Below are 57,671 nucleotides of genomic sequence, written 5' to 3'. Positions count from 1 at the left end.
ACGCTGGCGCTGACCGCCGCGCTGGGCGGGGCGCTGGTCGGCGACGCGTACACCACGGCGCAGATCCTGCCCGGGATGGTCTACGAGTTCCTGCTCGGCGGCATCCTCACCAGCGTCCTGATCCCGGTGCTGGTGCGCCGCCGCAAGGCCGACGCGGACCAGGGGCAGGCCTACTCCCAGCGGCTGCTGACGCTCGCGGTGCTCACCCTGGCCGTCGCGGCGCTGCTGGCCGTCGCGGGAGCCTCGCTGCTGACCTCGCTGTACGCGAGCGACAAGTCCAGCGGCGACTACCAGTCGCTGGTCACCAAGCTGTCGTACCTGATGCTGCCGATGATCTTCTTCACCGGCCTCAGCGCGCTGATCAGCGCGGTGCTCAACACCCGGGGTCACTTCGCCGCCCCGATGTGGGCGCCGATCCTGAACAACATCGTGGTGATCGGCACCGCCGGCCTCTACATCGCCATCTTCGGCGCGGAGATCGTCGAGCCGGAGCAGATGACCACCGGACGGATCCTGCTGATCGGCGGCGGCACCCTGCTCGGGGTGGCGATCCAGGCGGCCGGGCTGCTGCCTGCCCTGCGCAAGGTGGGGTTCCGCTGGCGGCTGCGGTTCGACTTCCGGGCCCTGGGCCTGGGAGAGCTGGGCCGGCTCGGCGCGTGGATGTTCTGCTACGTGGCGGTCAGCCAGATCGGCCTGATCGTCCTGTTCAACCTGCTCAACCGCGCCGGCCGGGAGAACGCCGCCGGCCCGCTGATCTACAACAACGTCTTCCTGCTGCTGATGATGGCGCACGGCATCATCGCGGTGTCGATCATCACGGCGCTGATGCCCCGGATGAGCGCCGCCGCCGCCGACGGCCGGTACGCCGACCTCGCCGCCGACCTGTCCCGGGGCACCCGCACGGTCACGGCGGTGCTGGCCCCCATCGCGGTCTGCTACGCGGTGCTCGCCGGCCCGCTGTCGGTGACGCTGTTCCGCTACGGGGCGTTCAGCGACGAGAACGCCACCGCCACCTCGCTGGTGCTGCTGGTGGCGGCGCTGGCGCTGGTCCCGTTCGCGGTCAGCCAGTTGTTCACCTTCGCCTTCTACGCGCTCCCGGACACCCGCACCCCGGCCCTGATCAACATCCCGGTGGTGGCGCTGCGGATCGGCGTGCAGATCGGGCTGTTCGCCGCCTTCTCCGCCACCTTCGCGGCGGCGGGGATGATGATCGGCAACGCGGTCTCCTACCTGGCCGCCGCCGTGTTCTCCGCGCTGCTGCTGCGGCCCCGGGTCGGCCGGATCGGGCTGGGCGCGATCATGCGTACGCTCGGCAAGGTCGTGGTGGCCGCGCTCGGCGCCGCGCTGGTCGGTCTGCTGGTGGTGAACCTGTTGCCCGGCGGCGACACGCTGAGCTGGCCGCAGGCCGTGTTCCGGCTGGTCCTCGGCGGGGCGGTGATCGTCGGGACGTACCTCGGGCTGGCCATGGTGCTGCGGATCGGCGAGATCACCGAGGTGGTCGGGATGGTCCGCCGCCGCCTCGGCCGCTGACCGCCGCCCCGCCGGCCGATCCCGCCGACCGGGCCGACGCCCCGGTCGCATCGGGCGCTCCGACCGGCAGACACGGAGCGTGATCGAGGATCACCAGGCTGGGGACAGCCCTGTGGATAACTCAGCGATTCGCCGGTCAGCAGCCATAAGTCCCTGTGGACAACCAACCGTAAGGCTGAGCATGGCGGGCCGTTCGGCGGGGAATCCCCCGTCGCCACCCGGACGCCACACCGGCGTGGCCCCTGCAACGACTACTTGCCGTCAACCTCTAGATTGGCTAGTACATGTGCCAGCAACGCGGCCGACAACGGTCGTAACCGGACAGGCGCGGCCACTCCCGGCACCTCAGCCGGGTACGCCGGGAAGATGACATGTCGGGGAGGCCGGCAACCCGGGTAAGGTCGCTCTCGACGGGTACGGCTGACCCCGGCGCTCCGCGTCGAGACCGTCGGCCGGTTCCTCAACAGGCAGAGCGGGAAGCCAGATGCCCAGCAGCGCGGGTCCATCGATCGACACGATCACCGAGGGAGGACGGGTGACCCAGGTCGGCGAGGGTCAGCAGGCGGAGGAGAGCGCTCCGCCGATCATGACCTTCGGTGCTCCCACGGCCGGTGAGATCCTCGCCGAGCGGTACGAGCTGGTCGAGCACATCAACAACGACAGCGCGGGCCGGCTGGTCTGGCGCGGGGTCGACGTGGTGCTGCGCCGCCCGGTCGCGGTCGTGCTGCGTTACCCGGGCGGCGACTCGGCCACCGAGATGCTCCAGGCGGCCGTCGCGGCCAGCCGGGTGATCCACCCCAACCTGGTCGGCGTGTACGACGCGATCGACGAGGCCGAGCGGGCGTACGTGGTCCGCGAGTGGGTCGACGGGCGGTCCCTGCGGGAGATGGTGGCCGACGGCCCCCTCGACCCGGGCCGGACGACCGCGGTCGGCAACGCCGTGGCCAGCGCCCTGGCGGCCGTGCACGCCACCGGCATGGTGCACGGCAACGTGCACCCCGGCACCGTCATGATCAGCGACGAGGGCCGCGTGGTCCTGGCCGACGCCCGCACCGACGGCGCGGACAGCCAGGAGAACGACGTCCGCGCGATCGGCGGCATCCTCTACTTCGCCCTCACCGGGCACTGGCCGCACGCCGAGGCCCCGCTGCACGGCGCCACCGCCGGCCACGGCCGGGCCGCGATCCCCGACGCCGTCCGCGACGCCAGCGGCGCGATCGCCGCGCCCCGCCAGGTCCGGGCCGGCGTGCCGGCCTATCTCGACGACCTCACCATGGACCTGCTCGACGCCGGCATCGCCCCGCCGCCGTCGGACGTGCTCTCGGCCGAGCTGGCCCGCCTGGACATCCCGGTCGAGGACGACACCTACCTGGAGCCCACCGGCCCGCTGCGGTTCGCCGCCGACAACGGCGAGGAGCCGTCGCCGCTGGCCTCGGTCGCCGGGCGGAAGGTCGCCGTCGGCATCGCCGGCCTCCTGGCGGTCGCCCTCGTCGGCCTGCTCATCGGGATCAGCGTCCTCGGCAACGACGAGGACACGCCGCAGACCGAGCCGGTGGCCCGGCCGTCCAGCAGCGCCCCGGCCACCGAGGCCACCCCCGCCGCCGCCGTCCGCAAGCTGTCGGTGACCGAGGTCCGCATCGTCGACCCGGACAGCAAGCTCCGCGACGAGCTGGGCGGCGCCGAGAAGGTGATCGACGGCGATGCGGACAAGGGCTGGGACACCGACACCTACACGCGGTCGAACTTCGGCAACACCAAGAGCGGCATGGGCGTCTGGATCGACCTCGGCGAGGAGCGCACCGTCAAGTCGGTGCAGGTGAGCCTCTCCGCGACCGGCGCCTCCGCCCAGCTCTTCGCGGGCACCGTCGACCCGCCGCCCACCTCGTCGGGCGACAAGGAGCTCTTCAACAACTACAAGAAGAACCCGATCGGGCAGCCCTTCGAGCAGCACGACGGCACCACGATGACCTTCAACGGCTTCGACGCCGACTCGAAATACCGCTACCTGCTGTTCTGGATCACCGAGCTGCCCCCGAACGACCGGGGCTACCAGATCGGCGTCCAGGAGATCACGGTCCAGGGGTCGTGAACCGGGGCCCGGTGACGGGGCACCGCAGCGATCGGGCGCGGTGATGGACGGTCACGACGAGCGCGCCAGCGACGCCGACCTGCTGCGCGCCCACGTCACCGGTGACCGGGACGCCTTCACCGAGCTGTTCCACCGGCACCGGGACCGGCTCTGGGCCGTGGCTCTGCGGACCCTCGGCGACCGCGAGGAGGCCGCCGACGCCCTCCAGGACGCGCTGCTGTCCGCCCACCGGGCGGCGGCCCGGTTCCGGGGCGACTCGGCGGTGACCACCTGGCTGCACCGGATCGTGGTGAACGCCTGCCTCGACCGGATCCGCCGCCGGCAGGCGCACCCGACCGTCCCGCTGCCCGACGGCACGCACGGCGTCGACGGCGGCCCGTCGACCGGCGGCGCGGAGCCCGCCGCCCCCGTCCAGGACCACGACACCGCCCTGGTGGTCCGGCAGGCGCTCGCCGAGCTGCCCGTCGAGCAGCGGGCAGCGCTGATCCTCGTGGACGTGCAGGGCTACCCGGTGGCCGAGGTGGCCCGCATCCTCGACGTCGCCGAGGGCACGGTCAAGAGCCGCTGCGCCCGGGGCCGGGCCCGGCTCGCCGTGGCGCTCGGGCACCTGCGTATGGGCGCACTGCCCGACTCCCCGGCGGGTGACGCCGCCGGGCCGGGCCGACAGCCCGGCCCGGCCGTGCGGCTGGCCTCGCCGCGCGCCGGTGCCGACGGCCCGGACGTGCCGGCCGTCACCCACGGGAACCCCCGGTCGACCGACGGCGTCCGATCGGGGTCGGGACGCTCCCGGCGCGTCGCCAACCAGGAGGAACCGTGACTGCCGGGGGGTTCAGCGAGGTCGACCTCGACCTGCTCGCCGACTACCTCGGCGGCGCGTTGGACGGCACCCCGGACGAGGCGGTGGTGGCGCGGCTCGTCGCGGAGGACCCGGCCTGGGCCGGGGCCCACGACGCGCTGGCGGCGGCCCTGGCTCCCGTCGGCGACGCCCTCGCGGCCTGGGCAGGGCCGACGCCGCACATGCCGCCGGTCGTCGCCGACCGGATCACCGCCGCGCTGGCCGGGGCCGGCCCCGGCACGCAGGCCACCGACCAGCCGACCCGGGCGGGCCTCACCGACCAGGCCCGGCTCGGCCGGGTGCCCGCCCAGCCCACCGGGGGCACGCGGCGGCCCGCCGGTGGTCCCGGCCCGACGACCGGCCGCCCCGGCGGCCGCGGGCGACGCTGGGCGCGGCTCGCCGGGCCGGTGGCCCTGGCCGCGGCCTCGGTCGTCGCCGTCGGATTCGGGCTCAACCAGGTGGTCGGCGGCAGCGACCAGAGCGGCGGCGCGGCCGACCGGCCGATCAGCGCGCAGGCGGAGTCGGGCGGCGGCGGGTTCACCCTCGCCGGCACGCCACGACGCTCGGGCACCGACTGGACGCCGGAGTCCCTGGCCGCCGGTAGCCGGTTGTCTCCCGCCAGCGAGCCGCCGAGGTCGTTCGGGGCGGGGCCGGACGCGCCGGCCGGAGGCGACGACGGCGAACGGCTGCCGGCCGTCGGCGGCCTGGGCCGGCTCACCGGCACCGGCGCCCTGGCCGACTGCCTCACCGCGGTCAGCGCCGAGCACGGTGCCGGTCCGCTCACCGTCGACCTCGTCGACTATGCGCGCTTCCAGGGCGCGCCGGCGCTGGTCGTGCGCTTCGTCGACCCGTCCGGGGAGCGCTGGGCGTGGGTGAGCGGCCCCGAGTGCGGGGTGCCCGGGTCCGGTGCCGACACCCGCTACCGGACGCGGGTAGGGTGAGGCCGCCGCCGGCCTGGCGGGCCTCCACCGGCTGCGCCTGATTCACCTCTGCCGTTCTTCCACGTGACGTGACCCACCGGATGACCGGCTCGGGAATCCCCACTTCGTACGATGACGTTCTGCAAGTCAGTAGTCGGCGTCCGCGCGGCGTCGACGCTCCGACCGGCATCGGTGCGCGTGCCGATGGCGACCACACACATCGGGAGACGGCAGTGGACGAGGTCCGCAACCTGATCATCATCGGCTCCGGGCCGGCCGGTTACACGGCGGCGGTCTATGCCGCGCGCGCCAACCTCAAGCCCCTGGTCATCGAGGGCGTGCAGTCCGGCGGCGCGCTGATGACGACCACCGAGGTGGAAAACTTCCCCGGTTTCGCCGACGGCATCCTCGGCCCCGAGCTGATGGACAACATGCGCAAGCAGGCCGAGCGGTTCGGCGCCGAGTTCCTCACCGACGACGTGACCCGGGTCGAGCTGACCGACACCGGCAAGATCGGCTCCGACGCGGTGAGCACCGTGTGGGTCGGCGAGACGGCCTACCGGGCGAAGGCGGTCATCCTCTCCACCGGCTCCGCCTGGCGTCCGCTGGGCGTGCCGGGCGAGCAGGAATACCTCGGCCACGGCGTGTCGTCCTGCGCCACGTGTGACGGCTTCTTCTTCCGCAACCAGCACATCGTGGTCGTCGGCGGCGGCGACTCGGCGATGGAGGAGGCCAGCTTCCTCACCCGGTTCGCCGAGTCGGTCACCATCATCCACCGGCGCGACTCGTTCCGCGCCAGCAAGATCATGGCCGAGCGGGCGCTCGGCAACGAGAAGATCAAGGTCGAGTGGAACAGCGTGGTCGAGGAGGTCCTCGGCGACGACGGCAAGGTCACCGGCGTCCGCGTCCGCAACGTGCACACCGGGGAGAGCAAGGTCCTCGACGTCACCGGCGTCTTCGTGGCGATCGGCCACGACCCGCGCAGCGAGCTCTTCCGGGGCCAGGTGGAGCTGGACGACGAGGGCTACGTGAAGGTGCAGGCCCCCAGCACCCGCACCAGCGTCCCGGGCGTGTTCGCCGCCGGTGACGTGGTGGACCACACCTACCGGCAGGCCATCACCGCGGCCGGCACCGGCTGCGCCGCCGCCCTCGACGCCGAGCGCTTCATCGCCACGCTCGAAGGCTGAGCGCCGTGCCCCGGGCTTCCCGGGCGGCGCACCGAAACGACTGAAGGAACACATCGCAAGACCGTAGGAGGGTCATAGTGGGAGCGACAAAGGCGGTCACCGACGCGAGTTTCGCCGTCGACGTGCTCAAGTCCGACAAGCCGGTGCTCGTCGACTTCTGGGCGGAGTGGTGCGGCCCGTGCCGCAAGGTCTCGCCGCTGCTCGAGGAGATCGCCGGCGAGATGGGCGACCAGGTCAGCATCGTCAAGCTCAACATCGACGAGAACCCGGAGACCGCGCGCGCGTACCGGGTGATGTCGGTGCCGACCCTGACCGTGTTCAAGAACGGCGAGCCGGTCCAGTCGATCGCCGGCGCCAAGCCGAAGGGCGAGCTGGTCAAGCTGATCCAGTCCGCGCTCTGACAGCCGCCGTGCGAAACCCCGCGTCCGTTGGGCGCGGGGTTTCGCGTTTCCCGGCCCTGACCTGCGCGGACACCGCCACCCCGGGCGGCCGGACCGCATAGCCTCAACCCGGGAGCCGCCGGCCGGCGACCCTGCGAAGGGGGCGAGCGTGCGTCCGATCCGACCCGGTGACCGCGGACCGGCGGTGCGCGAGATCCGCGCGGTCCTGACCGGTCTCGACCTGCTCGCGGCCGGGCCCCCGGCCGGCGACGAGTTCGACGCCGACACCGAACGCGCCGTGCGGGCGTTCCAGCAGTCCCGGGGGCTCAGCGTCGACGGGCGGGTCGGCGCGGAGACCTGGCGCGCCCTGGACGCCGCCCGCTGGCGGCTCGGCGCGCGCACCCTCTACCACGCGGTCCCGGAGCCGCTCGCCGGCGAGGACGTCCGGTCGCTCCAGGAACGCCTGCTGGAGATGGGGTACGACGTGGGACGCGCCGACGCCGTCTACGGCGTACGCACCTCGCGGGCGGTGGCCCAGTTCCAGCGCGAGATGGGGCTCAAGCCGGACGGCTCCTGCGGCCCGCAGACCATGGGGGCGCTGCGCAGGCTGGGGCGGAAGGTGGTGGGCGGGCGGCCGCAGTGGCTGCGCGAGTCCGACGCGATCCGGCAGGCCGGCCCGACCCTCGTCGGCCGGACCGTGGTCGTCGACCCGGGGCACGGCGGCACCGATCCCGGGGTGGTGGTGCCGGACGGCCCGCTGCGCTGGACCGAGGCCGACCTGGTGCACGACCTGGCCAGCCGGCTGGAGGGGCGGCTCGCGGCGGCCGGCGTGCGGGTGCAGCTCACCCGGGGCCCGACGCCGCAGAGCTGCCTGCCGGACGCCGAGCGGGCGCACCTGGCCAACTCCCTCGGCGCCGACGTGTTCATCTCGCTGCACACCGACGGGCACGCCAACCCGGAGGCGGAGGGGGTCGCCACCTACCACTACGGCACCGGCAACGGGGTCACCTCCGCGACCGGCGAGCGGCTGGCCGGGCTGGTGCAGCGGGAGATCGTGGCGCGCACCGGCCTGCGGGACTGCCGTACGCACGCCAAGACGTGGGAGCTGCTGCGGCTGACCCGGATGCCGGCCGTGCGGGTGGAGGTGGGCTACCTGACGTCGCCCACCGACCGGGGACGGCTGGTCGACCCCCGGTTCCGGGACCGGCTGGTCGAGGCGATCGTCGCCGCCGTCCAGCGCATGTACTTCCCGATCGAACGGGACGTGCCCACCGGCTCGATCGACGTCAGCGCGCTGCGCGCGGCGGTCGCCGCCGGCCGCCGGGTGGGCGCGAACTGAGCCGTCAGCCGCCGGTGGAGCGGGTCGCCGGGGCGGGCCGGACCGGCCGGAGCAGGGTCTCCGGGCTCATCGACCCGAGCAGCTTCTCCAGGGCGTACTCGACGTCGGACTTCCAGCTCAGCGCGGTGCGCAGCTCCAGCCGCAGCCGGGGGAAGCGGGGATGCTGACGGACCGTCTTGAAGCCCACCGACAGGAAGAAGTCGGCGGGGGCCACGCAGCCGCCCGCCGGGTCGCCCTCGTCGCCGAACTTCGCGTCGCCGAACGCCTCGATCGCCTTGATGCCGCGCTTCGTGAGGTCCCGGGCGACGCCCTGCACCAGCATCCGGCCGAGCCCGCCGCCCGCGAAGGGCGCGACCACGTGCGCGGTCATCAGCAGCGCCGCGTCGGCGGAGACCGGGGAGGTGGGGAACGCCATCGACCGGGGCACGTAGGCCGGCGGGGCGTACATCACGAACCCGGCGGGCATGCCGTCGACGTACGCGAGCTTGCCGCAGGAGCCCCACTCCAGCAGTGTCTGCGAGACCCAGGCCTCCTTCTCCAGCCCCGGGTCGCCGGCGGCGCACGCCCGGTCGGCCGAAACCGGATCAAGCTCCCAGTGGACGCACTGCCGGCACGGCCGGGGCAGGTCCTCCAGGGTGTCGAGGGTCAAACTGACCAGACGTCGCGACATCGGCGCATCCCCACAATAGGCTCGGAGGCGAGATCGACGCCGCCGCCTTCGGTACCTCCGACGAGCGATCGTACGCCGCCGGACGACGGTATGGGAGGGGATGCGCGAAACACCCCGCACCGCCCATCCGGGCCTGCCGTTCCGCCGCGCGGCCGGTCCGGGATGTGGACGGCCGGTAAATGGATCGGCCCGGCCGGGCGGGGAGGGACTACCATCGGTGGTCTGCGTCCCGTGCCGCCATGGTCTGCGGTGTCCCGGGTACCCCCGGGGGGCGGGAGCCGCCCGACACGCGATCGAGGTGATGTCATGACCGGCACGACGCTCGACGACTACACCGACCGGTACGCCCGGCGCGTCCGGGGCATGACCGCCTCGGAGATCCGCGCGCTGTTCGCGGTGGCCAGCCGGCCCGAGGTGGTCTCCCTCGCCGGCGGCGCGCCGTACATCGCCGCGCTGCCGCTGGACGCGGTGGGCGAGATGCTCGGCCGGCTCGGCTCCGAGCACGGCGTCACCACCCTCCAGTACGGCATCGGGCAGGGCTCCCTGGAGCTGCGCGAGCGGATCTGCGAGGTGATGGCCCTCTCCGGCATCGACGCGTCGTGCGGGGCCTCCCCCGAGGACGTGGTGGTGACCGTCGGCGGGCAGCAGGCGCTCGACCTGGTGGCCCGCCTCTTCCTGGACCCGGGTGACGTGGTGCTCGCCGAGGGGCCGACCTACGTCGGCGCGCTCGGGGTGTTCCAGGCCGCCCAGGCCCAGGTCGTGCACGTGCCGATGGACGACGACGGGCTGATCCCGGAGGCGCTGGAGACGGCGGTCGCCGAGCTGGCCCGGGCCGGGCGGCGGGTGAAGTTCCTCTACACCATCCCGACCTACCAGAACCCGATGGGCGTGACGCTCAGCGAGGAACGGCGCGAACGGGTCCTCGACATCTGCGAGCGCGCGGGCCTGCTGGTGATCGAGGACGACCCGTACGGGCAGCTCGGTTTCGAGGGTGACGCGCCGCTGCCGCTGCGAGCCCGGCGGCGCGACGGCGTCTTCTACCTCAGCACCTTCTCCAAGACGTTCGCCCCGGGGCTGCGGGTCGGCTGGATCCTGGCCCCGCACGCGGTCCGCGACAAGCTGGTCATCGCCAGCGAGGCCAACATCCTCTGCCCCAGCGGGTTCGCCCAGGCCGCCGTCTCGACCTACCTGCGGACGATGCCGTGGCGCGAGCAGCTCAAGGCCTACCGGGAGGTCTACCGGGAGCGCCGCGACGCCCTGCTGACCGCGCTGGAGGACCTGATGCCGGCCGGCACCACCTGGACCAGGCCTACCGGCGGCCTCTTCGTCTGGGCGAGCCTGCCCGACGGCCTGGACGCCAAGGCGATGGTGCCGCGCTCGATCGCGGCCCGGGTCGCGTACGTGCCGGGCACCGGCTTCTACGCCGACGGCACCGGCACCGGCAACATGCGGCTCAACTACTCCTTCCCCACGCCCGAGCGGATCCGGGAGGGGGTGCGCCGGCTGGCCGGCGTGATGGAGCAGGAGATCGCGATGCGCCGGGTCTTCGGGAACACCGTCGGTCGTCCCGGTTCGCGGCGGGGGCAGGCCGGCGCGGACACCCCGGGACCCGACTTGGCATGATTCCGGCATGGCTGCGATCCCTGCCGAGCGAATCACCGTGACCGACCCCGCCAGCACCACCGAGCTGCACGTACTGGTGCTCGCCGGTGGACTCTCCTATGAGCGGGACGTCTCGCTCCGTTCCGGTCGCCGGGTGCTGGACGCGCTCCGCGCCGTCGGGGTGGAGGCGGAGCTGCGGGACGCCGACGTGGCCCTGCTGCCGGCCCTGGTCGCCGACCCGCCGGACGCCGTGGTGATCGCGCTGCACGGCGCGACCGGCGAGGACGGTTCGCTGCGCGGCGTGCTCGACCTGTGCGACGTCCCGTACGTCGGCTGCGACGCCCGGGCGTCCCGCGTCGCCTGGGACAAGCCGTCGGCGAAGGCGGTGCTCCGCGAGGCCGGCCTGCCCACCCCGGACTGGGTGGCCCTGCCGCACGACCGCTTCTCCGAGCTGGGCGCGGTGGCGGTGCTGGACCGCATCGTCGACCGCCTCGGGCTGCCGCTGATGGTGAAGCCGGCGCAGGGCGGTTCCGGCCTGGGCGCCGCCGTGGTCCGGGACGCCGCGGCGCTGCCGGCTGCGATGGTCGGTTGTTTCGCGTACGACTCGACGGCGCTGGTCGAGCGGTACGTCTCCGGCATGGACGTGGCGGTGTCGGTGGTCGACCTCGGGGAGGGCCCGCAGGCGCTGCCCGCCGTGGAGATCGTCCCCCGCAACGGCGTGTACGACTACGCCGCCCGGTACACCGCAGGCCGGACCACCTGGCACACCCCCGCGCGGCTCGACCCGGAGGTCGCCGCCACCGTGGCCCAGGTGGCCGTGGCGGCCCACACGGCGCTGGGACTGCGCGACCTGTCCCGGGTCGACCTGATCGTGGACACCGAGGGCCGGCCGCACGTGCTGGAGGTCAACGTCTCGCCGGGCATGACGGAGACGTCGCTGCTGCCGCTCGCCGTCCAGGCCGCCGGGCTGGACTTCGGCCGGTTGATCGGCTCCCTGGTCACCCGGGCCGCCGCCGGGCGCGGCTGACCGGTCTCCGCCTCCGACGCCGCCCGCCCCTGCTGTCTCCGGGCTACCGGGCGGCGTCGGTCGGTCCGTCCACCGGCTCCGGGATCTCCTCGGCGGCCTCGATCACGCCGATGCCGTCGTCCTCGCCCACCGGGTCGGGGGACGCCTGGGTGCCGATGCTCGACGGCGCCTGCCACTGGATGCGCGGCGGCTCGGCCAGCGGCCGGCCACCGAACTCCGCCAGCCAGGCGGCCACCATGGCCAGGTTCTCCCGCCACTGCTGCTCGGAGATGGGCGGGAGGATGGAGTCCCACAGCGACAGGAACGTGCCCCGCAACTGGAGCCGCCCGTACGGCCGGGCAAGGAACCACAGGTGCAGGTGGGCCGAGCCGTCGCCCCACCGGTTCACGTGGACGCGGGCGACGCCGTCGAGCGAGCGGATGGCCTTCTCCAGCCGCACCGTCATCACGCCCAGCTCGGCGGCGAGCAGGTTGGGCAGGTCGCCCAGGTCCAGGTGGGAGCGGGACTCCAGGATCAGCACCATCGGCAGCCCGGTAGGCCGGTCCATGGCGCGGACACGCCACCGCTCGCCGACCCAGATGTACGCGTCGTCGGGCGCGGCGCAGGCCGTGCACTCCCGGTTCCCCTCGCCCTTGCGCGGAGGTTCCACCGGGACGGGGTCGTCAAGGTGCTTGACCCGAAGGTCGCCCTCGAAGGGGAAGGAGGGCCAGGAGGTGAAGTCGGGGACTGCGGGAGGGGTGTCGTGCACGACGCTGACCCTAACCGAGCAGACGGGCCCTGTCCCTACCTGATTCGTCCAGCGTCCAGGGGCGGCCCGGCCCCTCGTCGGACCCGGTGGCAACCGCCGGGCGAGGCGCCCGTCGCGGCACCGCGCAGGTCCGCCCCGGGCGCGTCCCCCACCGTTGTCCACACGTTATCCACAGGCCGTCGAGGCGGTCGCCACTACCCGTCGTCCACAGGCTGACAACGCGTTTCACGCGGGGTTTCACGTGAAACGGGGTGGGGCTGTGGAAAACCGCTGTGGATAACTCCACGCCGTTCGGCGAGGGTTGTGCACAGCCTCTTGTCTCCCTCGTTCCTAACGAGCCGGCGGCCTGTGGGTCGCTGCCTGAGCGCCCGAACATGATCCCGATCGCCGGCCTCTTTCCGGGCCGGACGACGCCGTCCTTTCGCCGCCGCAGGGGTGCCGAGCCGCGTCGTCTGGTGCGCCGGCCGACGTGCCGGACGCCGCGAGGGCCACGGAAAGCGGTCGTCGGCGGTGTTGACAGCCCCGGCTCTCCGTGGGCGGCCGGCCGAACAGGTGCCAGGCGACGGTGCCGGTGCCCGATCTGGGTGCTCGACCTTCCTTCAGTGGTCGTCGGTCAGTGGGAACTCGTCATCGTCGGATGCGGCGGGCCCGCCGAGGACCGCCGAGGGCGGGCGGAGAGAGCGCCGTCGGCGCGGCGGCGAACGACCCGTCGCGGCGCGATCGCACGGGAGAGATCGGGCCAGCCGGCTGAGAGGGCCGTGCGGGTCCGAACCGGCCAGCCGGGTGCCCCGGGGATGGGGACGCAGCCCGCGACGGCGTGAGGACCATCTGGGGTCTGCCGCCTCACGGGTGCCGGCCTTGGCCCACTCCTGCCCCCTCGGGTCGCGCTGATGCGGGCGCAAGTGTGTCTGCCGGCAGGGGCCGCGGGGGATCGAGGCCGGGATGCCGAGCCCAGCTCTCCTTGGGGCCGCCGGACGGGGCACGAGGGCCGCCGCCGCTGGCGTCGTCCTAGGGGGCCTGCCTTCCCGGCCCCAGGCCGTCAGGCGGAGTTCCCAAGCAACGTCCTTCCGTGCTGTGCCCTGCGCGCTGCCCTCCGCCCTCCGCGCCCCCGGCCCCGCGGCATCTCGCTGATCTGGGCACTCCGCCCCCGGCCGCCTGTGCGCCTGCGCATCGGATGCGTCCGGACCCGTGGACTCCGGTGGGCGGACAGCACTGCCGGAGCCGACCTCTGGGCGCGACCCTGGGTCTGGCGTGCTGCGCGTCGGCGATCTCGGCGGTGGGGTCTTCCGGCTCTCGGTTCCACGTGAAACGGAGGCGGCGCTTCGCCCCGCACGGCCGGGGTCGCCGCCCCTGCGTCGCCTTCCGGCGCTGGACGAGTCGGACGGCTCACCCGAGCAGAGGGGGCCCGGAGCCAGGCGCCGTCACGGGTCACCACCGTCGACGTTCTCCTTGCGCCTGCAGCGACCGTAGGCCCCACCTGCGGCACCGAGCCCCGGAGCGACGGAGGCCCGTTTCACGTGGAACCAGCGGGCGGCAGGACCGAGGCAAACGGGTGCGCGCGCCGACTGGGCGGCCATACGGAGTCCACCGGCAGGGTAGAGCCGGGACGCCGCGTCCGGGAGGCGGTGTTCGGCCCGGGGCCGGCCCGGACCCGGTACCTGGCTCCGGGACCCGGCCGGGCGGCGCTGCGGGTGCTATTCGGTGCCTGCTGGGCGAGCGGACTGCGGGTGGCGTCCGGGGTCGCCCGGCGGCCCGCCGCCCTGTCGGCGACGTTGCGGTGTCCGGGGCCTCGGGACACCCCCATGTCGCCGACAGGGCGCCAGGGCCGGCCGAGAGGCGCACCGGCTCGCCCTGTCGCCAACGACCGTCGCCAACGCTGTGGCCGTACCCCATGAGCCCGGAGCCGATCGCCGGCCGGGCCTGTCCCGTCTCCTGGCATCGTGGGACCGAGCCCGCCCACCGACGGCCGGAAGGTTTCACGTGGAACGCGCCGGCAACCGCGACGCGCGGACCTCGCCGCACCGGAGGAAGGGCCGGGGCGAGGGTGGCGAACCCTTCACCGCCCCAGCAACATGCCCGGGTCGCCTGGCACCGGCCGATGCGGGGGATGCCCCGCCACAGGCGGCGCTCCGCAGGACGGCCGGGGCGTTCCGCATCGACGCCGCCTACGCGCTCATCGCGGCGGTGTCCCGCAGCGCGGCCCGGCGGTCCCGCCCGCCCCGACGGCAGCCCTGCCCGGCGCAGTCGCCCGGGACGCGTCGGCCGCGTCGTCCCGGGTGGGACGGCGCGGCCGACGGGCGGGCAGGGGCGGGCTCAGTCCTCGGGGGTCTCCTCCTCCTGGCCGACCCCGATGATGCCGACGATTCGCTCCAGGTCGTCGACCGTGGCGAACTCGATGGTGATCTTGCCCTTGCTCCGGCCGATGTCCACCTTCACCCGGGTGTCGAACCGGTCGGAGAGCCGGTCCGCGAGGTCCGTGAGGGCCGGGGCGTGCGCCGTGGTCCGCCGCTTCGCGGCCGGGGCCTTCGCCGGCCCGTCCGCCAGGGCCAGCGCGACGATCTCCTCGGTCGAGCGGACGGAGAGCCCTTCGGCGACGATGCGCGCCGCGAGTTGCTCCTGCGCCTGCGCCTCGTCCAGGCTCAGCAGCGCGCGGGCGTGGCCGGCGGAGAGCAGCCCGGCGGCGACGCGCCGCTGCACCTGCGCGGGCAGGTTCAGCAGCCGGATGGTGTTGGAGATCTGGGGGCGGCTCCGGCCGATCCGGCGGGCCAGTTCCTCGTGGGTCGCGCCGAACTCCTCCAGCAGTTGCTGGTATGCGGCGGCCTCCTCCAGCGGGTTGAGGTTGGCCCGGTGGATGTTCTCCAGCAGCGCGTCCCGGAGCATGGCGTCGTCGCGGGTGTCCCGGACGATGGCGGGAATGTTCTCCCGGCCGACCGCCTGCGCCGCCCGCCACCGGCGCTCGCCCATGACGAGCTCGTACTTCTCGCCGTCCAGGGCCCGCACCACGATCGGCTGGAGGAAGCCGACCTCCTGGATGGAGGTCTTCAGCTCCTCCAGGGCGTCCTCGTCGAAGACCTGGCGAGGTTGCTTCGGGTTGGGGACGATCGCATCGACCGGCACTTCGGCGAACCGGGCACCGGGCACCGGGCTGAGTTGCGGCTCGGACAGCGGCACGGCCGCGGCGACTTCGACGTCGGCCGGCGTCATCACCGGGGCCGGCGCCGAGGCCGGGACGAATGCCTCGTCGTCTTCGGGCATCGCCGTCGTCGTCTCGACGGGCTGGACCGGGCCGGTGGGGATCAGTGCCCCGAGCCCTCGACCCAGACCGCCCCGAGGACGGTTCTTCATACGATGCCTCCCAGCGACTTGTCCGCACCACTACGCATTCCGGCTCACCGGCTCCTTGACCCCACGCTCGGCGATCTCCTGGGCGGCTTCGAAGTAACTCGTCGCCCCCCGTGATCCGGGATCGTAGGTCATGACCGACTGGCCGTAACTCGGTGCCTCGGAGACCCTGACGTTGCGGGGAATCACCGCCTGGAGGACCTTGTCGCCGAAGTGGTTCCGGACGTCCTGCTCCACCGCGTCGGCCAGCCGCGTCCGCCGGTCGTACATGGTGAGCAGGATGGTGGAGACGTCGAGCCTGGGGTTGAGGTGCTTCCGGACCAGGTTGATGTTGTTGATCAGCTGGTTCAGCCCTTCCAGCGCGTAGTACTCGCACTGGATGGGGATGAGCACCTCCTGCGCGGCCACCAGCGCGTTGACGGTGAGCAGGCCCAGCGACGGCGGGCAGTCGATGAAGACGTAGTCGAAGTGGCCGGGGTAGGCCTCGATCGCCCGGGACAGCCGCGACTCACGGGCGACGACCGACACCAGCTCGATCTCCGCGCCCGCCAGGTCGATCGTGGCCGGCACGCACCACAGGTTGGGGATGCCCTCGACGCCCTGGGCCACCTCCTCCAGGGGAACGCTGTTGATCAGGCAGTCGTAGACGTCCGGCACCCCGGTGTGGTGCGGGACGTTCAGCCCGGTCGACGCGTTGCCCTGCGGGTCGAGGTCGACCACGAGGACCCGGTTGCCGTGCAGGGCGAGCGCCACCGCCAGGTTCACCGTGGTCGTGGTCTTCCCCACGCCGCCCTTCTGGTTGGCGACGCACATCACCCGGGTCCGCTCCGGACGCGGCATGGTCACCTCGCCACTCGGATTAAGGATCTGCACGGCGCGCATTGCCTCCATAGCCAACGGTGGGTCATCCTCTTCGCGCGTCGGGGTTTCACGTGAAACGTACGCGGCATCGGCCGGTTCGGCGCCATAGGCTCCGCCCGGCGACGCCGGCGTGTCGACTGGAACGGCGGCCCTCGGGGTCGCGCCGGGCACCACGTGCGGTGCGGACTGCTGGGGCAGGACGGCGGCGGGCCGGGGTGTCGACCCGACGTGAGCGGAGAACCCGGGATCGGGACGGTCGGCCTCCGGAGCATCGCCGGGTTGACCGGCCCTGCCGTACACCGTCCCGGTCGCCTCCGCCTGCGAGGCGGCACCGCCTCCCGCGCCGGGGCCGGCTGGCGGGGCGTCGCCGCGGGGAACGGGGTCGCTGCCGTGCGGGTACGCCGCAGCCCCGTACGGGTCACCGGGCCAGCCGGGCGCGCCTGTTTCACGTGAAACAGGGCCAACTGCGGACCGTTCTCCGCGCCCGTTCACCCGTGGATCGTCGTACCTGCCGTCGTCATGCACCTGTCATCCCTACCCGCTCCGGATGGTCGGTCCGCACCCCGTCGTCTTGGCCACGCTCATTCGCATCACGGAGCCTACGGCCCGGCGGGAGCGGCCGGGACCCCCTGGCGGCCAGATGCCGTCCGCTCCACACTATCGACGCGCGGTCAGCCTACGGCGGACGGGCGCGGCCGGTCCACGCCGGGTTTTCCCGGCCGCGCGTATCCGCACCCGGATCAACGACCCGAGCTGCGGTGGGAAGCCGACCGAGGGGAGGAAGCGGGCTCAGCGGCCCCGGCGACGCCCGCCGCGCGAGCGCTTCGCCGCCGACTTGACGCGGGGCTGGTTCACCACCCGCTCACGCACGATCTCCACCACCGTCGCCGGCGGCTCGATCACGCCGACCCCGCAGAGCTGCACGCTCGGCTCGCCGCCGCCCAGCTTCGCGACGGCCTCGGCGTGTTCCGCGATCTCCTCGGCGGCGGACACACCCTTCATGGCCACCAGCCGCCCCCCGCGCACGGTCAGCGGCAGGCACCACGCGGCGAGGCGGTCGAGCGGGGCGACGGCGCGGGCGGTCACGACGTCCGCGCTGAAGGGACCGACCCCGGTGGAGCCGGTCGCCGCCTCCTCGGCCCGCCCCCGGAAGACGCGGACCGTCTTCGCCAGCCCCAACTCCTCGACCACCTCGACGAGGAACGAGGTGCGGCGGGACAGCGGCTCGACCAGGGTGACCGTCAGGTCAGGCCGCGCGATGGCCAACACCAGCCCGGGCAGGCCGGCACCCGAGCCGACGTCGAGCACCGACGCGTCCGGCGGGATCCGTTCCGCCACCGCGGCGCAGTTGAGCAGGTGCCGGTCCCAGATCCGCGGCGCCTCCCGTGGCCCGATCAGGCCGCGGACCACCCCGTCGGTGGCGAGCACTTCCGCGTACGCGGCGGCGAGGTCGAGCCGGTCGCCGAAGAGGGCACGGGCGGCTTCCGCCAGCTCCGGCGGCAGCGTCGCGGCCGCCGGATCCGGCGTCTCTCCGGTCGGGTGGGGCGAATCGTCCCCGGGGACCGGTGCGGTCACGCCGGACGGCGCGGCCCCGGCGCGGGGCACCTCGTCGGCCGACCCGGGCCGGGCAGGCGACGGCCCGGGCAGCGCGCCGCCCGGGCCGGACACGGTGTCAGCCGTGGTGTCGTCGTGGGTCACCCGGTCAGTCCGCGGGCCGGACGACGATGCGACGGTTCGGCTCGACGCCCTCGGACTCGCTCTCCACGCCGCTCATCGCGTTGACGACGTCGTGGACGCACTTACGCTCGAAGGCGGACATCGGTTCGAGCCGCACCGGCTCCCCGTACTCCTTGACCTTCTCCACCGCGTTCTTGGCGACGGCGGCGAGCTCCTTGCGCCGGGTGGCGCGGTATCCGCCGACGTCGAGCAGCAGCCGGCTCGGGGTCCCGGTCTGCCGGAACACCGCCAGCCGGGCCAGCTCCTGGAGCGCCTCCAGGGTGGCCCCGCGCTGCCCGACCAGGTTCTGCAACCGGCCGCCAACGACCTCGACCACCGGACGCCCACCGGACACCAGCTCGTCGATGTCCCCGTCGTAGTCGAGGATGTCGAGCAGCCCCTCGACGTAGTCGGCGGCGATCTCGCTCTGCCGGAACAGCTCGCTCTCGGCCGGCGCCTTCTTCTCCCGGGGGGCGGCCCCGGTCTCGGCCTCCTCCTCGGTGTCGTCGGTGGCCTCGATCGGCGCGCTCTCCTCGTCCACTGACTTGTCAGCGCTGGGGATGCTGGTCTCGGTCACGGTCTCATCTCCGTACTCGCTCGGCCGGACCGTCGGGTCCGCTGGTTCCCCGGGGCCGGCGGGAGGTCGCCGGTGCCCACGGGCACGTCTGTACGGGCGGCTGTCGCCCGCGGCCGCGCTGCGCGCGGTGGGTCGGGCCCGGCGCTGCCCCACGGACGGCGGCCAGGGCCCGGTCCCGTCCGCGCCGGGCGGCCGGCGCGGACGGGGGAGGCGTCAGCCCTGGCGCTTGGCCGGGCCGCTCTTCTTCGGGTTGACCGGCTTGGCGCCCGGCTTCGGGCCGGCGACCTTCGGCGTCGCCGGGGCCTGCTTGACCGGGGCGGGGGCGGCCTTGCGACCGAACAGGCCGGCGGTCTTGGCCGGCTGGACCGGGCTGGTGGACTTGACGCCGGTGCGGCCCGGGGTGGGCGGCGGCGGGTACTTGCGCAGCACCCACTGCTGCTGGCCGAGGGTGAAGAGGTTGTTCGTGACCCAGTAGATGATCACACCGATGGGGAAGATCGCGCCGGAGACGAGCAGCGACAGCGGGATGCCGTAGAGCATCAGACGCTGCACCATCTTCTGCTGCGGGTCCTCCGCCCAGCCGGTCTTGAGGATCATCTGGCGGCTGGTGAGGTAGGTGGTGCCCATCATCACCAGGACCAGGATGCCGGCGATCACCTTCACGGTGGTGCCGTTGGCCCCGAGGCGGGCCAGCTCGTCGGCCGTCGAGCCGAACTTGCCGGCGATCGGCGCGGTGAAGAGTTTGGCGCTGGAGGCGCTGTCGAACTGCTCGACCGTCCAGCCGTAGAGCGTCTTGTTGACCTTGGCGGGGTCGAGGCGGCGCAGCACGTGGAAGAGGCCGAGGAAGACCGGGATCTGGAGGAACATCGGAAGGCAGCCCATGAGCGGGTTGGCCTTTTCCTTCCGGTAGAGCTCCATCATCTCCTTCTGGAGCGTCTCCCGGTCACCCTTGTGCTTCTCCTGGAGCTCCTTCACCTTGGGCTGGAGCGCCTGCATGGCCCGCTGGGACTTGATCTGCTTGACGAAGACCGGGAACAGGATCACCCGGACGGTGACCACCAGGAAGACGATGGCCAGGATCCAGGCCCAGTTCGTCCCGATCACCGCGTCGACCGGCACTCCGATGGCGTCCCAGGCCGAGTGCCAGGTCAGCAGGATCCACGAGATCGCGTAGTAGATCCAGTCCAGACTGAACAATTCTCAGGCTCCAGTCACTTCGGCACGGCGGCGACCGCCCGGCTCGGGCACCGGGTCGTGTCCACCAGGGTGAAAGGGGTGGCAGCGCAACAACCGTCGGACCGTCAGGCCGACCCCCCGGATCGCGCCGTGCCGGGCCACGGCCTCAAGGGCGTACGCACTGCACGACGGGTAGAACCGACAGCGGGCCGGCAGCGCCGGGCTTATCCAACGACGGTACGCGACGATGGGGCCGGTCAGCACCCGGGCACCCAAGCCCGTCGGCCGCGAAGCGGTGGAATCGCTGCTCATCGGGGCCGCCGCCCCCGGGGGGCGCGGGCTGCGGCGATCGCCGCGTCGAGGTCGGCCCCGAGCCGGGGGTAGGACGCCTCGGCTGCGGCCGGGAGTGCCCGTACGACCAGGGTGCTGCCTTCGGGCAGGGCCGCGAGCCGCTCGCGGACCAGGTGCCGCAACCGACGCCGGACCGCGTTACGGACCACGGCCGGGCCGACGGCCTTGGACACGACGAAGCCGGCGCGGGTCGCTGCGGCGGTGTGCTCCGCAGCGGTGGTCCGCGCCGGCTCCGGCGAGACGTCCGTCGGTGTCCCCGATGTGCCGGGCAGGGTCAGGTGGACGACGAGCACGCCACGGCCCGCCCGGCGACCAGCCCGGACCGCTGCGGCGAAGTCACTGCTGCGCCGCAGTCGTTGCGCGGCGGCCAGCACGACTGCCCACGTCCCCCGGACCGGCCTCGGTCGGCCTCAGGCCGACAGGCGGGTGCGGCCCTTGGCGCGACGGGTCGAGATGATGGCGCGGCCGGCCCGGGTGCGCATGCGCAGCCGGAAGCCGTGGGTCTTCGCGCGCCGGCGGTTGTTCGGCTGGTAGGTGCGCTTGCTCACGTCAGGCTCTCCGTTTTCGTACGCCCCGGGCGCAGGACCGCCGGGGTCGTGTGGTGGTCCAGGCCACCTCGGCGGTGGCCCCCGATCGGTGCTGCCCGGCGGCGCGGGACCTCGACGATGCGGGGCAGGCGACCGCGGACAGCAAGCACGCACCACCCTAGCAGAGGGCGGCAGAGCAGCCGTTCCAGCCTACGCAGCGGGGCAATGAGCGTCAAACATCCCGCAACGCCCCTGACCACGACCGAAGCGCTGCTTTTCACTGATGTCGCCAAGGGCGCCACCGCGTCGACGGTTGATGGCCCCGGCCCCGCGCTGTTAGCGTGCGCGTTTGCGGTCGGCGTCGTCGCCCCGTTCCCGTCGTCGGGCGAGACGGTCGTCGTCGAGCAGGACCGGACTCGGGCAAGACCCGACCAGGCAGTGAATCGTTCGGCACGGTGAAACCCGCTTCAGCGCCCGTTCAGACAGGGGGCAGGTCCCACCCGCTTCGGGCGGGGGGCCACAATCGGTCAGTACACACAGGCTGTGGATAACTTGTGGACGACGGCCGGTGAGTCGTCCGGCTGGACCACCGCGGCGGTCGGGAGCAGAAGCGAGGGGGGTGGCACGACGGTGGCCGGTACGACCGACCTAGCCGCGGTGTGGACGGCGACCACGGACGAACTCGCCGACGAGATCATCTCCGCGCAGCAACGCGCGTACCTGCGGCTCACCCGGCTCCGCGCGATCGTCGAGGACACCGCCCTGCTCTCCGTGCCCGACGCCTTCACCCGCGACGTGATCGAGTCCCGGCTGCGCCCGGCCATCACCGAGGCGCTGACCCGGCGGCTGGGCCGCCCGATCCAGGTGGCGGTGACCGTCCGGGTCGCCGAGGACCCCTCGGGCCGCCCCGCCGGCACGGTCTACCGCAGCGCCCCGGACGGCGGTCCGGGCGAACAGCCCGCCCTCGACGGGTCCGTCGGCTTCGCCGTCCCGCCGGCGTTCGACCCCCGGGGCTACGACGAGCCCGGCGCGGGCCGGGGTGGGCCGGCGCTCGGCTTTCCCGCCCCGGCCCACCCCGGTCACGACGAGTCGGGCGTCGACCACGCGCGGCCACCCCGCCCGGGTCAGGGCGACGCCCCCGGGCATCCCGGGCCCGGGGACGCGGAGCCCGGGCAGGCGGGGCCGGCCCCCGCCGACGAGGGGCACCGCCCCGGGCTCGTCCCGGCCGCCCGCGACGCCCAGGAGCCCCTGTTCGGCGACGCCTTCGCCGAACCGCTGCTGCCCGGCGCCGACCGCCGCGGCTTCGAGGAGCGGCCCCGGCTCGACGTCGGCGGCGGGGCCCGGCCCTACGACGTGCGGTACCCGGCGGCCGCCGGGCCGGGGCCCCAGCGGCTGCCGCGCGACGGCGGCACCGACAGCGGACCGGGTCGCAGTGGCATGGATCACCGTCCGGGCGGCCGGGACGACCGGCGGCTGCCCGGCGGGGCGGAGACCGGGGGGAACCGGCTCAACCCGAAGTACATGTTCGAGACGTTCGTCATCGGCTCGTCCAACCGGTTCGCGCACGCCGCGTCCGTCGCGGTCGCCGAGTCGCCGGCGAAGGCGTACAACCCGCTGTTCATCTACGGCAGCTCGGGGCTGGGCAAGACACACCTGCTGCACGCCATCGGCCACTACGCCACGACGCTCGGCAACGCCCGCTCGGTCCGGTACGTCTCGACCGAGGAGTTCACCAACGACTTCATCAACTCGGTCCGCGACGACAAGACGAGCGCGTTCCAGCGCCGCTACCGCGACGTCGACATCCTGCTGATCGACGACATCCAGTTCCTGGAGAACCGCGAGCGGACCCAGGAGGAGTTCTTCCACACCTTCAACACGCTGCACAACGCCAACAAGCAGATCGTCGTCACCTCCGACCGCTCGCCGAAGCAGCTCGCGACGCTGGAGGACCGGCTGCGCACCCGGTTCGAGTGGGGGCTGCTGGCCGACATCCAGCCGCCCGACCTGGAGACCCGGATCGCGATCCTGCAGAAGAAGGCGGCCCAGGAGCGGCTCTACGCGCCGCCGGACGTGCTGGAGTTCATCGCGTCCCGGGTGTCGAACTCGATCCGGGAGCTGGAGGGGGCGCTGATCCGGGTCACCGCGTTCGCCAGCCTCACCCGGTCCACCGTCGAGCTGTCGCTGGCCGAGGAGGTGCTGCGGGACTTCATCCCCGACGGCGCCGGCCCCGAGATCACCGCCGACCAGATCATGGTCTCCACCGCCGACTACTTCGGGGTCAGCCTGGAGGACCTGCGCGGCCACTCCCGCTCCCGGGTGCTGGTCAACGCCCGCCAGGTCGCCATGTACCTGTGCCGGGAGCTGACCGACCTGTCGCTGCCCCGGATCGGGCAGGCGTTCGGCGGTCGGGACCACACGACCGTCATGCACGCCGACCGCAAGATCCGTCAGCAGATGGCGGAGCGCCGCTCGCTCTACAACCAGATCGCCGAGCTGACCAACCGGATCAAGCAGACCACCTGAGGCGTACGCCCACCACGCCCTCGCCCGCAGCGGCGACCGACGCCCGGCCGACCACGGCCGGGCGTTCTCGCATTCCGGGGCGGCGTCGACCCCCGCGCCCGACCACCCGGATCGCCGTGACGCCGGTCACTTCCCACCCCCGGAGCCGTCGTCCACAGGCGTGCCGGGACGCCTCGTGTTGACCCTCGACCCGGTTCAGGCCCCAGGATCGGCGCATGCCCGTCCACAGTTTCCACACGCTGTCCACAGCCGGTTGTCCACCGGCGGTGGAAAACTACGCACGGTCCGACCTCGGTTACCCACAGGCTGTGGACAAACCCTGGGGACGGTCCTGTGGACGCCTGTGGACGGCTGTGGACGACGACGCCCGTCGCCCACAGGCGGGCGGAGGGCTGTGGGCTTCCTGTTGAAGGTTCTGGGGACAACGACGTGAAGACCGTTACGGCCCGTCCACAGGACTGGGGAGAAAGTCGGTGGATAACCGGTGGATAACCGGTGGACGGCGGTGGACAACTCGGTGGATCGGCGGGCCTGTGGACGACCGGCCGGGTTTCCCCCCGGGTTCTCCACAGGCTAACCACCGGTGGATAACGTGTCTGACCTGCGCAGACGCGGGTTTTCCACAGTTTGCACAGGTGCTACGAAGACGATGAGTTTGTTCTTCTAAGAGAACAAAAACCAATCATCACCGTTGGACTTCCTGTGGATGGGGCCGGAACGGCCGGAGACGGTCGCTCCGGCACCGGCCCGATCCACGGGGTCGGGCGCACAGCCGATGCCCGCGCGCCCTAAGGTGCGATGGGAACCCGCACAGTCGGGCGGGACGGTGGGCAGCGGTCGGCATGAGAGAGTTGTCGCTGACGTCGACGCGGAGGCATTGATGAAGTTCCGAGTGGAGCGCGACGCGCTCGCCGAGGCCGTGGCGTGGACCGCGAAGAGCCTGCCCAACCGGCCGTCCGTGCCAGTCCTGGCCGGCGTGATGCTCCGGGTGACCGACGGCAACCTGCAGGTCTCCGGCTTCGACTACGAGGTCTCCAGCCAGGTGACCGTCGAGGTGCAGGGCGACGCCGACGGGGCCGCCCTGGTCTCCGGCCGGCTGCTCGCCGAGATCACCAAGGCGCTCCCGGCGAAGCCGGTGGACATCGCCGCGGTCGGCGCGCACCTCGAACTGGTCTGCGGCAGCGCCCGGTTCACCCTGCCCACCATGCCGGTGGAGGACTATCCCGCCCTGCCCGAGATGCCGGAGAGCACCGGCACGGTCGACGCGGCCGCGTTCGCCGCCGCCGTCGCCCAGGTCGCCGTCGCCGCCGGTCGGGACGAGACGCTGCCGATGATGACCGGCGTCCGCATCGAGCTCTCCGGCGGCAACCTGGCCATGCTCGCCACCGACCGCTACCGCCTCGCCCTGCGCGAGATGGAGTGGCACCCGGACGACCCGGACGTGAGCGTCAACGCCCTGGTGCCGGCGCGCACCCTGCACGACACCGCCAAGGCCCTCGGCCCGCTCGGCGGCCACGTGACGATGGCCCTCTCCCAGGGGGCCGCCGGCGAGGGCATGATCGGCTTCTCCGGCGGCACCCGGCGCACCACCAGCCGGCTGCTCGACGGCGCGAACTACCCGCCGGTGCGGTCGCTCTTCCCCGCCAGCCACAACGCCGAGGCCCGCCTCGCCGTGAGCACCCTCATCGAGGTCGTCAAGCGGGTGGCGCTGGTCGCCGAGCGCACCACCCCCGTGCTGCTCAGCTTCAGCAGCGACGGCCTCGTGGTGGAGGCGGGCGGCACCGAGGAGGCGCGGGCCAGCGAGGCCATGGAGGCCACCTTCACCGGCGACCCGCTGACCATCGGCTTCAATCCGCAGTACCTCATCGACGGGCTCGCCAACCTGGGAGCCCAGTTCGCGCAGCTCGCGTTCGTCGACGCCTTCAAGCCGGCGGTGATTTCCCCCGCAGGCGAGGATGGCGAGGTCATCCCCGGGTACCGGTACCTCATCATGCCGATCCGCGTCTCCCGCTGATCGCGCACACCCGACCCGGACGCAGCGGAGGTAGGAACACATGCAGCTCGGCCTCGTAGGACTCGGCCGCATGGGCGGCAACATGCGCGAGCGGCTGCGCGCCGCCGGTCACGAGGTGGTCGGCTACGACCGCAACGCCGACCGCAGCGACGTCACGAGCCTGGCCGAGCTGGCCGAGAAGCTCGACGGCCCCCGGGCCGTCTGGGTGATGGTCCCCGCCGGCGTCACCGACACCACCATCGACGCCGTCGCCGAGCACCTCGGCGACGGCGACCTCATCATCGACGGCGGCAACTCCCGGTTCAGCGACGACGCCCCCCGGGCCGAGCGCCTCGCCACCCGCGGCATCGGTTACCTCGACGTCGGCGTCTCCGGCGGGGTCTGGGGCAAGGAGAACGGCTACGCCCTGATGGTCGGCGGCGCGCAGGAGCACGTCCACCGGCTGATGCCGATCTTCGAGGCGCTCAAGCCGGCCGGCGAGCACGGCTTCGTGCACGCCGGCCCCGTCGGCGCCGGCCACTACGCCAAGATGGTGCACAACGGCATCGAGTACGGCCTCATGCACGCCTACGCCGAGGGCTACGAGCTGCTGACCAAGTCCGAGCTGGTCACCAACGTGCCGGGCGTGTTCAAGTCCTGGCGCGAGGGCACCGTCGTCCAGTCCTGGCTGCTCGACCTGCTCGACCGGGCCCTCGACGAGGACCCGGACCTGTCCGACCTCAGCGGCTACACGGAGGACACCGGCGAGGGCCGGTGGACGGTCGACGAGGCCATCCGCCTGGCCGTGCCGCTGAACGTCATCGCCGCCTCGCTGTTCGCCCGGTTCACCTCCCGGCAGGAGGACTCCCCCGCCATGAAGGCGGTCGCCGCCCTGCGCCAGCAGTTCGGCGGCCACGCCGTCCACAAGCGCTGAGCGGCGTCCACCACCCGTGTACGTCCGCCGGCTCGAACTGGTCGACTTCCGCTCCTACGAGCGGGTCGCCGTCGACCTCGAACCCGGCCCCAACGTGCTGGTCGGCGCCAACGGCACCGGCAAGACCAACCTCGTCGAGGCGCTCGGCTACGTGGCGACCCTGGGCTCGCACCGGGTCGCCACGGACGCCCCGCTGGTCCGGCTGGGGGCCACCTCGGCCGTGATCCGCTGCGCGGTGGCGCACGACGGGCGGGAGCTGCTGGTCGAGCTGGAGATCGTCCCCGGCAAGGCCAACCGGGCGCGGTTGGGCCGTTCACAGGCCCGGCGGGCCCGCGACGTCCTCGGCGCGCTGCGCCTGGTGCTGTTCGCCCCGGAGGACCTGGAACTCGTCCGTGGCGACCCGGGAGAACGCCGCCGCTACCTCGACGACCTGCTGGTCAGCCGCCAACCCCGGTACGCCGGGGTGCGCGCCGACTACGAACGGGTCGTCAAGCAGCGCAACGCGCTGCTGCGGACCGCGTACCTGGCCCGGAAGACCGGCGGGTCGCGCGGCGGCGACCTGTCCACCCTCGCCGTCTGGGACACCCACCTCGCCCGGCACGGTGCCGAACTGCTCGCCGGCAGGCTGGAACTCGTCGCCGCGCTCGGCCCGCACGTCACCAAGGCCTACGACGCGGTCGCCGCCGGCAAGGGCGCGGCGGGGATCGCGTACCGGCCGTCGGTGGAGCTGGCCGACCCGGTGGCGGACCGGGCGGCGCTGGCCGAGGCGCTGCTCGCGGCGCTGGCCGAGTCCCGGTCCGCCGAGGTGGAGCGCGGCACCACGCTCGTCGGCCCGCACCGCGACGACCTGGCCCTCACCCTCGGCCCGCTGCCCGCCAAGGGGTACGCCAGCCACGGCGAGTCCTGGTCGTTCGCCCTGGCCCTGCGACTGGCCGGATACGACCTGCTCCGCTCCGACGGCATCGAGCCCGTGCTGGTGCTCGACGACGTCTTCGCCGAGCTCGACGCGGGCCGCCGCGAGCGGCTGGCGGGGCTGGTCGGCGGGGCGAGCCAACTGCTGGTGACCTGCGCCGTCGACGACGACGTGCCGGCCGGCCTGCACGGCGTCCGCTACTCGGTCGGGGAGGGGGAGGTGCGCCGTGCCGGATGAGCAGGAGCTGCCGCCGGCCCGGCTCGGGCCGCGTACCCCCGCTGTCGGGGCGGGCGGTCGGGACGCCACAGCCCGGGGCGGCGGCGCACGCCGTGGTGCTGGCCGGGCGGCCGACGGGACCGGACGCTCCGCCGACCCGGCCGCCGAGGGCGGCGGCGACGCGCCCGCCGGGGCGGCGGGACCGGAGCTGGCCCGGGCGGTCCTGGACGCCGCGCGGGCCCGCCGCGAGGCGGCGGCCAAGACCCGTCGGCGCAGCGTCGTCTCCGGCGACGGCGAGGGCGGCCGGCGGCTACGCGGCTACTCCGGGCCCGGTCCGGACCCCCGCGACCCGCAGCCGCTGGGCGTCGTGCTGGGCCGGCTGATGAAGGCGCGCGGCTGGGAACAGCCGGCCGCCGAGGCGACCGTGTTCGGCGCGTGGGAGCGGGTCGTCGGCCCCGAGGTGGCCCAGAACAGCCGCCCGGTCAAGCTGGAGGACGGCGAGCTGACCGTCGAGGCCCGGTCCACTGCGTGGGCGACCCAGCTGCGGCTGCTCGCCGCCTCCCTGCTCCGGCAGATCGCCAGCGAGGTGGGCCACAACGTGGTGCGCAAGCTGCACATCCACGGGCCGGCCGCGCCGTCCTGGTCCCGGGGGCCGCGCCGCGTGCGGGGCCGGGGCCCCCGCGACACGTACGGCTGACGCCCCGGGCCGCCCGACGGGCCCCGGGCGGGTCAGGCGTCGGCGTAGACGGCGAAGCCCCGGTCGGCGCAGCGGCGGTAGAAGGCCGCGAGCACGCCCAGCTCGGCACAGGTGAAGTCCCACTGCGGCGGGTCGCCGTTCTCGTCGCGCAGGGCGTCGAGGCGGGTGTCGAGCCAGCGCAACTGCTGCTCGGCGAGGCGGCCGTCGCCGAGCAGCCCGCGCAGCACGGTGCTGACCGAGTCGAAGGTGACCGTCTCCCCGTGCGGCCGGTGCCCGGCCACGAAGCGCTCGATCCCGCCGGCGATCCAGGCGCAGCCGTCCGGGTCGATCACCGGGTCCTCGTCCTCGGCGGCGGCCTCCGTGGCGTAGAGCACATTCTCCAGCCCGAGCAGCAGGTCGACCAGCTCCGTGTACGCGGTCGCCCGGACCGTGCCGGTCTTGGCGATGTGTTCGGCGAGGGCCGCCGTCGGCGCGGAGATCCGCGGCAGGTCGACGATCTCGCCGAAGTCGACGAACTCGGCCGGTGCGACCGGATCGTAGAAGCGGCCGGTCCGCGGCCAGTGCACCGCGACGTTGTCCAGCCCCATCTGGCGTCACCCCTTGAGAGCACGTGTCGAAGCGTTCGGGTCGATCGTCCGGTTCCGACCGGAAAAGATCAAGACCAGCCACGCTGGGCGCCGCAAACCTACGCCCACCGTCCCTCCCGCCGCGACCCCGACCCCCCCGCGTCCCGGCGGCGGCGCCGCCACCCGATCCGGGGCTCGCGTGTAGGGGGAGTCGCGGGTGGCGCGGATCGGCCGGCTACGGAGTTCTCAGCCGCCGCGAAGGGGTGCCGAGTGGCGGTTCTGTCGTCTGCGCACAGTAAGATTGAGGGCGAGACGAAGACCCGACACGGTGCGACGGACACGGGCCCACCGGGCCCGAGATCAATTGTCCCACGTCGGGTCGAGCCGATCGCGATCCGCGGGCATCCGCGGCGACCGGCGCTCCGGCCCGTGCCCCGGTTCACGCCCGGTGCCGGTCCGCGCGCCGACGTCGCGTCCTGTCCGCCGAACCCGCGCCCGACTCGCCGCTTGCGGCGCGGCGGCGCGAGAAAGTGGCCGAGGGTGGCAGCGCAGGACAAGCAGGAGTACGGCGCCGAGTCGATCACCGTCCTCGAAGGGCTGGAGGCGGTTCGCAAGCGGCCGGGCATGTACATCGGGTCGACCGGCGAGCGTGGTCTGCACCACCTGGTGTGGGAGGTCGTCGACAACGCGGTCGACGAGGCGCTCGCCGGCCACTGCGACACCATCGACGTGGTGCTGCTGGCCGACGGCGGGGTCCGGGTCACCGACAACGGGCGTGGCTTCCCGGTCGACCTGCACCCCAAGTTGAAGAAGCCCGGCGTCGAGGTCGCGCTCACCGTGCTGCACGCCGGCGGCAAGTTCGACGGCAAGGCGTACGCGGTCTCCGGCGGTCTGCACGGCGTCGGCGTCTCCGTCGTCAACGCCCTCTCCACGAAGATGGCGGTGGAGATCCACAAGTCCGGTTTCGTCTGGCGGCAGCAGTACGCCAACTCCAAGCCGTCGCCGCTGGAGAAGGGCGAGACCACCGACCGCACCGGCTCGGCCGTCGCCTTCTGGCCCGACGCCGACGTCTTCGAGACCGTCGACTTCGACTTCCAGACCATCTACCGCCGCCTCCAGGAGATGGCCTTCCTCAACCGGGGCCTCACCATCCACCTGCTCGACGAGCGGGTCCCCGAGGGCGAGGAGGGCAAGACCCGCGAGGTCACCTTCTGCTACAAGGGCGGCATCGCCGACTTCGTCCGGCACCTCAACGCCTCGAAGACCCCGATCCACAAGACGGTGGTCGAGTTCGGGGCCGAGGAGGAGGGCATGTCGGTCGAGATCGCGATGCAGTGGAACGAGTCGTACGGCGAGTCGGTCTACACCTTCGCCAACACGATCAACACGCACGAGGGCGGCACCCACGAGGAGGGCTTCCGCGCGGCGCTGACCAGCGTGGTCAACCGCTACGGAGCGGACAAGAAGCTGCTCAAGGGCGACGAGAAGCTCTCCGGGGAGGACATCCGCGAGGGCCTCGCCGCGATCATCTCGGTCAAGCTGGCGAACCCGCAGTTCGAGGGCCAGACCAAGACCAAGCTCGGCAACACCCCGGTGAAGAGCTTCGTGCAGCGGGTCTGCAACGAGTGGCTGGTCGACTGGTTCGACCGGAACCCCGCCGAGGCGAAGATCATCATCACCAAGGCGTCCCAGGCCGCCCGCGCCCGCATCGCCGCCCAGCAGGCGCGCAAGCTGGCCCGCCGCAAGTCGCTGCTGGAGTCCGGCTCGATGCCGGGCAAGCTCGCCGACTGCCAGTCCACCGACCCGCGCGAGTCCGAGGTCTTCATCGTCGAGGGCGACTCGGCCGGCGGCTCGGCCAAGCAGGGCCGCGACCCGCGCACCCAGGCGATCCTGCCGATCCGCGGCAAGATCCTCAACGTGGAGAAGGCCCGGATCGACCGGGTGCTGAAGAACAACGAGGTCCAGGCGCTGATCACCGCGCTGGGCACCGGCATCCACGACGACTTCGACATGGAGAAGCTGCGCTACCACAAGGTGGTGCTGATGGCCGACGCCGACGTCGACGGCCAGCACATCCAGACGCTGCTGCTCACCCTGCTGTTCCGCTTCATGCGGCCCCTGGTCGAGCTGGGCCACGTCTACCTGGCCGCCCCGCCGCTCTACAAGATCAAGTGGAACAAGAAGGGCGACGACGCGCAGTACGCGTACTCCGACCGCGAACGCGACGGGCTGATCGCGCTGCGCCAGCAGAAGAAGCCCAACGCCAAGCCGGACGACATCCAGCGCTTCAAGGGCCTCGGCGAGATGAACTACCCCGAGCTCTGGGAGACCACGATGAACCCGGCGACCCGCACCCTGCGTCAGGTCACGCTCGACGACGCGGCGGTGGCCGACGAACTGTTCAGCGTGCTGATGGGTGAGGACGTCGAGGCACGCCGCTCGTTCATCCAGCGCAACGCCAAGGACGTCCGCTTCCTGGACATCTGACGGAGCCGGCGGGCCCGCCCGGCCGTCCACCGGCGGCCCGCCGATCCACAGAGTTATCCACAGCTCGGCCGGTTTCCACAGCGGTTATCCACAGCACGAAACCGACTCTGATTCTGATAAGGGTTAACAGTGACCGATTCCCCCGAGTCCACCCCGAGCGAGCCCGAGGTCCCCGAGACCCCCGCCGCCGCAGTCGTGGCGCACGACCGGATCGAGCCGGTCGGCCTTGAGGTGGAGATGCAGCGCTCCTACCTCGACTACGCCATGAGCGTCATCGTCGGGCGGGCGCTGCCGGACGTCCGGGACGGGCTCAAGCCGGTCCACCGCAAGATCCTCTACGCCATGTTCGACTCCGGCTACCGGCCGGACCGCGGCTACGTGAAGTGCTCCCGGGTCGTCGGCGACGTGATGGGCCAGTTCCACCCGCACGGCGACTCGGCGATCTACGACGCGCTCGTCCGGATGGCGCAGCCCTGGTCGCTGCGCTACCCGCTGGTCGACGGCAACGGCAACTTCGGTTCGCCCGGAAACGACCCGGCTGCGGCCATGAGATATTGTGTAACCGCAAATGTTCGTATTCGTACCGCCGATGGTGCGGTCCGGATCGGTGACATCGTTCCCGACGCCGCGCCGAGCAGCGAGACCGACATCGAGCTGAAGGTCCGCGACCGCAACGGCGACCTGGTGCGGGCCTCCAAGTTCTTCCACTCCGGCGAGCACCCGACGCTGCGGCTGCGCACCCGCGAGGGGTACGAGCTGACCGGCACCCACAACCACCCGGTCCTCTGCCTGGTCGACGTGGCCGGCGTGCCGACCCTGCTGTGGAAGCTGCTCGCCGAGATCGGCCCCGGCGACCGGGTGGTCATCCAGCGGACGGTGCCGGACGAGATCGGCTACCCGATGCTGGAGCACGTCGAGGCGGCCGTCCTCGCCGGCGCGTTCGTCAGCGAGGGCTGGGTGTCCGAGGGCCGGGCCGGCTTCAACAACACCGACCGCGAGTTCTTCGTCCGGGTCCTCGCGGCCTACGACCTCGCCGTCGGCGGCCCGCGCTACGTCAGCCAGCGCACCATCGCCTCCGGCAGCCTGCTGCACGAGCTCGATGTCCAGAACCTCTCCGCGCTGCGGGAGAGTGTCCTCGGCGAGCTGGTCGGGGCGCGGAGTGCGGCGAAGTTCGTGCCGGAGTTCGTCTGGCGGGGGCCGGCCGCGATCAAGCGGGCCTTCCTCCAGGCGCTCTTCGAGGGGGACGGCTCGTCCTCGCTGCTGCCCCGCAACACCATCCAGGTCTCGTACTCGACCCGCAGCGAGCGGCTGGCCCGTGAGGTGCAGCAGCTACTGCTGGAGTTCGGTGTCATCAGCCGGCAGTGCCGGTACGACAACGGCGAGATCAAGGTCGTGGTGACCAACCGCCGCGACGCCCGGATCTTCGCCCAGCAGGTCGGCTTCCTCGGCCGCAAGCAGGCCAAGCTGGAGTCGGAGCTGGCCCAGGTGCCGGCGAGCAGCACCGCCCTCTCCGGCGACCACGTGCCGCTGGTCGGCGACTTCGTCCGCGAGCACGGCGCCACCCGGTGGACCGAGCGGGACTGGCTGCGCCGGCACAACGTGGACCGGATCGAGCGCTGGGAGCGGGACCGCGACGAGATCGTGGCCCGGATCACCGAGCGCGAGGTGCTCGACGTGGTCGAGCCGCTGGTCGACGGCCGGTTCTACTACGCCGAGGTGGCCAGCGTCACGGACGCCGGGGTGCAGCCGGTCTACAGCATCCGGGTGGACACGGACGACCACTCGTTCGTCTCCGACGGTTTCGTCAGCCACAACACCGAGTGCAAGCTCGACCCGCTGGCGATGGAGATGCTGCGGGACATCGACGAGGACACCGTCGACCTCCAGGACAACTACGACGGCCGGGCCAAGGAGCCCACCATCCTGCCGTCGCGGATCCCGAACCTGCTGATCAACGGCTCCGAGGGCATCGCGGTCGGCATGGCCACGAAGATCCCGCCGCACAACCTGCGCGAGATCGGCGCGGCGGTGCAGTGGTGCCTGGAGAACCCGGACGTCGACGAGGCGACGACCCTCGACGCGCTCATCGAGATCGTCAAGGGCCCGGACTTCCCCACCCACGGTCTGATCGTGGGCACCCAGGCGATCCAGGACGCGTACCGCACGGGTCGCGGGTCGATCCGGATGCGGGCCGTGGTGGAGGTCGAGGAGGACAAGCGGGGCCGCCCGGCGCTGGTGGTCAGCGAGCTGCCCTACCAGGTGAACCCGGACAACCTGGCCGAGCGGATCGCCGAGCTGATCAAGGAGGGCAAGCTCGCCGGCATCGCCGACATCCGGGACGAGTCCTCCGGGCGTACGGGCATGCGGATCGTGCTCGTGCTCAAGCGCGACGCGGTCGCGAAGGTGGTGCTGAACAACCTCTACAAGCACACCCAACTCCAGGAGACGTTCGGCGCGAACATGCTGGCGCTGGTCGACGGGGTGCCGCGCACGCTCAACCTGGCCCAGTTCCTGCGCTACTACGTCGAGCACCAGATCGAGGTGATCCGGCGGCGGACGGCGTTCCGGCTGCGCAAGGCCGAGGAGCGGGCGCACATCCTGCGCGGTCTGAGCAAGGCGCTGGACGCCCTGGACGAGGTGATCGCTCTGATCCGGCGGTCGCCGACGGTGGAGGACGCCCGGCAGGGCCTGATCCGGCTGCTGGAGATCGACGAGATCCAGGCGACCGCGATCCTGGACATGCAGCTGCGCCGGCTGGCGGCCCTGGAGCGGCAGCGGATCCTCGACGACCTGGCGAAGCTGGAGCTGGAGATCGCCGACCTGAAGGACATCCTGGCCAAGCCGGAGCGGCAGCGGCGGATCGTCTCGGAGGAGCTGGGCGAGATCGTCGCGAAGTGGGGCGACGAGCGGCGTACGAAGATCGTGCCGTTCGACGGCGAGGTCTCGATGGAGGACCTGATCGCCCGCGAGGACGTGGTGGTCACGATCACCCGGACGGGATACGCGAAGCGGACGAAGGTCGACCTGTACCGCTCGCAGCGGCGCGGCGGCAAGGGCGTCAGCGGGGCCACGCTGCGGCAGGACGACATCGTCAGCCACTTCTTCGTGTGCTCGACGCACGACTGGATCCTGTTCTTCACGAACAAGGGCCGGGTGTACCGGGCCAAGGCGTACGAGCTTCCGGAAGCCAGTAGGGTAGCCAAGGGCCAACACGTGGCCAATCTGCTCGCGTTCCAAGCGGACGAGCAGATCGCGCAGATCATCGAAATCCCGAACTACCAGGTGGCCCCCTACCTGGTACTGGCCACGAAGAACGGCCTGGTGAAGAAGACGCGGCTCGAGGAGTTCGACTCCAACCGTTCCGGCGGAGTCATCGCGATCAACCTGCGCGATGAGGACGAGCTGGTCGGTGCTGCCCTCGTCGCCCCGTCCGACGATCTGCTGCTGGTGTCGAAGAACGCGCAGGCGATCCGCTTCAACGCCACGGACGAGGCGCTGCGGCCGATGGGCCGGGCCACGTCGGGCGTGATCGGCATGCGGTTCAGCGACGACGACGTCCTGCTGGCCATGGAGGTGGTCCGCGAGGGGCTGGACGTTCTGGTGGCCACGAACGGGGGATACGCGAAACGTACCCCGATCGAGGAATACCCGGTGCAGGGCCGGGGAGGTAAGGGCGTGCTGACTGCGAAGATCACCGAGCGCCGCGGTGGTCTGGTCGGCGCTGTGGTGATCCACCCGGACGACGAGCTGTTCGCGATCACGAGCAACGGTGGCGTCATCCGGACTCCGGTGAAGCCTGTACGCCGTACGCGTGACCGGAACACAATGGGGGTCAAGCTGATGGACCTCCCGGACGGCGTGACTATCGTGGCGATTGCTCGCAATGCCGACGAGCCTGACGAACAGGACTAGTTGATGACGGAGACACAGGCGAAGTCGGGGAACAAGGGGACCTCGGCCAACCCGGTCGACGAGGAGGCCGCCGCGAAGGGCGGCGCACCAGCGACCGGCCGCGCGGCCGTGGGCCGGGCAACCGTCCCCGCCGACGCGCCTGCCCCGAAGTTCACCCGGGCGCCCGGTATGGCGCCGCCGCCGGACTCACCCGGCGACGATTCGGGGGCGAGCGACAAGACCGAGACATCCGGCATCGACGCGCCCACCTCCGCGGCGGCTCCGGCCGTGGCGGCGGGCAGTGCGGCCCGCCCGGCGACGACCCAGCCGATCAGGACCGGCGGCGGGCAGCCGGCGGCGGGCAGCAGCGCCGTCACGGGCACCCTGCCGCGCATCGGGGGCGGCGCCACGAAGCCGCAGCCGGACGGCGCTCGGCCGGCCGGCCTCGGTCGTCCCGCCACCGGGGGCGGGCTGCCGCCGGGGGTGGCCGGCGCGTCGGCCGTCGGGGCCGCCCGCGTGGGTGACGCGGTGCGCGCGGCGCGTACGTCGGTCAGCTCGGCCGCGTCGCGCGGGCCCCGCCGGGCCCGGCTGAACCTCAAGCGGATCGACCCGTGGTCCGTGATGAAGTTCGCGTTCGCCGTCTCCGTCGTGCTGTTCATCGTGGTGGTCGTGGCCACGTCGGTGCTCTACCTGGCGCTCGACGCGATGGGCGTGTTCCAGAGCGTCAACGACAGCCTGACCGACCTGGTGGCCGCCGGCGGGCAGGGCAGCAGCACCTTCCAGATCACCGCCAAGGGCGTGATCCTGAGTTCCGCCCTGATCGGCCTGGTCAACGTCGTGTTGTTCACCGCGCTGGCGACTCTCGGCGCGTTCGTCTACAACGTCTGCGCCGACCTGGTCGGCGGGATCGAGCTGACGCTCGCCGAGCGGGACTGACCGCGTCCGACGCCGGGGCGCGCCGCGTAAAGCGGTCGCCCCGGCGTCGTGCGTCCGGGTAGTTTCGGGGTACGGCGGGGCGCGTGCTGCTCGGCGGCCCCCGATTTGGGGCGCGGCGGGCGGATGCGTTAACCTTGGCCGTCGCCACGCGGGGCTATAGCTCAGTCGGTTAGAGCGCAGAGCTGATAACTCTGAGGTCGCTGGTTCGATTCCAGCTAGCCCCACCGCACATCGTTCCGACGGCTGTCGAGCGCAAGGGGTCGCCCCATGTTCAAGAAGCTTCTGATTCTGGCCGGCGTCGTCGGTGTGGCTGCCCTGGTCGCTCGGAAGGTCAAGGCCTCCAACGACGAGCGGGCCCTGTGGCACGAGGCGACCACCGCGCCCGACCTGCGCTGACCGTCTCTTCGACTGCCAGCTCCGGGCGGTTCCGCCCGCCCTCGGGGCCCTAGCTCAACTGGCAGAGCACTGCCTTTGCAAGGCAGGGGTTAGGGGTTCGAGTCCCCTGGGCTCCACCAGCACGAACACCGGTTGATCTCGACTCCGAGTACAGCCATCTGTACAGCCAAGCGACTCGCCCATCCAGTGGCAAACCCGTGTCGACCGGCGTGCGTGCAGCGAAGCACCTCGTTCCGCTGGTGACAGGATCCCCGGTCCAGGTGAATGGTCTGTGCCAGGACCGGGGACGTTCAACCTGGATGTCGTCAGGGACGACGGCCTCCCATGGCCCGGCACGATCGGCAGGGGATCCACTCAAGTATCTCGGTTCCCGTCTCCGGCGACGCGAACACCCACTCGTTGCGTCCGCCGTTGCCTGCGCAGTCGGTGCACACTAGCCAGGGCTGCCATCCCTGCTCGGTCTCGACCAGAATGGTGGACGGCTGATTCGACATGGCTTGGACTCCTTCGAATCGGTCACGGGGTCACGTCCGTTGCAGCGGCCGTGGCCCCACTTCTCTATGTGGCTGTCACCTCGTGACCACCGTTGGTGGGCTGGCCCCAGCGGCTGATCGCCGAGCGGGAGTAGCCGGTCAACTCCGCGATGCGCCGGTAAGGAACCCCGGCGGCTACCGCGTGCAGGACGCGCGGCCGTAGCGCCTCGTCAACCTGCTCTAGCTCCTTCAGTAGCCGCAGGCGTTCTGCTCCGAAGCCGGCGATCCTGCTGACCGCCGCTGCCCGCTCCTGCTCGGGCAGGTCCGGCGTTGGGATTACCTCGTAGCGGTAGCGCCCGGCAGTGAACGAGTGGCCCGCTTCGGGTGCTGGCGTGCCGGTCGTCTCGGGGGTCTCCTGTCGATCACGTCGACGCTGGCGCTTGCCCATGTCCCGATGCTACCTCTGGCGTCCCGAGCGGGACAAGTCGTCCCGGCAGAGTGGTATGGGATCGGTGAGGAGCGCAAGGGAGGCGTGAGCCCGGAGTGCCTGGTGAACTAAGCGCTCGGAGCAGCGTTCGTTGATGAAGATGGCCAAGGGCAAGCCGAGCGCCGAGTAGGCGGCCAACGGAACCTGCGCGAGGCGATCCGGAGGGCGAACGTTCGAGGTGAGTGTCGTGTTGGGCTTGGTCGGCTCGGAGCTGCCTGTGATCTGTTGCCGAATTGGCCTGTACTAGATCAAGGCGCTCCGCGCGGCGCGGGCCGGGGCGCGGCAACCGGCTCCTACGGAGCCGCCGCCCCGGCCGCCTACGGCGCCGGGGCGGAAAGTCAGCCGGCCCGCAAACCACGCCCCGCCCCGCGCGTCACCCCTGGTTCCGTGAGGAACCGGTGACGAGTCCCGGACTGACCGGGACCACGCGACATCTCTCCCGTCGAGCTCTTCATCCTCGTGAACCTCACCGCGGACCGGTCGACGGTCGGCCTGGGCGAGTTGCCGAACGGAACACCGTTGGCCGCTCCCGGGCCGGTGTGGGGAAGAGGTGAAGGTGGGAGAGGGGGCGGCGGGTGAGGGGCGGGGTTGGGGTTAAGGCTGCCTCCGGCGGGGGCCCAACGACTCCGGGATGGAGTTGCCGAACGGTTGCGGTCGTGGGTGGTTGGGGTGGGATGCCATCCCGTCCACCGCCGACCCAGGCAGAGCCGAGCAGACCAGGGCCAGGGCGACAAGGTCGTTCGTCCGGTAGGGCGCTCCACCTTGTCACCCTGGCCCTGGCCCGCTCCACGGTGTGTGGGTCGGCGGCGGACGGGATGGCAACAGCGGGGGCGCGGTGCGCGCCAAGCGCGGCGAGTCGGCGGTACCTTGTCACCAGCAACCAGGGCGGCACGGGCGGAGAGGATCTTGGTCGGGCAAGTGAATGAAATCGGCGCTGTTGATCTTTAGCGGTCCAGGTCAGGAAGTCTGTTCCCCGCGCATGCGGGGGTGATCCCTGGAAGATCACCGTGCCGGTCCCGTCGACGAGCTGTTCCCCGCGCATGCGGGGGTGATCCCCGCTCCGAGCCGCCGTCCAACGGCGAGCTGTCCTGTTCCCCGCGCATGCGGGGGTGATCCGCCATTCGATCGATGGTCGCCGCGTGGGCTGGCCTGTTCCCCGCGCATGCGGGGGTGATCCCTCCCGAAGCGGACCGGCAAGGCACAGAAGGTCCTGTTCCCCGCGCATGCGGGCGTGATCCCTACATGCTGGAGCGCAACGTCAGTGCCACCTGCTGTTCCCCGCGCATGCGGGGGTGATCCGGAGCAGCCTGTGTCCGCCACCGCCCGGCCCAGCTGTTCCCCGCGCATGCGGGGGTGATCCCAGATCGCGCGCCAGCTCGTCGAGCATCCCGTCCTGTTCCCCGCGCATGCGGGGGTGATCCGGGCAGCGCAGAGGCAGCGAAACGGTTGCCAGTCGTTGATGGTGCCCGGGGCCGGCCGTGCACCATGGCCACCTGAGCAGCACCAGAAGGCAACGGCTTGCAGTCGATGGTGCGCCACATCGGCGTTCGGGACGAAGAGTTCAGCCCGCTCCGGGGCCAGGTGCAGGCGGCTAGGCGGTTCCTATAGATGCTGATGACGTGGCCACCAGCGCCTTCAGCTGTTCAACCGTCAGCCAGGGGCTGCCGCGGTGGGCCATCCGGTGGCAGTTCGAGCAGATCAAGGCGAGGTCGCTGAGCCGGGTGTGGGTCTCGCCGGAGACGTGCAGTGGAGTCCGGTGGTGGCACTCGATGTAGTCGCGTCCTCTGTCGCCGTAGACGCGTTGGAAGTCGAATCCGCATACCTCGCAGGCGATGGCGACGCCGCGGCGTTTGGCGTCGGCCAGCTTCTGGCGTCGGAGCTTCGGGTTGCGCTCTCGGCGAAGGTGAGCCCGCAAGGTGACCCCGCCTTCGCGCGCCGACATCTCGTCGAGGTCGGGATCGTTGCTTACTGGCTCGGCTTCGGCTTCTTCGCGAAGCAGCTCACGGATACGGGCAGCCAGCGCCTGCATCTCGGTCGGTTGATCCTGGAACTCCTGGCGTACCAGCTTGTCTAGTTGGTTGCCGTTGCTGCTGTCGGCCACGATGTTGTAGGTCTTCAGGGCGACGCCGGCTGGGTTGCGGAAGTCTGGATTCCGACGACCGCGGTGGATAGCAGGGCTTTGCAGTAGCTCTGATAGGGCTCGTACTCGTTCGTCGTTGGCGTCGAGCTGTCGCCAACCGTTGGTCAGTACGAGGTCGCACGCGAGAATGATTTCGTCCCGAGTCCAGTCCGGATTCGGCAGGAAGGCGACCATGAAGCCGAGTGCTTCTAGTCGTTGGGCAACTGTCTTGTCGCCGCCGCTGAAGTTAGCGGGACCCCAAGCCGTTCCAGTGCTGACGCCGTGTGCGTACCCGATGATCGCCTTCGAGTCGTAGAGGCTCCCCTGATAGTCGAGGTAGTAGGCTCGCGACCTGCCAAAACCGGTCGACTTGAGGAAGGCATCTCGGCCGAGCCGGTCGAATTCTTCTACCGCGGCAAGCACACTGGCACGGGTTACATCGGCGAGGGTCACCGGCCGAGGCTACGACGCCCGTGCGACAGGGCCGTAGGGCACCTGTCGATGGGCCGCAACTCAGGCGAATGCATGCAACTGGGCCGCCCGGAACGCAGGGTCGGAAGATGGCTGTACAGCCATTCGTACAGCCAAGCCCGCCGACGGACACGGTCCGGGGGCGACGAGAGGCGACACGGCGAGCAGGCCAGCGGCAGTCACCGACGCTGGCCGACAAGAGTCTTGATCTTTGCAAGGCAGGGGTTAGGGGTTCGAGTCCCCTGGGCTCCACTCAAAGTCGTGCAGCGCTGTGGTTGCCCTTGCTGCTCTCCGGTCCGAGGTTTCGCAAGGGCTTGACCTCAACGCACGTTCAACTGTGATGGTTCGTCGCATGAGCGAACAGGCAGGCGATCTCCAGCGGGCCGGACAGCGGCTTGCCTCCCTTGTCGACGGGGCCACGATCGTGGGCCTGGGCACCTCCACCCGCGCGGCGCACGAGCTCTTCGGCCTCGTCGAACACGCCACCCGCGCCCTGATCCGTCGCGGGTACCGGGTCGTCGCGGTGCTCGACAACCAGCGGGTCGGCGAGTTGTACGACGAGTTCGTCCGGGGCGCGGACATCGATCTCGACGCGGTGCTCGGTCAGGCGTGGGGCCCCTGGCGGACGACCGAGATGCGCGCGGCGCTCGGCTGGTTGCGCCGGCACAACCAGCGGCGGACGGATCCGGTGCGGATCGTCGCAGTCGGTGGGTCGCGGGTGCTGCCCGCCGACTACGACCGCGCCGTGGGGCTGCTCGCCCGGCTGGACGCGTCGACGGCGACGCGGGTCGAGGGGCTGTTCGACGTCATCCGCACCGCGCACGACAGCGGCGAACACGTCCAGCGTGCGCACGGCACCCACCCGGGTACGCCGTTCGTCGAACTCGCCCGGACCGCCCGCGATCTGGTCCTCGGACTCGACGGCGGCCCGGACCGTGACGAGGTGCTGCTGGTGCTCGACGCGATCGTGGAGCACCACGCCGACGCCATCGGTGCGGGGCACGACATGGTCCGGGAGGAGCGTTCCGCCGCCGACCGGCTCCTGGCGCACCAGCGGCGGACGGGCGAGCGCATCGTCCTCTGGGAGGGCAGTGCCCACGTCGCCGCGCATCGGGGGGTGATGCTGGGCGCTCATCTTCGGGCCGCCCTCGCCGACGGGTACGCCGCCGTCCATCTGGCCTTCGGCCGGGGGCGGATCCCGGGCATGGACCTGCCCGACCCGAGCCCGAACTCGCTGGAGAGGGCGCTGCTGGCCGGCGGCGCGGATGGCGTGCGGATCGTGGACCTGCGCTCGCCGGCTGCCGCCGAGGCCGCTGCGCTGCTCGATCGACCGGCGCGGACCCGGGTGGTCTCCGGCGTGTACGACCCTGGGCAGGACGAGAGGCACTACCTCGACCTGCCCTCGCCCCGCGAGAGTTTCGACGTCGTCGTGGTCGTCCCCACGGTCAGCGCGGTCCACCCACTCTCGGCGGCCACGGCGCGCGACGCGGCCGGTCGTCGGGACGAGTGACGGCGCCCGTCAGGCGGCCGGGTCGGTGACTCCGGCGTCGCGGAGCAGGGCCAGCAGGCCGTGGCCGTCCTCGACCACGGCGTCCGGGGCGAGCTCGGGCAGGGGCTCCTCGCGGTCGGTGCGCGGCGAGCGCATCAGCACCGCCGCCCCGGCTCCGGCGCGGCGGGCGCAGGCGACGTCGCGGTGCCGGCTGTCGCCGACGAACCAGCAGTCGGCGACCGGCACGCCGAGCGCCCGGGCGGCGAGCCGGGCCAGCTCCGGGTTCGGCTTACGCACGCCCGCCTCGTCGCTGTAGAGCTGCGCGGTGAACAGCGGGCCGAGGCCGGCGGCGGCCAGGAAGTCGCGGGGGGCGGCACCGCAGGTGGTGTTGCTGACGATCGCGAGCGGGAGGCCGGCGCGCGTGGCGGCGGCGAGGGCCGCGGGGATGCCGGGGCGCACGTCCCACTCGGGGTGCCACGTCCAGGCGTACGCCAGCGGGGTCGCCTCCCGGTCGACGGCGGCCCGGGCCGGTGCCGGCCAGCCGCCGGTGACGAACCTGGCCCACACCTGCCGGTGGCCCAGCTCGACGGGGTGCTCCCCGGCGCTCTCCTCGTCGCGCCACCGCCCGTACGCGTGGGCGCCGGCGGTCAGGTCGCGGGCGATCCGCTCGGCGGGGACCGCGCCGTCGACGAGCCGGAACAGCCGCTGGACCAGCTCGGGCGGGTCCGGTGGCGGTGACGGCGCGTCCGCGAGGACCCCACCGAAGTCGAGCAGGAGCGCACGCGGTGTCCGGAGCATGCCCGCATCCTTTCGTACCGGCGGGGAGAGGAGAAGGGGCGAGCCGCCGCCCCCGGGACGGGCAGGTTAGCGTCGGGGGGTGAGCACCGGATCCCCGCGCGTCCTGCCCGTCGAGAGCGGCATCGCCGAGGCGGCCTCGGTCCTGCGGGCCGGGGGGCTGGTGGCGTTTCCCACCGAGACCGTCTACGGGCTGGGCGCGAACGCCCTCGACGCCCGCGCGGCGGCCCGGATCTTCGAGGCGAAGCAGCGGCCGAGCTTCGATCCGCTCATCACCCACCTCGCCGACGCGGCCGACCTGGCCGGGCTGGTGGGGCCGGTGCCCGGGGTCGTGGCGGCGCTGGCCGAGCGGTTCTGGCCGGGGCCGCTGACGTTGATCGTGGACCGTCCCGCCGCGATCCCGCCGATCGTCACCTCGGGGCTGGAGTCGATGGCCGTGCGGGTGCCGGACGAGGCGTCCGCGAGGGCGCTGATCGCGGCGGCGGGAGTGCCGGTGGCCGCGCCGAGCGCCAACCGGTTCGGGCAGCTCAGCCCCACCCGCGTCGAGCACGTGGTGGCCGGGCTGGGCGGCGCGGTCGACGTGGTGCTCGACGGCGGGCCGACGCGCTGTGGCATCGAGTCGACCATCGTGGACGCCCGGGGCGGGCGGCCGGTGGTGTTGCGTCTCGGCGCGCTGCCGGTGGAGACCCTGGTCGAGGCGGTGGGCCCGGTGACCGTACGCCCGGGCAGTTCCGGCAAGCCGGTGGCACCCGGGACGCTGGCCGCGCACTACGCCCCGCGTACCCCGTTGCGGGTGGTGGACGGCGCGGAGCCGGCGGCCGGCGACGGTGCCCGGCGGGGTCTGCTGGCCTTCCGGGAGCGGCCGGCGGGCGGCGACTGGGCGGCGGTCGAGGTGCTGTCGCCCGGGGGTGACCTGACGGTGGCGGCGGCCCGGCTCTTCGACGCGCTGCACCGGCTCGACGCGGCCGGGGTGGCGGAGATCGTCGCGGAGCGGGTGCCGGACGTCGGGGTGGGGCGGGCGGTCAACGACCGGTTGGGTCGGGCGGCGGCGACCTGGCGGTCGGACGGCTGACGCGGGGCGGTCGGGCGGGCCCTCGCGGCGGTCGGGTCGCGCATGGGCCGGCGGGGCGGTCGGGTCGCGCATGGGCCGGCGGGGCCGGGGTAGGAGAAGCGGCGGCGACCCCTGGACACCCTCCCGGAAGTGAGGTGCGTGCCGACGCCGACCGCACGCGACATCATGACCAGCGACGTGACCTGCGTCAGCGAGCAGGACGACCTCCGGACGGCCGCCCGGCAGATGGCCCGGCTGGGCGTGGGTGCGCTGCCGATCCGCGGCGACGACAACCGGCTCACGGGCATGCTGACCGATCGGGACATCGTGGTGAAGGTGCTGGCCGAGGGCCGGGACCCGGCCATGGTGACGGCGGGCGAGCTGGCCCAGGGCGAGGCGGTGACGATCGACGCGGACGACGACGCCGCGGAGGTCCTGCGCACGATGGGTCGGCACCGGGTGCGCCGGCTGCCGGTCGTCGACGGCCACGACCTCGTCGGCATCGTCGCCGTCGCCGACGTGGCCCGGGCGCTGCCCGAGGGGGCGGTGGGCGATCTGATCGAGGCCATCTCCGAGCGCACGCTGTGATCAGGTGTGAGAAGGGGACCCTTCTCGACCGGAGGCGTTAACAAGGGGCCCTTCCTTACTCAGGAGGCGGGTGAGGGTGCCGTTGGCCAGGGTCGCGCCGAGCGCCGAGCCCGCCGCGATGCTCCAGCCGACCGGCCCGAGCGGGGTGCAGCCGAAGAACTGGCTGACCCCCGGCGTCTGCACCACGAGCACCAGCGCCCCGACGGAGGCGGCGGTCGACACGAGCACCGTGGGGCTGGTGCCGCCGGCCAGCACCGTCTGCCCGAGCTGGGTGCCGACGAGCGAGGCGAGCGCGACCGTGCCGGCCCGCCGTCGTCGCCCCGTGTACCGGGCGAGCGTCCAGCCCATCGTCGCGCCCAGCGTGGTGGACGCCGCCCGCAGCGCGATCTCCCGGGTCAGTGTCTCGCCGAGGGAGCTGTCCGGGCCCTCCCGCAGCAGGTGGTCGGCGTGGCCGTCGGCGGGTGGCCGGACCGCGATGGCCAGCGCCGGCGCCAGGTCGGTGAGCAGGTTGACCAGGAGCAACTGCCGACCGTTGAGCGCGGACCGGCCGGTGCTGGCCGCACTCAGCACGCTGAACGCGATCTCGCCGAGGTTGCCGCCGACGAGGATGCTCAGCGCGTGCCGGACGGATGACCACATGGCCCGTCCCTCGACGAGGGTGGCGATGATGGTCTCCAGCCGGTCGTCGGTGACCACCAGGTCGGCGGCGGCGCGGGCGGCGGGGGTGCCCCGCTGGCCGAGGGCGATGCCGACGTCGGCGAGCCGGATCGCCGGGGCGTCGTTGGCCCCGTCGCCGGTCATCGCCACGGTCCGGCCGTTGCGCTGCAACGCCTGGATGATGCGTACCTTGTGGGCGGGGGTGCAGCGGGCCACCACGTCGGTGCGGGTCAGTCGTTCGGCGAGCGCGTCGTCGTCGAGCCGGTCCAGGTCGGTGGCGGTGGCCACCCGCTGTTCGCCGTGGTCGGGGCTGATGGTGGCGGCGATCGCCTCGGCCGTCGCCGGGTGGTCCCCGGTGATCATGATGGTGTGTACGCCGGCCTGCCGGATCCGGCGGACGGCGGGCGCGGCGGACTCGCGTACCCCGTCGGCGATCGCCAGCAGGCCGACGAAGACGAGGCCGGTCACGTCGTCGTCGGTCACCGTCTCGGCGGTGACGGGACGCTCGGCTACGGCCAAGACGCGGTGCCCGGCGCCGGCCCGCTCGGCGAGCATCCGGTGCAGCTCGGCCCGGCCGGCGTCGTCCAGTGGCCGGTCGTGCCCGTCGGCGGCGCGCCGGGCTGCGCAGCGGGGCACCACCGTCTCCGGGGCGCCCTTGACGCTGAGCAGCAGCCCGACGCGGGCCCGGCCGACGGTGGCGTGGTAGCCCCGGGACGGTTCGAACGGCAGGCCCCCCGCCGCCTGCCAGTCGTCGGCACCGGTGCGCTCGTCGACCCCGGCCGCCGCCGCGCCCCGGCGTACCGCCCGGTCGGTCTGCTGGGGCAGCTCGTCGGGGTCGCCGGCCGGGGTGGCGCGCAGCGCGGTGGCCAGGGTCGTCCGCAGCGGCCCGTCCAGCGCCTCCGGCGCGGCGTACCGGGTGCCGCTGCCGTCGCCGACGCCGGCGAGCAGCAGCTTGCCCTCGGTGAGGGTGCCGGTCTTGTCGAAGCACAGCACGTCGACGCGGCCCAGCGCCTCGATGGTGCGGGGGTTGCGGACCAGCGCGCCGTGCTCGGCCAGCCGCCGGGCGGCGGCGAGCTGGGCGGCGCTGACCAGGAACGGCAGGCCCTCCGGCACCGACGCCACCGCCAGGTTCGCGGCGGTCGCCGCCGTCTCCGCCAGGGGTACGCCGCGCAGCAGTCCCGCCCCGGCCACCGCCACCGCCGATCCGGCGGCCAACGGGACGGCCGACCTGGTGAGGTTGCCGAGCCGGGCCTCCACCCCGCTGGCCGGGGGCGACTGCCGGGCCAGCGCGAGGCTGCGTCCCGCCTCGGTGTCCGCGCCGGTGGCGACGACGACGGCGGTGCCGTGGCCGGTGGCGACGGTGGTGCCCTCGTACAGCATGGAACGCCGGTCGGCGACGGCGGCGGCGACCACCGGGTCGGTGGACTTGCCCACCGGCAGCGACTCGCCGGTCAGCGACGACTCGTCCGCCTCCAGCCCGTCCGTGGCGAGCAGCCGGCAGTCGGCCGGCACGGCGTCGCCGGGCCCGAGGACGATCACGTCACCGCGGACCAGTTCCTCGGCGGCGACGGTCCGTTCCGTGCCGCCCCGGCGGACCAGGGCGGTGACCGCCGAACGGGACAGCAACTCGGCCAGCGACCGTTCGGTGTTGCGCTGGTGGACGGCCCCGACCAGGGCGGACCCGCCGACCACCCCGCCGACGAGGGCCGCGTCGACGAGCGAACCGAAGCTCGCGGAGAGCACCGCGCCGGCGGCGAGCACGGGGGTGAGCGGGTTGGCCAACTCGTCGACGAACGCGCGCAGCAGCCCGGACTGGCCCGGCGTGTCCCCGGTGCGGCCGGCCAGGCGGCGTTGCGCCTCGGCGTCGTCGAGGCCGGCGGGGCCGGTGCCGAGCTGGTGGAGCACCGCGTCGGCCGGCATCAGGTGCCACGCGGTCGGGGCCGGCGGCGCGCTGTCGGCCCGGTCCGGCAGCCGGCCCGCCCGCCACACGCCGTTGAGGAAGGCCAGGGCGGCGGCCCCGTTCACGGCGGCCAGCGTCCGGCCCGGGAGCTGCCGGGGGTCGGCGGTGAACGCGCCGAGCGCGCCGAGCCCGGTGCCGGCCAGGGACAGCCGGATGTTCTGCGCGGTCATCCGGTGGGCCACCCCCACCGCCTCGATGATCAGGGCGGCGACCCGCAGGTCGGTGCCCACCAGCAGGTGCGCCCCCCACGGCGGCAGGTCGTCGGGCCCGGCCACCCCGAGCCCGCAGTCCGACGCACCCAGCGCCGCCCGGTCGGCGGAGAGCAGCAGCACCACCGCGCCGTCGCGCTGCAACTGGCGCACGGTGTCGACGGTCCGCGGGCCGCCGGGCAGGACGGCGTCGGCGAAGGCGTACCGGCCGTCGTCGTCTCCGGCGACCACCAGCCGCAGGCCGGCCTGCCGGGCGGCGGTGGGCAGGGCGTCCATGCCGGGGGCGGGCTCCGGTTCCACCCGGAGCAGCGCGACGAGGCGGTCCGCCTCGGCGAGGCCGAGCAGCGTGCCGCCGCCGGAGCGCAGCCGTCGGCTGTCGTCGGTGTCGCCCGGGTCGGTCGCGCCGACGGCGTCCAGCGGGCCGAGCCGCCACCCGTCGGCCCGCCGCACCTGGCCGGGGGTGGCCGGGTCGAACAGCGCGAAGGCGCGGGCGGCCACCTGCCCGGTGTCCGCCCCGGACAGCGGGGCGAGGTCGGCGAGGACCGCCCGCTGCGAGCCGAGCACGGCGGCGTCCAGCACCACCGTGTCGATCCGGTCGAGTTCCCGCAGCACGCTGCGGTCCATGGCGATGACGCCGCGCCGGGCGAGCATGCGGCCGAGTTGGGCGGCGTACCCCTCGCGGCCGCTGCCCGGGGCCTTGGGCAGGCTGGAGAGCCCGAGCGCGGCGGCCCGTTTGCCCCCGAGCACCGGCACCGCCGCCGCCCCGGCCGCCGTGCCCGCCGAGAGCATCCGGGCGACGAAGCGCTCGACGGGACCGTCCGGCTTCGCGTTCGGGCGTTCGGCCGTCGGGACCCGGGCGACGGCCCGGTCCGGGTCGCCGGTGAGCCGGGGCTCCGCCTTCGCCCAGGCTCTGAGCTGGGCGTGGGCCTCGCCCCACTGCACGACGCGCTGCGCGCCGTCCAGCACGATCCCGGCCCAGCCGCCGGTGAGGCCCTGCACGACCGCCTCGGCGAGCGGGAAGAGGATGTCGGCGCGCGGGTCGGCGCGCAGTCCCCGCCCGGCGAGGGCGTGCAGCTTGGGGTGCAGGTCGACGGCGGTGAGCAGGCCGGACACCTCGCCCGGGACCGGGGTGAACGGCAGGATCCGGGTGGCCGCCGAGATGGTCAGGCCGAGCGCGTCCGAGGCGAGCGCGCCGAGGGTGCGGGGGGTGCGCGGCCCGTCCTCGGGCGGGTGCGGGGGTGGGATCTCCGGGTCGGGCTCGTGGTCGCAGGTGCGTTCGCAGCGGGCGATCGTGGTGATGAGGTCGCGCAGCTTCGGCTCCGGATCCTCGACGGCCACGACCACGCGGCCGGAGGGCGAGTTCACCCGGGCCCAGGCGACCCCGGGCAGCCGTTCCAGCGTGCGTTCCACCTGGCGGGCGAGCCGGTCCCCGCCGTCCTGGCCGACGCCGTGCACCTCGATGTGGTGGCGGCCCGGCCGGGACCAGACCCGGCGACTGGTCAGGCCGGCCGCCCGGGCCAGCCGGGTCGCGGTGCCGCCGACGCTCCGGGACGCGTCACCCACCAGGTGCGGCACCGTCCGGGTCGCGTCGCCGACCAGGGGCATCGTCACCGACGGCAGGAGGCGGCCGGCGAGCCGGCCCAGCGAGGTCATCGAGCGGTACGGCCGGAGCGCCGCCGCCGGGCTCTCCCGGTGCCGCCGCTGCTCCCGCCGTACGCCATCTCGCCTCCCCCGCTCGGTCCCGGCGGGCTGACTTCCCGCCCGCCCGGGCGTCATGCCCCCTTCGTCCGGGAATTTCTTCGGCGCTGCGGGCGAAAGCTGCTCCGTCGCCGGCATGGACGCGGCCGACGGTGGAACGCGGCTCGGGTCATGGCCAGCGCGGACGACACAGGGGAGGCCGGGATGAGCACGATCACGCGACACCTCAGCGGGGCGCACGAGATGGTGCGGACGTACAGCCGGCGGGTGGAGGTGCCGATGCTGGGCGAGGTGGCCGTGCCGCCGCCCGACAAGATCGCCTACTACGCGGGCCTCGGGGTGCTCGCCGCGCTCCAGGTCATCGAGTGGCCGCTCGCGCTGGTCATCACCGCCGGGCACCTGCTCGCCGACCAGCACCTGTCCGGGCTGGCGAAGGGGGTCGGGGAGGCGCTGGAGTCCGCCTGATCCGCGCGACGCCCCTCCCCGGGGGCCCGCGCGACGTCCTCCTGGTGGGCCGCTCGTGTTCCCGGGTGCCGCCCTTCGTGGCGTGGACCGCTCGCGGGGTGTGAGAGCCCGGTCACGTCCGGCTTGACCTGAATCCGGGTTGAGGTCGCAGGCTGGGCGCATGCTTATCGAACTGCTGAGGATCGAGGCGAGCCGGGAACGACCGGCCGGCGATCGGCGGCGGAAGCCTCCGGTCGCGCCACCGGCGTGGGTCTTCCGCACGGCCGGCCGGCGGTGACCGCCCTCGCGCCCCCGGCCGCCCCGGAGCACCTGTTCGCCCCCGCGCTGCGCGCCATGACGGTGGGCGTGGTGGCCCTGGTGTCGCTGCTGGCCTTCGAGGCGCTGGCCGTCGGCACCGCCATGCCGACCGTCGCCCGCAGCCTCGACGGGCTGTCCCTCTACGGGCTCGCGTTCGGCGGCGCGTTCGCCTCCGGCGTGGTGGGGATGGTGGTCTCCGGGGTGTGGTGCGACGCGCGCGGCCCCCGGGCACCGGTGTGGCACGGGGTGGCCTGGTTCGTGGCCGGACTGCTCATCGCCGGCACCACGTCGACGATGGGCGTGCTCGTGGCGGGCCGGATGGTGCAGGGCTTCGGCTCGGGCCTGCTGTCGGTGGCCCTCTACGTGGTGGTGGGGCGGGCGTACCCGGAGGCGCTGCACCGGCGCATCTTCGCCGCGTTCGCGGCCGCGTGGGTGGTTCCGTCGCTGGTCGGGCCGGCGATCGCCGGGCTCGTCGTCGAGCACCTCGGCTGGCGGTGGGTCTTCCTGGCGGTGCCGGCGGTGGCGGTGCCGGCGCTGCTGCTCGTCCAGCCGGGCCTGCGCAGCCTCGCACCGTCCGCCGTCACCCGCCCGTCGACCGGCGCGGGGGCCCGGGTCGGCTGGGCCTTCGGGGCGGGGGCGAGCGCCGCACTGCTGCACTACGGGGGGCAGCAGCGCGGCGTGCTCGCGGTCGGTCTGGTCGGTGCCGCGCTGGCGGGCCTGCTCTGCTGCGCCCCACGCCTGCTGCCGGCCGGTTTCCTGCGGGCCGGGCGGGGCCTGCCCACGGTGGTGGGGCTGCGCGGGCTGGCCTCGGCCGCGTTCGCCGGCGCGGAGGTGGTGATCCCGCTGATGCTCTCCCGGGAGCGCGGGCTCACGCCGACCGGCGCGGGCCTGGTCCTGACCGTGGGCGCGCTCTCCTGGTCGGCCGGCTCCTGGTTGCAGGGCCGGCTGCCCGCGCCCGGCTCCGCAAAGTCCGCGCCCGGCTCCGCAGCGCCCGCGCCCGGCTCCGCAGCGCCTGTCACGGCACCGGTCTCCCGGCGCGGTCTCCTGCCCGGGCTGCGGGGCCGGCTCGCGCCCCGGTCGTCCGCCACGCTGGTGCGCGCCGGGCTGGCGTGCATCACCGGCGGGACCGCCACGGTGGCGCTCGCGGTGTGGCCGGCGGTGCCGCTGGCGGTGTGCGTGCTCGGCTGGGCCGCCGCCGGGCTCGGGATGGGGCTGCTCTACCCGTCGTTGTCGGTGCTCACCCTGGAGCTGTCCGCCCCGGGCGAGCAGGGCCGCAACAGCTCCTCCCTGCAACTGGGCGACTCGCTGTTCGCGGCGACCGTGCTGGCGCTGACCGGTGCGGTGCTCGCGGCGAGCGCCCATCCCGGCCGGTCGAGCTACGCGGCGACCCTGGTCCTGGCGGCGGCCCTGGCGGGGCTGGGCGTCCTGCTCGCCGGCCGGGTCGTTCCGGCGGGGCCGGCGGCGCGCTCCCTGCCGTGAGCCCCGGGCGGCGAGCCGCCCGGCGGGCGGGCGGCCCCGCCACCGCCGCGACCCCGACGGGCACCCGGAACCTGGGCGGACCACCTCGCCGCCACGTACGGGGGAACCGACCGTAGATGAGAAGTCCCCCCGTTCGACGTCTGCCTACCGTGTCGCCATGTTGGTCCTCGTCTCCACCGTGATCCTCTACGTCGCCGGCTTCGTCTTCCTCTACGGGGTGATCCGGCTCGCCGTACGGCACGCCCTCGAAGACCTGGAGGCCCGCCGGCCCGGCCTGCTGCGCTCCCAGGAGGTCGCCGCCGCGCAGGACCGGACGTTCGTCCGGGAGAACCCGTTCGTCGCGAACGGCTGACCCGGCGCCGGTCCCCACGGGGGGCGGGGCCGGACGACTCCCCCGGCGGGGCGGGGGGACGCACCGCGGGGCCGGTCCGGGCACGGGGCTGGACCGGCCCCGCGGTGCCATCACCTGTGGTGGGCGTCCCACGGGCGGGTGGCGTCCGGGGGTGCGAGGATCACAGCCGTGATGGGAACGCTGAAGACCGAGCCCGCCCGGAACCGATCGGACCTGCTGGCGTCGCCGGTGGCCGCCGCGCTCGGGCAGTGGCCCGCCGACGCGCCGGTGGACGTCGATCAGGTGCTGGTCGCGCCGATCGACGCGGACCTCGCCGACACCGCCGCGTTCTGCGCCGCGTACGGGGTGGGGCTGGAGGTGTCGGCCAACTGCGTCGTGATCGCCGGGAAGCGCGGGAGCGAGACCCGGTACGCCGCCTGTGTCGTCCTCGCCACCACCCGCGCCGACGTCAACGGGGTGGCCCGCAGGGCGTTGGACGTGCGCAAGGCGAGCTTCGCCCCGATGGCCGAGGCGGTGGAGCTGACGGGCATGGAGTACGGCGGGATCACCCCGATCGGGCTGCCCGGGGACTGGCCGATCCTGGTCGACGCGCGGGTGGTCGCCGCACCGCACGTGATCGTCGGCTCCGGCGTGCGGCACAGCAAGATCGCCCTGCCCGGGCCGGCGCTCGGCGCGCTCCCCGGTGCCCGGGTGGTGGAGGGGCTGGCCAGGCCCGCCCAGCCCACGGCGTAGCTCGATGTCGTTTCACGTGGAACGAGGTCGACGCTGATCGTTGGCCGCCCGGGTCGTGACCCTGCGCGTCAGGCTTCGCGCTGCTCGACCTCGCGCAGGGCGGCGAGCAGGGTCTCCGGCTCCTGCGCGCCGGTGACGGCGTACTTCCCGGCCAGCACGAAGGTCGGCACGCTGGAGACGCCGAGCTCGCGCGCGGCGGCCAGGTCGGCGGCCACCTCGGGGCGGCCGAGGTTCGAATCCAGATGTTCCCGGGCCTCGGTCTCGTCCAGGCCCACCGCGGTGGCCAGCCTCACCAGGGCGTCCCGCGAGCCGATGTCGACACCGTCGGCGAAGTGCGCCCGGTAGAGCGCCTCGACCAGCTCGGCGGAGCGGCCCCGCTCGGCGGCGAACCGGATCAGCCGGTGCGCCTCGAAGGTGTTGGCGTGCACCGCCCGGTCGAAGCGCATGTCGAGCCCCACACCGGCGGCGACCCGGGTCACCTGGGCGAACATGCCCTCGGCCCGCTCCCGGCCACCGAACTTCGCGGCCAGCGCCTCCACCAGCGGCTTCGGCTCGGGAACCGGCGACGGGTCGAGCTGGAACGGCCGGTACCGGACGGTCACCTCACCGTCGTACGACTCCAGCGCCTGTTCCAGCCGGCGCTTGCCGATCCAGCACCAGGGGCAGACGACGTCGGCGTAGATCTCGATCTCCATGACCAGCGACAACCCGTCGATCAGGAGATCTGTTCCCGGACCTGGCGCTTGAGTCGGGCCAGGATGGCCGTGCCGCCCCGGACCCGCAGCGGGCTGATCGCCTGCGCCAGCCCCATCCGCTGGTAGAGGTCGTCCGGCACGGCGAGCACCTCGGCGGCGCTCGCCCCGGCCAGCCCCTCGGCGAGGATGCCGGCGAAGGCGCGCGTCGTCGGCGCCTCCGGCGGGCAGTCGAACCAGGTGGTCACCGTCCGGTCCGGGTTGACCTCGGCGCGCAGGAAGAACGCGGTCTGGCACTCGGGAACCTGCTCCATGCCCTCCCGGCCGGCGAGTTCCTCGGGCAGCGGCGGGATGACGTCGGCGTATTCCAGCAGCATCTCCAGCACCACGTCGCGGGGTGCTGCGGCGAACTCGTCGACGATCTCGGCCAGCTTGGTCGGCATCTCGGGCATGCCCGTCAGGCTACCGACGGTCGGGCGACGGCAGCCCGACGGTGGTATCGGCGGCAGCCCGACGGTGGTTAAGAAGGGGCCCCTGCCCTACCGGAGGCGTTAACAGGGGGCCCCTCCTTTCACACGGTCGGGGCCTGCTCGCTGATCTCGCTCAGCGCCGAGTTGGGGTCGAGCTGCATGGCGAGGTCGCCGAGGGAGACGATGCCGACGAGCTTGCGTTCGCCGTCGCACACCAGAATGCGTCGGATGCCGCGTTCCCGCATCAGCGCCGCGGCCTCCCCGGCGGTCGCGTGCTGCTCGATCATCACCACCTCCCGGGTGATGACCGAACCGATCGTGGTGGTGGCCGGGTCGCTGCGCTCGGCCACCGCCCGGACCACGATGTCGCGGTCGGTCAGCATGCCGGCGAGGCTCGCGCCGTCGGTGACCACCACGTCGCCGATGTCCGCCTCCTTCATCACCCTGGCCGCCTCGTCCAGGGTGGTCTCCGCGGGCAGGTAGACCACCTGCCTGGTCATCACGTCGCTGACCCGGTAACCGGTCATCTGAGCCTCCGAATACACACCTGTGCCGATCGGTAACCGGTACCCAGTGCGCCGCCCGCTACACCAGTTCGCCCCGGGCGCGTAGCGCCTCGTCGCGCAGCCGGTCGACCAGCCCCGCCAGCGGCAGCTCGGTCCGCTCGCCGGTGGCCCGGTCACGCAGCTCGACGTACCCGTCGGCGAGGCGGCGGCCGACCACGACGGCGCGCGGGACGCCGATCAGCTCGGCGTCGGTGAACTTCACCCCGGCGGAGACGTGCGTGCGGTCGTCGACCAGCACCCGCAGGCCGGCGGCGGCGAGGCGTCCGCCCAGCTCCAGCGCCGCGTCGAACTGCGGCCCCTTCCCCGCCGCCACCAGGTGTACGTCGCACGGGGCGACCGCCGCCGGCCACACCAGGCCCCGGTCGTCGTGGTGCTGCTCGGCGATCGCGGCGACCGCCCGGGACACCCCGATGCCGTAGCAGCCCATGGTGGGGCGGACCGGCTTGCCGGCCGGGCCGAGCACGTCGACGGCGAACGCGTCCGTGTAGCGCCGGCCGAGCTGGAAGATGTGCCCGATCTCGATCCCGCGCCGCATGGTCACGGTGCCGGAGTCGCAGGCGGGGCAGGGGTCGCCCGCGCGCACCTCGGCCGCCTCGACGGTCCCGTCCGGGGTGAAGTCCCGGCCGCAGACCACGTCGGTGGCGTGCCGGCCCGGCTCGTTGGCCCCGGTCAGCCAGGCCGTCCCGGGGGCCACCCGGGGATCGACGAGATAGCGGACGCCGAGCCCGGCCAGCCGCTGCGGCCCGATGTACCCGCGTACCAGCTCCGGGCGGGCGGCCCAGTCGTCGAAGACCGCCACGGTGGCCGGGGCGAGCGCCGCCCCGACCCGCTTCAGGTCCACCTCGCGGTCCCCGGGCAGGCCCACCACCAGCAGCTCGGTCTCGGCCGCGCCCGGCCGGCGTACGGTCAGCACGACGTTCTTCAGGGTGTCGGCGGCCGTCCAGTCGGCGCGGCCGGCGAGCCGGCGGGTGTTCGCCAGGTCCACGAGCGCGGCGATGGTCGGCGTCTGCGGGGTGTCGTGCACGGCCGACGCCGGGTGCGCGTCGGGGTCGCCGGCCGCCGGGGGCCGGGTGACGACCGCCTCGGTGTTGGCCGCGTGGTCGCAGGCGGTGCAGCCGACGAAGGTGTCCTCGCCGACGTCCGTGGCGGCCAGGAACTCCTCCGACGCCGAGCCGCCCATCGCTCCGGACGTCGCGTGGACCACCGTGTACTCCAGCCCGAGCCGGTCGAAGATCCGCCGGTACGCCGCCCGGTGCCGGCCGTAGGCGGCCTGGAGCCCGGCGTCGTCCAGGTCGAACGAGTACGCGTCCTTCATCAGGAACTCGCGTCCGCGCAGCAGCCCGGCGCGGGGGCGGGCCTCGTCGCGGAACTTCGTCTGCACCTGGAACAGCGTCACCGGGAAGTCCCGGTAGGACGTGAACAGGTCCTTCACCAGCAGCGCGGCCAGCTCCTCGTGGGTCGGGGCGAGCAGGTGCTCCGCGCCGCGGCGGTCGGCGAGGGTGAAGATGTCGTCGCCGTACTCGGTCCACCGGCCGCTGGTGCGGTAGGGCTCGGCCGGCAGCAGCGCCGGGAAGTGCACCTCCTGGTCGCCGATGGCGGTCATCTCGCCGCGGACGATCTCGGTGACCCGGTCCAGCACCAGCTTGCCCAGCGGCAGCCAGGTGTAGCCGCCCGGGGCGGCGCGACGGACGTAGCCGGCGCGCAGCAGGAGCCGGTGGCTCGGCACCTCCGCGTCCGCCGGGTCCTCGCGCAGGGTCCGGAGCAGCAGGGTCGACATGCGCAACAACATCAGCGCAGCGTACGGCCGCGGTGACCGGTCGGGCGACGCGGTTTGCGGCGGGCCGGGCCGCCGAGGCCGCGCCGCCGTCGATGAACTCCCTCACGTTCCCGGTGCCGGGACGATGTGCGCGGGTGGCCGGTGCCAGACTGTCTGACGTTGAGCAGGGGCCCCAGCACAACCGGATGCGTTAACAGGGGGCCCTTCCTTGCTGGCGAGGCGGAGGGTTCGGTGGGCTGGCGCAGTTTCGTGGCGGTGGGGGACAGCTTCACCGAGGGCATGGACGACGCGTACCCGGACGGCACCTACCGGGGCTGGGCGGACCTGGTGGCCACCCGGCTCGCCGCCGAGGCCGGCCCCGACTTCCGGTACGCGAACCTGGCGATCCGGGGCCGGCTCTTCCCCAACGTGGTGGCCGAGCAGGTGCCGGCGGCGCTGGCGATGAAGCCCGACCTGATCAGCTTCGCGGCCGGCGGCAACGACGTGCTGCGCCGCACCTTCGACCCCGACGCGCTGATCGCCCGCTTCGACGACGTGGTCCAACAGCTCCGTTCCGGGGGCGCGGACGTGGTGCTGTTCCGGTTCGCCGACCTGATGGCCCGGCTGCCCGGGCAGCGGCTCGTCGCGCCCCGGGTGAACGTGCTCAACCGGGCCGTCGGGGAGACCGCCGAGCGGCACGGCGCGATCATGGTCGACCTCTACGCCGACGACGCCTTCGGAAACCCGATGTTGTGGAGCGCCGACCGGCTGCACCTGTCGGCGGCGGGGCACCGGCGGGTCGCCGCGCAGGTGCTGAGCGCCCTCGGCGTCGGCTGCGACGAGGACTGGCTGCTGGTCCCGCCGCACCCCGCGCCGACGCCGTGGCTGGCCGCCCGCGCCGCCGACCTGCGCTGGGCGGGCCAGCATCTCGCCCCGTGGGTCAAGCGCCGGCTCACCGGCCGCTCGTCCGGCGACACCGTCACCGCGAAGCGGCCCGTGCTCGGCCCGGTCGCCGACTGACGTGCGGACCATCCACGCCGCGCCGCTGCTGCGGCGCACCCTCGACGACCGGCCGGTCGTCGAGGGTGCGGTGCTGGTGACGGGGGACCGGATCGAGGCGGTGGCGTCGGCCGGCGAGCTGACGGCCGCGTACCCGGGGGCGCGGGTGCGGCGGTGGGCCGGCGTGCTCGGGCCGGCGCTGGTGCACGACGGGCCGCTGCCGCCCGCACCGACCCCGCGCGAACGGGTGCACGCCCTGTTCCGGCTCGGGGCCGCCGCGGCGCTCGCCGATCAGGTGACCGACCCCGGGGTGCGGGCCGCCGCCGCCCGCAACGGGGTCGCGCTGCTCGCGTCCGCCCGCCCGCCCGAGCTGGCCGCCGGCGGCCGGGCCGACCTGGCCGTCTTCGCCGACGACGGGAGCTGCCTCGCCACGGTGGTCGCCGGCCGCCTCGTGCACCGCCGCGCCTGACCGCGACCGTCACCCTGGGGTGGGGGAACCGGCGTAGGTTGGGGTCATGCCTGTGCCGAGTGATCCGAACCCCCGCCTCCAGTCGTACGCCGACCCGCAGCGGCTCGTCACCACCGACTGGCTCGCCGAGCACCTCGGCGACGAGGGCCTCGTCGTGGTCGAGTCCGACGAGGACGTGCTGCTCTACGACACCGGGCACATCCCGGGCGCCGTGAAGGTCGACTGGCACACCGAGCTCAACGACCAGGTGACCCGGGACTACCTGGACGCGGCCAGCTTCGCCGAGCTGTGCGCCGCCAAGGGCATCGGCCGCGACGACACGGTCGTCTTCTACGGCGACAACTTCAACTGGTGGGCGGCGTACGCGCTCTGGGTCTTCTCCCTCTTCGGCCACGCCGACGTGCGGCTGCTCGACGGCGGCCGGCAGAAGTGGGTCGCCGAGGGGCGGGAGCTGACCCGGGAGAAGGTCACCCGGCCGCGCGCCGCGTACCCGGTGCCGGAGCGCAACGACGCGCCGATCCGGGCGTACCGGGAGCAGGTGATGGCGCACGTCGCCGCCGGCCGGCCGCTGGTGGACGTGCGCTCGCCGGGCGAGTACACGGGCGAGATGCTGCACATGCCGGACTATCCGCAGGAGGGCGCGCTGCGCGGCGGGCACATCCCGGGCGCGGTGAGCAAGCCGTGGAAGTCGGCGGCGAACGACGACGGCACCTTCAAGTCGGCCGACGAGCTGCGGGCCATCTACGCCGACCAGCTCGGGCTGAGCCCGTCCGACGACGTGGTGGCGTACTGCCGGATCGGCGAGCGGTCCAGCCACACCTGGTTCGTGCTGCACCACCTGCTCGGCTACCCGCAGGTGCGCAACTACGACGGCTCGTGGACCGAGTGGGGCAACCTGGTGCGGGCCCCCGTCGTGAAGGGCGACCAGCCGGGCGGCCTGGCCGGCTGACCTGCCGCCGGGGCGC

The 57,671-nt window shown here is 73.2% G+C and carries 47 protein-coding genes, 2 tRNA genes, 1 pseudogene and 1 CRISPR repeat array (1 of these 51 only partly in view); of the genes and pseudogenes, 31 read left to right on the top strand and 19 right to left on the bottom strand.

Annotation, left to right across the window (positions count from 1 at the left end; all coding sequences use genetic code 11):
- From murJ to HDA31_RS29905, 7 genes are all read left to right on the top strand, one after another.
- Positions 1 to 1,530: the 3' portion of a murein biosynthesis integral membrane protein MurJ gene (gene murJ, locus HDA31_RS29935; RefSeq protein WP_178066980.1), read on the top strand. It extends 216 nt beyond the left edge of the window; only the last 1,530 of its 1,746 coding nucleotides appear in the window; its start codon lies off the left edge, out of view; its stop codon occupies positions 1,528 to 1,530.
- 484 nt (positions 1,531 to 2,014) lie between these two features.
- Complete coding sequence (locus HDA31_RS29930) at positions 2,015 to 3,619, top strand: protein kinase family protein (protein ID WP_178066981.1); 1,605 nt, start codon at positions 2,015 to 2,017, stop codon at positions 3,617 to 3,619.
- Between the two features lie 43 nt (positions 3,620 to 3,662).
- Positions 3,663 to 4,436, top strand: a complete 774-nt coding sequence (gene sigM / locus HDA31_RS29925) for an RNA polymerase sigma factor SigM (RefSeq protein WP_178066982.1) — start codon at positions 3,663 to 3,665, stop codon at positions 4,434 to 4,436.
- Positions 4,433 to 5,395 (top strand): RsmA family anti-sigma factor, encoded by a 963-nt coding sequence (locus HDA31_RS29920; protein WP_178066983.1) that lies wholly within the window; start codon positions 4,433 to 4,435, stop codon positions 5,393 to 5,395. The genes sigM and HDA31_RS29920 overlap by 4 nt, the downstream gene beginning before the upstream one ends.
- A gap of 212 nt (positions 5,396 to 5,607) precedes the next feature.
- The gene (trxB, locus tag HDA31_RS29915; RefSeq protein ID WP_074478237.1) at positions 5,608 to 6,561 is read left to right on the top strand and encodes a thioredoxin-disulfide reductase; all 954 of its coding nucleotides are present in this window, start codon (positions 5,608 to 5,610) and stop codon (positions 6,559 to 6,561) included.
- Between the two features lie 77 nt (positions 6,562 to 6,638).
- Complete coding sequence (gene trxA, locus HDA31_RS29910) at positions 6,639 to 6,962, top strand: thioredoxin (protein WP_043960991.1); 324 nt, start codon at positions 6,639 to 6,641, stop codon at positions 6,960 to 6,962.
- 148 nt (positions 6,963 to 7,110) lie between these two features.
- Positions 7,111 to 8,280, top strand: coding sequence for an N-acetylmuramoyl-L-alanine amidase (locus HDA31_RS29905; RefSeq protein WP_178066984.1), 1,170 nt, complete (start codon positions 7,111 to 7,113; stop codon positions 8,278 to 8,280).
- A gap of 4 nt (positions 8,281 to 8,284) precedes the next feature.
- On the opposite strand, the gene HDA31_RS29900 is transcribed toward HDA31_RS29905, so the two are convergent.
- A complete protein-coding gene (locus HDA31_RS29900; RefSeq protein WP_074478242.1) occupies positions 8,285 to 8,950 on the bottom strand; it encodes a GNAT family N-acetyltransferase in 666 nt (221 codons plus the stop codon).
- A gap of 306 nt (positions 8,951 to 9,256) precedes the next feature.
- Here HDA31_RS29900 and HDA31_RS29895 point away from each other — a divergent pair, with 306 nt between their 5' ends.
- The gene (locus tag HDA31_RS29895) at positions 9,257 to 10,573 is read left to right on the top strand and encodes an aminotransferase-like domain-containing protein (RefSeq protein WP_074478244.1); all 1,317 of its coding nucleotides are present in this window, start codon (positions 9,257 to 9,259) and stop codon (positions 10,571 to 10,573) included.
- Positions 10,574 to 10,580: 7 nt separating this feature from the next.
- Positions 10,581 to 11,579, top strand: a complete 999-nt coding sequence (locus tag HDA31_RS29890) for a D-alanine--D-alanine ligase family protein (protein ID WP_178066985.1) — start codon at positions 10,581 to 10,583, stop codon at positions 11,577 to 11,579.
- Here HDA31_RS29890 and HDA31_RS29885 read toward each other — a convergent pair.
- The 9 genes and pseudogenes from HDA31_RS29885 to rpmH all read right to left on the bottom strand — a co-directional run.
- A pseudogene (locus HDA31_RS29885) lies at positions 11,529 to 12,327 on the bottom strand (hypothetical protein); the annotation flags it as partial. The gene HDA31_RS29890 and the pseudogene HDA31_RS29885 sit on opposite strands and share 51 nt — an antisense overlap.
- A gap of 2,313 nt (positions 12,328 to 14,640) precedes the next feature.
- Entirely contained in the window at positions 14,641 to 15,672 is a 1,032-nt protein-coding gene (locus HDA31_RS29880; RefSeq protein ID WP_178066986.1) for a ParB/RepB/Spo0J family partition protein, read from the bottom strand.
- Between the two features lie 30 nt (positions 15,673 to 15,702).
- On the bottom strand, positions 15,703 to 17,055 hold the full coding sequence (locus tag HDA31_RS33260; protein WP_281370216.1) for a ParA family protein: 1,353 nt from the start codon (positions 17,053 to 17,055) through the stop codon (positions 15,703 to 15,705).
- Between the two features lie 264 nt (positions 17,056 to 17,319).
- Positions 17,320 to 18,033, bottom strand: a complete 714-nt coding sequence (rsmG, locus tag HDA31_RS29870; protein ID WP_178067963.1) for a 16S rRNA (guanine(527)-N(7))-methyltransferase RsmG — start codon at positions 18,031 to 18,033, stop codon at positions 17,320 to 17,322.
- 199 nt (positions 18,034 to 18,232) lie between these two features.
- Positions 18,233 to 18,823, bottom strand: coding sequence for a Jag family protein (locus HDA31_RS29865; RefSeq protein ID WP_178066987.1), 591 nt, complete (start codon positions 18,821 to 18,823; stop codon positions 18,233 to 18,235).
- A 213-nt stretch (positions 18,824 to 19,036) separates the two neighbouring features.
- Positions 19,037 to 20,020, bottom strand: coding sequence for a membrane protein insertase YidC (gene yidC, locus HDA31_RS29860; protein ID WP_074478252.1), 984 nt, complete (start codon positions 20,018 to 20,020; stop codon positions 19,037 to 19,039).
- Positions 20,021 to 20,023: 3 nt separating this feature from the next.
- Positions 20,024 to 20,311, bottom strand: coding sequence for a membrane protein insertion efficiency factor YidD (yidD, locus tag HDA31_RS29855; RefSeq protein ID WP_074478254.1), 288 nt, complete (start codon positions 20,309 to 20,311; stop codon positions 20,024 to 20,026).
- Positions 20,308 to 20,724 carry a ribonuclease P protein component gene (gene rnpA, locus HDA31_RS29850; RefSeq protein WP_074478256.1) on the bottom strand — a complete coding sequence of 139 codons (417 nt, stop codon included), beginning with the start codon at positions 20,722 to 20,724 and terminating at the stop codon, positions 20,308 to 20,310. Before rnpA ends, yidD begins: the two co-directional genes overlap by 4 nt.
- Before the next feature lie 36 nt (positions 20,725 to 20,760).
- Complete coding sequence (gene rpmH, locus HDA31_RS29845) at positions 20,761 to 20,898, bottom strand: 50S ribosomal protein L34 (RefSeq protein WP_074478258.1); 138 nt, start codon at positions 20,896 to 20,898, stop codon at positions 20,761 to 20,763.
- 204 nt (positions 20,899 to 21,102) lie between these two features.
- Between rpmH and HDA31_RS29840 the strand changes: the two genes are divergently transcribed.
- The 6 genes from HDA31_RS29840 (at position 21,103) to HDA31_RS29815 (ending at position 28,156) form a co-directional block, all read left to right on the top strand.
- Positions 21,103 to 21,336, top strand: a complete 234-nt coding sequence (locus tag HDA31_RS29840) for a hypothetical protein (RefSeq protein WP_141724021.1) — start codon at positions 21,103 to 21,105, stop codon at positions 21,334 to 21,336.
- 171 nt (positions 21,337 to 21,507) lie between these two features.
- Complete coding sequence (gene dnaA, locus HDA31_RS29835) at positions 21,508 to 23,403, top strand: chromosomal replication initiator protein DnaA (RefSeq protein WP_178062723.1); 1,896 nt, start codon at positions 21,508 to 21,510, stop codon at positions 23,401 to 23,403.
- An 880-nt stretch (positions 23,404 to 24,283) separates the two neighbouring features.
- Positions 24,284 to 25,417, top strand: coding sequence for a DNA polymerase III subunit beta (gene dnaN / locus HDA31_RS29830; protein ID WP_074478262.1), 1,134 nt, complete (start codon positions 24,284 to 24,286; stop codon positions 25,415 to 25,417).
- A 40-nt stretch (positions 25,418 to 25,457) separates the two neighbouring features.
- Positions 25,458 to 26,330, top strand: a complete 873-nt coding sequence (gene gnd / locus HDA31_RS29825) for a phosphogluconate dehydrogenase (NAD(+)-dependent, decarboxylating) (RefSeq protein WP_074478264.1) — start codon at positions 25,458 to 25,460, stop codon at positions 26,328 to 26,330.
- A 16-nt stretch (positions 26,331 to 26,346) separates the two neighbouring features.
- Positions 26,347 to 27,480 (top strand): DNA replication/repair protein RecF, encoded by a 1,134-nt coding sequence (gene recF / locus HDA31_RS29820; RefSeq protein WP_178062724.1) that lies wholly within the window; start codon positions 26,347 to 26,349, stop codon positions 27,478 to 27,480.
- Positions 27,470 to 28,156, top strand: coding sequence for a DciA family protein (locus tag HDA31_RS29815; RefSeq protein ID WP_178062725.1), 687 nt, complete (start codon positions 27,470 to 27,472; stop codon positions 28,154 to 28,156). Before recF ends, HDA31_RS29815 begins: the two co-directional genes overlap by 11 nt.
- A 32-nt stretch (positions 28,157 to 28,188) precedes the next feature.
- On the opposite strand, the gene HDA31_RS29810 is transcribed toward HDA31_RS29815, so the two are convergent.
- On the bottom strand, positions 28,189 to 28,743 hold the full coding sequence (locus HDA31_RS29810; protein WP_074478268.1) for a hypothetical protein: 555 nt from the start codon (positions 28,741 to 28,743) through the stop codon (positions 28,189 to 28,191).
- Positions 28,744 to 29,262: 519 nt separating this feature from the next.
- Here HDA31_RS29810 and gyrB point away from each other — a divergent pair.
- The 6 genes from gyrB (at position 29,263) to HDA31_RS29785 (ending at position 36,551) form a co-directional block, all read left to right on the top strand.
- A complete protein-coding gene (gene gyrB, locus HDA31_RS29805; RefSeq protein WP_074478270.1) occupies positions 29,263 to 31,209 on the top strand; it encodes a DNA topoisomerase (ATP-hydrolyzing) subunit B in 1,947 nt (648 codons plus the stop codon).
- Between the two features lie 129 nt (positions 31,210 to 31,338).
- Positions 31,339 to 35,121 (top strand): intein-containing DNA gyrase subunit A, encoded by a 3,783-nt coding sequence (gene gyrA / locus HDA31_RS29800; RefSeq protein WP_178062726.1) that lies wholly within the window; start codon positions 31,339 to 31,341, stop codon positions 35,119 to 35,121.
- Positions 35,122 to 35,124: 3 nt separating this feature from the next.
- Positions 35,125 to 36,036, top strand: a complete 912-nt coding sequence (locus HDA31_RS29795; RefSeq protein ID WP_178062727.1) for a DUF3566 domain-containing protein — start codon at positions 35,125 to 35,127, stop codon at positions 36,034 to 36,036.
- Between the two features lie 150 nt (positions 36,037 to 36,186).
- Positions 36,187 to 36,260 (top strand) — tRNA-Ile (locus HDA31_RS29790).
- A gap of 43 nt (positions 36,261 to 36,303) precedes the next feature.
- Positions 36,304 to 36,432, top strand: a complete 129-nt coding sequence (locus HDA31_RS31880; protein WP_218107428.1) for a DLW-39 family protein — start codon at positions 36,304 to 36,306, stop codon at positions 36,430 to 36,432.
- A gap of 43 nt (positions 36,433 to 36,475) precedes the next feature.
- Positions 36,476 to 36,551 (top strand) — tRNA-Ala (locus HDA31_RS29785).
- Between the two features lie 439 nt (positions 36,552 to 36,990).
- On the opposite strand, the gene HDA31_RS29780 is transcribed toward HDA31_RS29785, so the two are convergent.
- Together HDA31_RS29780 and HDA31_RS33255 are read right to left on the bottom strand one after the other, a co-directional pair.
- Entirely contained in the window at positions 36,991 to 37,353 is a 363-nt protein-coding gene (locus tag HDA31_RS29780) for a helix-turn-helix domain-containing protein (protein ID WP_178062728.1), read from the bottom strand.
- A 1,005-nt stretch (positions 37,354 to 38,358) separates the two neighbouring features.
- Positions 38,359 to 38,813: direct repeats of the CRISPR family, unit length 28 nt; unit sequence CTGTTCCCCGCGCATGCGGGGGTGATCC.
- A gap of 170 nt (positions 38,814 to 38,983) precedes the next feature.
- Positions 38,984 to 39,964: an HNH endonuclease gene (locus HDA31_RS33255; RefSeq protein ID WP_219824977.1), complete on the bottom strand. Its 981-nt coding sequence runs from the start codon at positions 39,962 to 39,964 to the stop codon at positions 38,984 to 38,986.
- Positions 39,965 to 40,334: 370 nt separating this feature from the next.
- On the opposite strand from HDA31_RS33255, the gene HDA31_RS29770 reads away from it, so the two are divergent.
- Positions 40,335 to 41,492, top strand: a complete 1,158-nt coding sequence (locus HDA31_RS29770; RefSeq protein ID WP_178062729.1) for an erythromycin esterase family protein — start codon at positions 40,335 to 40,337, stop codon at positions 41,490 to 41,492.
- Positions 41,493 to 41,501: 9 nt separating this feature from the next.
- On the opposite strand, the gene HDA31_RS29765 is transcribed toward HDA31_RS29770, so the two are convergent.
- A complete protein-coding gene (locus HDA31_RS29765) occupies positions 41,502 to 42,269 on the bottom strand; it encodes an HAD-IA family hydrolase (RefSeq protein WP_178062730.1) in 768 nt (255 codons plus the stop codon).
- Between the two features lie 103 nt (positions 42,270 to 42,372).
- On the opposite strand from HDA31_RS29765, the gene HDA31_RS29760 reads away from it, so the two are divergent.
- Both HDA31_RS29760 and HDA31_RS29755 read left to right on the top strand, forming a co-directional pair.
- Positions 42,373 to 43,338 (top strand): L-threonylcarbamoyladenylate synthase, encoded by a 966-nt coding sequence (locus HDA31_RS29760; RefSeq protein WP_178066989.1) that lies wholly within the window; start codon positions 42,373 to 42,375, stop codon positions 43,336 to 43,338.
- Between the two features lie 138 nt (positions 43,339 to 43,476).
- On the top strand, positions 43,477 to 43,905 hold the full coding sequence (locus HDA31_RS29755) for a CBS domain-containing protein (RefSeq protein WP_376701423.1): 429 nt from the start codon (positions 43,477 to 43,479) through the stop codon (positions 43,903 to 43,905).
- Here HDA31_RS29755 and HDA31_RS29750 read toward each other — a convergent pair whose 3' ends face one another.
- Complete coding sequence (locus HDA31_RS29750) at positions 43,906 to 48,384, bottom strand: cation-translocating P-type ATPase (protein ID WP_178066991.1); 4,479 nt, start codon at positions 48,382 to 48,384, stop codon at positions 43,906 to 43,908.
- A 249-nt stretch (positions 48,385 to 48,633) separates the two neighbouring features.
- Here HDA31_RS29750 and HDA31_RS29745 point away from each other — a divergent pair, with 249 nt between their 5' ends.
- From HDA31_RS29745 to HDA31_RS29730, 4 genes are all read left to right on the top strand, one after another.
- A complete protein-coding gene (locus HDA31_RS29745; protein WP_176734916.1) occupies positions 48,634 to 48,894 on the top strand; it encodes a hypothetical protein in 261 nt (86 codons plus the stop codon).
- Between the two features lie 273 nt (positions 48,895 to 49,167).
- Positions 49,168 to 50,670 carry an MFS transporter gene (locus HDA31_RS29740; protein WP_376701476.1) on the top strand — a complete coding sequence of 501 codons (1,503 nt, stop codon included), beginning with the start codon at positions 49,168 to 49,170 and terminating at the stop codon, positions 50,668 to 50,670.
- A 157-nt stretch (positions 50,671 to 50,827) separates the two neighbouring features.
- Positions 50,828 to 51,022: a hypothetical protein gene (locus HDA31_RS29735; RefSeq protein WP_074475710.1), complete on the top strand. Its 195-nt coding sequence runs from the start codon at positions 50,828 to 50,830 to the stop codon at positions 51,020 to 51,022.
- A 171-nt stretch (positions 51,023 to 51,193) separates the two neighbouring features.
- Positions 51,194 to 51,754: a YbaK/EbsC family protein gene (locus HDA31_RS29730; RefSeq protein WP_178062731.1), complete on the top strand. Its 561-nt coding sequence runs from the start codon at positions 51,194 to 51,196 to the stop codon at positions 51,752 to 51,754.
- A 68-nt stretch (positions 51,755 to 51,822) separates the two neighbouring features.
- Here the strand turns inward: HDA31_RS29730 and HDA31_RS29725 are convergent, their stop codons facing one another.
- From HDA31_RS29725 to HDA31_RS29710, 4 genes are all read right to left on the bottom strand, one after another.
- Positions 51,823 to 52,449: a DsbA family oxidoreductase gene (locus tag HDA31_RS29725; RefSeq protein ID WP_178062732.1), complete on the bottom strand. Its 627-nt coding sequence runs from the start codon at positions 52,447 to 52,449 to the stop codon at positions 51,823 to 51,825.
- 20 nt (positions 52,450 to 52,469) lie between these two features.
- Positions 52,470 to 52,898, bottom strand: coding sequence for a SufE family protein (locus HDA31_RS29720; protein ID WP_178062733.1), 429 nt, complete (start codon positions 52,896 to 52,898; stop codon positions 52,470 to 52,472).
- 119 nt (positions 52,899 to 53,017) lie between these two features.
- Entirely contained in the window at positions 53,018 to 53,443 is a 426-nt protein-coding gene (locus HDA31_RS29715) for a CBS domain-containing protein (protein ID WP_074475706.1), read from the bottom strand.
- A 58-nt stretch (positions 53,444 to 53,501) separates the two neighbouring features.
- Positions 53,502 to 55,271 carry a proline--tRNA ligase gene (locus HDA31_RS29710; protein WP_178062734.1) on the bottom strand — a complete coding sequence of 590 codons (1,770 nt, stop codon included), beginning with the start codon at positions 55,269 to 55,271 and terminating at the stop codon, positions 53,502 to 53,504.
- Between the two features lie 219 nt (positions 55,272 to 55,490).
- Between HDA31_RS29710 and HDA31_RS29705 the strand changes: the two genes are divergently transcribed.
- Genes HDA31_RS29705 through HDA31_RS29695 form a run of 3 tightly spaced genes read left to right on the top strand, consistent with a single transcriptional unit; the run spans position 55,491 to position 57,655 of the window.
- Positions 55,491 to 56,258: an SGNH/GDSL hydrolase family protein gene (locus HDA31_RS29705; RefSeq protein WP_178062735.1), complete on the top strand. Its 768-nt coding sequence runs from the start codon at positions 55,491 to 55,493 to the stop codon at positions 56,256 to 56,258.
- A 1-nt stretch (position 56,259) separates the two neighbouring features.
- Positions 56,260 to 56,706, top strand: coding sequence for an imidazolonepropionase-like domain-containing protein (locus HDA31_RS29700; protein ID WP_178062736.1), 447 nt, complete (start codon positions 56,260 to 56,262; stop codon positions 56,704 to 56,706).
- Positions 56,707 to 56,752: 46 nt separating this feature from the next.
- Positions 56,753 to 57,655: a sulfurtransferase gene (locus HDA31_RS29695; protein ID WP_178062737.1), complete on the top strand. Its 903-nt coding sequence runs from the start codon at positions 56,753 to 56,755 to the stop codon at positions 57,653 to 57,655.
- The last annotated feature ends 16 nt before the right edge of the window (positions 57,656 to 57,671 follow it).

The sequence above is a fragment of the Micromonospora carbonacea genome (genome assembly GCF_014205165.1).
In the GTDB taxonomy this organism is placed as follows: Bacteria; Actinomycetota; Actinomycetes; order Mycobacteriales; family Micromonosporaceae; genus Micromonospora; species Micromonospora carbonacea.
This window is presented reverse-complemented; position numbering and strand designations above follow the sequence as displayed.

Bases quoted from the DNA above. Each gene is read 5' to 3' on its own strand.
- HDA31_RS29930 (WP_178066981.1), top strand. From the start codon at position 2,015: ATGCCCAGCAGCGCGGGTCCATCGATCGACACGATCACCGAGGGAGGA.
- sigM (WP_178066982.1), top strand. From the start codon at position 3,663: ATGGACGGTCACGACGAGCGCGCCAGCGACGCCGACCTGCTGCGCGCC.
- HDA31_RS29900 (WP_074478242.1), bottom strand. From the start codon at position 8,950: ATGTCGCGACGTCTGGTCAGTTTGACCCTCGACACCCTGGAGGACCTG.
- HDA31_RS29895 (WP_074478244.1), top strand. From the start codon at position 9,257: ATGACCGGCACGACGCTCGACGACTACACCGACCGGTACGCCCGGCGC.
- HDA31_RS29890 (WP_178066985.1), top strand. From the start codon at position 10,581: ATGGCTGCGATCCCTGCCGAGCGAATCACCGTGACCGACCCCGCCAGC.
- HDA31_RS29880 (WP_178066986.1), bottom strand. From the start codon at position 15,672: ATGAAGAACCGTCCTCGGGGCGGTCTGGGTCGAGGGCTCGGGGCACTG.
- yidD (WP_074478254.1), bottom strand. From the start codon at position 20,311: ATGAGCAGCGATTCCACCGCTTCGCGGCCGACGGGCTTGGGTGCCCGG.
- HDA31_RS29840 (WP_141724021.1), top strand. From the start codon at position 21,103: ATGAGCGTCAAACATCCCGCAACGCCCCTGACCACGACCGAAGCGCTG.
- dnaN (WP_074478262.1), top strand. From the start codon at position 24,284: ATGAAGTTCCGAGTGGAGCGCGACGCGCTCGCCGAGGCCGTGGCGTGG.
- gnd (WP_074478264.1), top strand. From the start codon at position 25,458: ATGCAGCTCGGCCTCGTAGGACTCGGCCGCATGGGCGGCAACATGCGC.
- HDA31_RS29810 (WP_074478268.1), bottom strand. From the start codon at position 28,743: ATGGGGCTGGACAACGTCGCGGTGCACTGGCCGCGGACCGGCCGCTTC.
- HDA31_RS29795 (WP_178062727.1), top strand. From the start codon at position 35,125: ATGACGGAGACACAGGCGAAGTCGGGGAACAAGGGGACCTCGGCCAAC.
- HDA31_RS31880 (WP_218107428.1), top strand. From the start codon at position 36,304: ATGTTCAAGAAGCTTCTGATTCTGGCCGGCGTCGTCGGTGTGGCTGCC.
- HDA31_RS29780 (WP_178062728.1), bottom strand. From the start codon at position 37,353: ATGGGCAAGCGCCAGCGTCGACGTGATCGACAGGAGACCCCCGAGACG.
- HDA31_RS29770 (WP_178062729.1), top strand. From the start codon at position 40,335: ATGAGCGAACAGGCAGGCGATCTCCAGCGGGCCGGACAGCGGCTTGCC.
- HDA31_RS29765 (WP_178062730.1), bottom strand. From the start codon at position 42,269: ATGCTCCGGACACCGCGTGCGCTCCTGCTCGACTTCGGTGGGGTCCTC.
- HDA31_RS29750 (WP_178066991.1), bottom strand. From the start codon at position 48,384: ATGACCTCGCTGGGCCGGCTCGCCGGCCGCCTCCTGCCGTCGGTGACG.
- HDA31_RS29745 (WP_176734916.1), top strand. From the start codon at position 48,634: ATGAGCACGATCACGCGACACCTCAGCGGGGCGCACGAGATGGTGCGG.
- HDA31_RS29735 (WP_074475710.1), top strand. From the start codon at position 50,828: ATGTTGGTCCTCGTCTCCACCGTGATCCTCTACGTCGCCGGCTTCGTC.
- HDA31_RS29730 (WP_178062731.1), top strand. From the start codon at position 51,194: ATGGGAACGCTGAAGACCGAGCCCGCCCGGAACCGATCGGACCTGCTG.
- HDA31_RS29725 (WP_178062732.1), bottom strand. From the start codon at position 52,449: ATGGAGATCGAGATCTACGCCGACGTCGTCTGCCCCTGGTGCTGGATC.
- HDA31_RS29720 (WP_178062733.1), bottom strand. From the start codon at position 52,898: ATGCCCGAGATGCCGACCAAGCTGGCCGAGATCGTCGACGAGTTCGCC.
- HDA31_RS29715 (WP_074475706.1), bottom strand. From the start codon at position 53,443: ATGACCGGTTACCGGGTCAGCGACGTGATGACCAGGCAGGTGGTCTAC.
- HDA31_RS29710 (WP_178062734.1), bottom strand. From the start codon at position 55,271: ATGTTGTTGCGCATGTCGACCCTGCTGCTCCGGACCCTGCGCGAGGAC.
- HDA31_RS29695 (WP_178062737.1), top strand. From the start codon at position 56,753: ATGCCTGTGCCGAGTGATCCGAACCCCCGCCTCCAGTCGTACGCCGAC.